The following is a 56,100-nucleotide window of genomic DNA, read 5'->3' as shown; positions in this document are numbered from 1 at the left end:
GCGGCCGCCGCCGGTCTCCTTCTCGCCGCCGAACGCGCCGCCGATCTCGGCGCCCGAGGGACCGATATTGACGTTGGCGATGCCGCAATCGGAGCCGCGCGAGGACACGAACAATTCGGCCTCGCGCAGATCATTGGTGAAGATCGACGACGACAGGCCCTGCGGCACGGCGTTGTGCAGCTCGATCGCGGCATCGAGATCACGATACGGCATCACGTAGAGGATTGGCGCAAAGGTCTCGCGCTCGACCGGGCCTGATTGCGCTTCGATCTCGACCAGCGCCGGCCGGACGTAATAGGCCTGCTCGAAGCCGCCGACGGCGACGCGCTCGCCGCCGAACACGCGGCCGCCGTGATCGCGCGCGGCGCTCAGCGCGTCCTGCATGGCGTCGTAGGCGCCGCGATCGATCAGCGGGCCGATGAGGGTGCCCTGCTCCAGCGGATTGCCGATCGCCACCGAAGCGTAGGCCTGCTTCAGCCGTGGCACGAGCTGGGCGTAGACGTCGGCATGCACGAACAGGCGGCGCAGGCTGGTGCAGCGCTGGCCCGCGGTACCCATCGCCGCGAACGCCACGGCGCGCAGGGTGAGATCGAGGTCGGCCGTGGGCGTGACGATCGCGGCATTGTTGCCGCCGAGCTCGAGGATGGCGCGGGCAAAGCGGCCGGCAAGGCAGGCGCCGACGACGCGGCCCATGGCGGTCGAGCCGGTCGCCGACACCAGCGGCACCCTGGCATCGTCGACCAGCATCTCGCCGACCGTGCGGCCGCCGAGCAGCAGGCCGGCAAGCCCCTCCGGCGCCTCACCGCCCTCGCGGCGATAACGTTGCAGCGCGCGCACCAGCAGCGCGTCGGTCGCGAGCGCGGTCAGCGGCGTCTTCTCCGACGGCTTCCAGACGACGCTGTTGCCGCACACCAGCGCAATCGCCGCGTTCCAGGCCCACACCGCCACTGGGAAGTTGAAGGCGGAGATCACGCCGGTGACGCCGAGGGGATGCCAGGTCTCCATCATGCGATGCTCGGCGCGCTCGGTCGCGATGGTCAGCCCATAGAGCTGGCGCGACAGGCCGACGGCGAAGTCGCAGATGTCGATCATCTCCTGGACCTCGCCGAGCCCCTCGGAGACGATCTTGCCGGCCTCGATCGAGACCAGGCGACCGAGCGCAGCCTTGTGGGCGCGCAGCTCCTCGCCCAACAGCCGCACCAGCTCGCCACGCTTCGGCGCGGGCACGAGGCGCCACTGCAAGAACGCGGCATGGGCGCGCGCGATCACCGCGGTCGCATCCGCCCTGGTGTCGTCGTGCACATGGGCCAACACCTCGCCGGTCACGGGCGAACGCGCGGCGCGCGTCCCACCGCGCAGCCGCTCCGGCGCAACGCCGAGCGAGGTCAGGATCTCGGCCGCTTCCGCAACGAGGGTCAGGGGCGATGCTTGGCTGGGCGACATATGCAACTCCGGATTGTCCCCCGCGCCGGTGCGCGCGAGACGTCATGAATGGTCCATCATAAACGCCCCCGTGTAGATCAAATCCGGCTGCGGCGCGAGCACCCGGGCGCTGGGCAAACGGCCACTGGGAAGGTCGCTCGTCGGCTCATGGGGCGTCCTCCCGCTCGTTCTGCCTCGCGCGCGCGCAGGCTGAGCCTTTGAGCCTTCTGGCGCGCATCGGCGAGATCCCGCGACGCAACGCGCCCGGGCTGATGGGATCGATGAGCCCTCGCGAAACACGAGGGCGCAGGGAATGCCGGGAGCTGGCCGCCCCCATGGCCCGCCTGCGAAAAAAATGCAGGCGGCAGGAACCACAGGTTCAGCCGAGACATCCCGGCATTCCCCGCGCGATGGTCTTCACGCTTATACCGTGATCTCCCCGGTGTACGGCTCTTTAGCCACCGTCGCCCTCGGAATCATCGCCCGAAAGCTTAGCGCCAGCGTCGCGGCGCCAGGACCACACGACTTCACGTCCGCCAGCCCGCCGTTCGTCCGCGTGCAAGCACGCTGCGGCAGGCAAGCGGCCATCGCCTCCCCGCCTCACGTGCCGTGACGATCGCGATACGCCCCTCGTGGCGAAGCAGGATGCACGCAGTAGAGCACATTTTCTGGAAAAGCGAAAGCGCTTTTTTTTGAGCGCCGGAGCGACCGAAGGTCGTTCTTGACACGTCTTGCGTTGGCAGACGGATTGTGATCGTCGAGGAAAACAGCAAAGCGGCCCTCGCAACAAAGATCATTGCGGCCCTATCCGCCTCGATATACCAACGTCGCATGTGTCCTCGCGAGAGACGATCAGCATGACGATCGAGACCTGGCTCGCGTTTGCGGGAACGTCCATCATCCTCCTGGTGATCCCGGGGCCGACGGTTCTGCTGGTGGTCTCCTATGCGCTGGGCCAGGGGTGGCGAACCGCGCTGCCGACGGCAATCGGCGTCGCGCTGGGCGACTTCACCGCCATGACCTTGTCCATGCTGGGCGTCGGTGCGCTGCTGGCGACCTCGGCACTGCTGTTCACCGTGCTGAAATGGATCGGCGCGGCCTATCTCGTCTGGCTCGGGATCAAGCTGTGGCAGGCCGGCGGCGCGCTGAACGCCGTGCCGCGGACCGACAGGACCTCGGCGCTGAAGATGCTCGGTCACGCCTGGATCGTCACGGCGCTGAACCCGAAGAGCATCACCTTCTTCGTCGCGTTCTTGCCGCAGTTCCTCAGTCCGAACGGCAGCTTCCTCACGCAGATGGTCGTGTTCGAATCGACCTTCGTCGTGCTCGCCTTCGCCAATGCCGTCGGCTATGCGCTGATCGCCTCGCGCGCCCGCGCGCTCGTAGGGAGCGCGAAGGTGATCAGCATCTTCAACAAGGCGGGCGGCACCCTTCTGATCGGTGCGGGCGTCGCCGCCGCGGCGGCGCGGACGGCGCAGAACTGAACGGGCTGCGACCTTCGGCAGGGATTGTCGCCGGCCACATCGGCTGACAACGCCCGCGAGGCGTCGTCCAGGTTTCTGCAACGCGCAGGTCAGGCTATATTGCCGCCGTCACCTGTTATCGAGCAGGCTTTGCCATGGCCGACACACACCCATCCAGTCCCGAGCTCTGGCCGTCGATCCAGCACGAGGCCCGGCGCATCGCCGCGGCCGATCCCGTGTTCAGCCGCGCCCTGTCGGCTGCAATCCTCGACCATTCTGATCTCGGCAGTGCCGTCGCGCAGCAGATCGGCATCCGCCTCGGCAGCGGCGATGCCGCGCGCGCCCGATTTGCCGCGGTCGCGCGCGAGGCGTATGCCGCCGCGCCTGAGCTCGTCGAGGCGGCGGGTCGCGACCTCGGCGCGATCGCGACGCAGGATCCAGCGACGACAGCGCTGCTGCCGCCGCTGCTGAACTACAAAGGCTACGTCGCGCTGCAGGCGCATCGCGTCGCGCACTGGCTCTGGAGCAACGGGCAACCCGACCTGGCGCTCCTGCTGCAGGCGGACTCGTCAACATCCCTGCAGGTGAGCATCCATCCCTCGGCGCGGCTCGGGACCGCGGTGTTTCTCGATCATGCCACCGGCATCGTCATTGGCGCCCACAGCAGCATCGGCCACGACGTCACCATTCTGCAGAACGTTACGATCGGACGACACGACGCGCTGCCCGGCCGCGCCCCGCGGATCGGCCGCGGCGTGCTGCTCTCCTCGGGCGCGACCGTGCTGGGCGACGTCACGGTCGGCGACTTCGCCAAGATCGGCGCCGGTGCCGTCGTCACGACCGATGTGCCGTCGGGCTGCACCGCCGTGGGCACGCCGGCTCGCCTGACGAACTGCCCGGAGCAGCCGATCCCGGCCTGACCACGATTCCTCGCAACTCCTGGGGCGGCCGGTTCTACAGCAATGTATCAAGCTTGGCCGCGGTGACGGAGATCAGGTCGCGGATCTTGTCGCACTCGGACGCAAGGGATGCGAGGGCCGGATCCGGCCTGATGCACCGATCCAGATTGGCGACCGCGCTTCGCCAAAGCTCCAATTCGCACCGCAGCCGTCCGACCTCGCGGGTTGCCACCGCATCGCGCAGCCGTTCTGCCTTCGCGCCGACGATCCGCAACGAGGCCCGGGTGGGAAATGCGAGGATATCGGCCACGGATCACCCCGGTGAGAGTGGTGGAATTCGGCAAAGGGGCGACAGGCGCATGACGCGCCGGCCGGCGGCATCGCCTGCAACCGCGCGGCGGCCCGGGTTGACAGGCCGCCGCGCGTCGGCGCTTTTCGATCCGGCCTCAAGCCGCGGCGCGCTCGGCCAGAGCCTGAGCTTCTGCCGCGGCACGCGCCATGCTGGACGACATCTCGCTCGTGACGGTGCTCTGCTCCTCGACGGCGGCGGCCGTCGACGTCACATACTCGCTGACGTTCTGGATCGCCTGCTTGATCGAGCCGAGAGACGTGACGACGCCCCCGGAGATATTGTTGAGACTGTCGATCTCGGTCGCGATCTTGTCGGTGGCGGTCTTCGCCTGGGTGGCCAGGTTCTTGACCTCGGATGCAACGACGGCAAAGCCCCTGCCCGCTTCGCCGGCCCTGGCGGACTCGATGGTGGCATTCAGCGCCAGCAGATTGATCTGGCCGGTGATGTTGTGGATCATCTCGACGATGCCGCTCATCGACTGAGCGGCATCGGAGAGCCGCTGCGCCTGCGCGTCGGCTGCGGTGACACGGTCCACCGCGCCCATGGCGGTCTCGCGCGACTTCGTCATCGCTTCGGAAATCTCGCGCACGGACGCGTTGAGCTCCTCTGCGCCCGCCGCCACCGATTCCATCATGGCCCGCACGCGCTCGTTGCCCATGCGAACGAAGACCTGCCGGGTGACGTCGGTCGCATATTTGACCACCTTGAACGGCTTGCCGTTGAGGTCGAGGATCGGATTGTAGGAGGCCTGGATATAGACTTCCCTGCCGCCCTTGCCGATGCGCTTGTACTCGGCCGACTGGTACTGGCCGCGGTTCAGGCTCGTCCAGAAATCGCGATAGGCAGCGCTCTCCCGCTCGGACGCTTCGACGAACATGCTGTGATGCTTGCCCTGGATCTCGGCCAGGGTGTAGCCGAGCGCGCGAAGGAAGTTGTCGTTCGCGGTGATGATCGTGCCGTCCATGTTGAACTCGATCACCGCTTGGGACTTGCCGATGGCCTCGATCTGCCCGGCGAGGTCGGCGTTCTTCAGCTTCTGCGCGGTGACATTGGTTGCGAACTTGACGACCCCGATCGGCCTGCCCGTCGCATCGAGCACCGGATTGTAGGTGGCGAGGATCCAAACTTCCTTGCCGCCCTTGCCGATGCGCTTGTATTCGCCGCCCTGGTATTCGCCGCGATTGAGCGCAGCCCAGAACTCGCGGTAGGCAGGGCTGTCGCGCAGCGCGGGTTCGACGAACATGCTGTGATGCTTGCCCTGGATCTCGTCGAGGCGGTAGCCCAGCGCATCGAGGAAATTCTTGTTGGCACTGACGATGGTGCCGTCGAGCTTGAACTCGATCATGGCCTGCGCGCGATCGATGGCGGCAAGCTTGGAGCCGTCGGCCATGCTGCGCAGCTTCTTCTCGGTGACGTCGGTCGCGAACTTGACGACCTTCACCGGCTTGCCGGCGCTGTCGAGGACGGGATTGTAGGACGCCTCGATCCAGACTTCGCGACCGCCCTTGCCGATCCGCTTGAACTCGGCAGCCTTGAACTCGCCCTGGCGCAGTGCGGCCCAGAACTCGCGGTAGGCGGCACTGTCGCGCTCCGAAGGATCCACGAACACGCTGTGGTTCCTGCCCTGGATTTCCTGCAACTGATACCCGACCGCGTTCAGGAAGTTCTGGTTGGCGGTGATGATCGTGCCATCGAGCTGGAATTCGATCACGGCCATCGCACGACTGATTGCTGCAAGCTGCGCTTCGGCGTCCGCGCGGCTATTCGATCGAAACAACAAGGTGACCTCCAGATGATGAGTACGTTTTCAGATGATCGGCGACGGTGACGGTTGCCCATGCGACCGACGACATGTCTGCGCAAAGATTGATGCAACTTGTTCCACTCTCGTTAAAGCGCGTTGAGAAATCCGGTTTTTCCGTAGTTCTACCGTTGTGGCATGATGTCAGACATACAATGACGCCGCGCGGAGGCTGCGCTGCGGTGCCCCAACATCAAAGGTGAAGCGTACGATGCTGCATCCAGAGATCGCGGGCGGAAGGATCCGGCGATCCGCACTGACAGGGCGGACCGCCGCTCCCGTCATATTCATTTTGCAGGCGCACCCGGTCGGAAAGATTGCCGCAGCCCATCTCGTTGGCCCTTGGGCGCGTCAGGTCGGGATCGCGGTAGGCGCCGATCAGCGGATCGCCGCCGCGGGAGCGGACCTGGAACAGGCAGCAGATATCGCCCGCGTCGACGACCAGGCTGACGTCGTGGTGACGGAGATGCTGGTTGGCGCCCTCGATATGGTCGCACAGGAGCGAGCGGGCGGACGGCGGTGCGGATCACCCGGCGCCATCCTGAAATGATAGATGATCAACTGGCTCCGTCCACCCAACCTGCATCGATCAGGTATTCCTCAGGAGATGTGCGCCTGCGACCAGACGTTTTCCATCTTCACCGCGTCGAGCGCGGCCGCCGGCTCATCGATGCGATACGGCTTCGACAGGATGCGGACGTCCCGCGGCGCCGGTGGTGGTGTCGCGCAGGGTCTGATGCTCCAATTCGGCATCGAGCTCGGCGCCGATCAGGATCACGATGGCGGAGATCCAGATCCAGGTCATGAAGCCGATGGCGGCGCCGAGCGAGCCATAGGTCGCGTTGAAGCTGCCGAAATTGGCCGCATACCAGGAGAACAGCGCCGACCCTGCGAGCCACAGCACCGCTGCCAGCGCGCCGCCCCAGCTGATCCAGCGCCATCTGGGCTCCTCGCGGTCCGGCCCGTAGCGGTAGATCAGAGCCAGTCCGAGCGCGACGCAGATGAAGATGACCGGCCAGCGGCCGATCCGCAACACCAGGTCGCCGGCCTCGGACATGCCGAGATAGTTCAGCAGCACCGGGAGCACGACGACGGCTCCGATCGCGAGCAGCGCGAACAGGATCGCGCCTCCGGTGAACAGCAGCGAAATCGCGTTCAGCTTGATGAAGCCACGCCTCTCCGGCTCGCGATAGACGACGTTGAGCGTATCGAATAGCGACTTCATCGCGGCATTGGCGCTCCATAGCGAGATCGCGAGGCTGACCAGGAAAGTGATGCCGAGCGCCTGAGTGCCGTTGGCGGAGACGCGCGTCAACTGGTCGCGCGCGATGTCGATGGCGCCGCCCGGCATCACGCCCTGCAACTGCTCCAGATGTCCGGTGATCCTGGCCGGATTGGAAAACAGGCCGTAGATTGCCACCAGCGCGGCCAGCGCCGGAAAGATCGCCAGCAGGGTGTAGAATGTCATGCCTGCGGCGAGCGCAACGATCCTGTGCTCGGTGACGTTCTCGTAGACCCGGAACAAGACGTCCTTCCAGCTGCGCGCGGGAATCTCCGAGGGCGAACGCGCCAACCGGCCGTGTCCATCGTCGACCCTGCTCGCGCGTCCCGTGCGCCCGGCCTGTTCGGGCCGCTGATCGAAATAGTGGATCAGGAACGCGAACCCGAGCAGAGCCAGCATCCCGCCGGTGCCAGGTGCGCGCGGGCTGCTCGCGAAAACGCTTGGGGAGTCGCGATGGGCGGCGTCTGACGTCCTGGATCGGCGAAACATGGGATCGGTCCATCACTAGCGGCGAAAAAGGCAACCGGGGCGGTGGACGAATGTTCCGGCATCACGCCATGACGCCCGTTGCCGAGCTCCGCGACGGTGGGGCTGCCTCAGATCTTCAAAAGGCCAACTCGGGCAAGCGCCGACATGCAGATATTTTCGTTCGTCGGTGAACGCGAAGCTGCGGCGCCGACACAACAGTTAATGCTGCGCGCGAGGAACGGGCCTGCGTACCCTCGCGTTGCAACGGTACTTTTCAACGCAAGGATGAACGCATGCGCCGCCTGCTGTTTGCTTCGCTGTCTGCCACCGCCGTCCTCGCGGGCTTCGCCGCGATCTCGCCCGCCTCCGCCGCGCAGGACCGCTACTGCCTGCAAGGCAGGATCTGGGGCTATCCGGGCAACTGCCAATTCTCCACCTATCGCCAGTGCCTGGCTGCGGCCTCCGGCACCGATGCCGGCTGCGGTATCAACCCCACCTACGCCTATGCCCGGCAGCGCGGCTACGACCGACGCTATTGAGCGCGGGTCATTGCATCAGCCTCTCGCGCGGTGAACGGGCAGCGCCATCGATCGAGACATGGTTGCGATCGGAAGGTGGCTGCGATTGAAACATGGCTGGCGGCGACATCTCTGGCCGCCACGCCCCCTGGCCCTGCCCTATTGCGTCGCGCAACGGCACCATGATCCGTTAGCTGTTGCGGCAACTCCCATCTGAGGCCGGCAGCCGCGCGTCCTCTCCTCCTCCGCCGCTCCGTGCGCGGAACATTGCGCCTCGCTGTCGCTTATACGGCGACCAATGTCGAACCGGAGGAGGACCATCATGGACGGACTGATTTATCTCGTGGGGTTGATCGTGGTCATCATGGCCGTTCTGTCGTTCTTCGGCCTGCGCTGAGACGGAATCATGGCCATGGAAACCGCGCCGGTCGTCACGTCACCCGTTGCAAGCGCGACGGCCGATAGCTGGACTCTGCAATGGACGCCGGTCGTTGCAGGAGCCATCACCGCCGCTGCGGTCTCTTCGATCCTGATCGGCTTTGCCATGTCGGTCGGCCTCGGTGTCAGCTCCACCGCGCCGACGTGGCGCGACGCCTCGGTGGCGCTCTGGCTCCTGTCAGGGCTGTATCTGGTGCTGCAGGCGCTGATCAGCTTCGGCTGCGGCGGCTACATGGCGGGCCGCCTGCGCGCGCCGCACGGGCTTGCCGAAAGCGAAGAGATCGAAAAGCGCGACGGCCTGCATGGCGTCGCGGCCTGGGCGCTGGCGGTCGTGCTCGGCGTCACCCTGGCCGTGCTCGGCGCGTCCGCGGCGACACGGACCAATCCGCTGGCTGCGCCGGCGACGGCCAATGAGCCGTCGGTCCTGAGCTATGAGCTCGACCATCTGTTCCGCGCGCCGCGGCGGGCGCCCAGCCCGGATCTCGCACCCGCGCGCAGCGAAGCCGGACGCATCCTGCTCACGGCGTCGAGCCACAATGGCGTCAGCCCGGAGGATCGCGGCTATCTCGTGCAGATGGTCAGCGGCACGACCGGTCTCGCTGCTCCCGATGCCGAGCGGCGGGTGGACAGCGTGATCGCACAAGCCAAGAGCGCGATCTCGCGCACGCGCGCCGGCACCGTCATCCTGGCGTTCTCGGTTGCCACCGCGCTGCTGCTCGGCGCCGTCGCAGCCTGGGCGGCCGCGGAGAGCGGTGGCCGTCACCGCGACGGCAAGCCTGTCACCGGATGGATGCTGCACGCCAACCGCTTCAGCCGGCGGCGCGACATGTGGCGCCGGCCGATGTCGATGCCGGAATAGAGCACGTCATGAACCGCAAGTGGCCCGGCCCATCGCCGGGCCGCTTCGCATGGCACCGCCGCCGCGAAAGAAGCGCGTGCAATTCAGGCGAGCCGCAGAAGCATCAGGTTCGCGTCGCCGCCATAGCTGCCGGTCGGATCGGTGGCGGCGGCTGCCTTGTCGACTGCAAATCCTTGCCTCTCCCAGAATGGCGTCGAGCCGTTGACGGCGATCAGCGACAGCGACGTCAGGCCGAGCGCACGCGCGTGTCGGATCAGCTCCTCAACGATCACTGTGGCCGAGCCGCTGCCGCGGGCCTCGGGCAGCAAGGCGAGATCGTGGATGTAGTAGGTCGATGCTGGCGACGGAATGCTTCCGATCAGCACGTTCAAGGCCGGCGGCCGGCCGAGCTGCCAGGGATGGCTGAGCACATAGCCGATGATGCCGGCGCCAGCCGCGAGCAGCACGCGGCATCCATCGGGGTGGAGACGCAGGCGCTCCGCGAAAACACGCCTGTCCTCGGGATAGTTCGGGTGCACGCGGGCCGCGATCCCATCGACATCAGCAAGATCGCCTGGCGCCATTGCACGCCAACTCATGCGGCCCGCGCCGGGCTGGTTCTCGCTCACTCGTCCTTGCTCACTTGTCGTTGCTCACTTGGCGAGCGCCAGCCAGCGCTCGCCGGCCGACAGCGCCGCCGGCCACAGCGCCTCCGTCGGCTGCCCGCGATGCAGCGCCTTGCCGACCTCACAGATCGACATGAAGGCCGCCGAGCGCGCCTCCTCCACCTCGAGCGGCTGCTCCGCGCTCGGGCTGCGGACCAGGCCCATCAGGCCGTTCAACGTCTGCAGGGCCGCTTCCGGCGGGCTCGCCTCCGCCGCCCTCAGCGCAGCCACGATCTGCTGCGCCTTTTCCGATTCGGTCATCACGTCGGTCATCGTCGCTTCGTTCGCCCGTGCCTCACGGGAGAACGCTAGCAGCCGGACGAAGGTCGGGCAATGCTTGGGCAGACGGCGCCCCAATGCCGAACGCGCAGCGCCGACGTGCTCCTCAGCTCAACCCTGCCGATGACGTTGGTGTCGATGACGCGCCGGATGTCCAAGAGGTTCTGATCGTGAGGGCGTAGAAGCCGATCGGCGGCGCGCCGCCGCGGGTCCATTTCGCCCCGCACGACCGAGAGCTCAGGGAGTGCGTGCATCCCCTCCGAGCGCCCGAGCCAGCACGCTGCCAAGCATGCCGGCCTGCGCAGCGCTCCCGCGCCAGGCCACGATCTGATCGGGACGGATCAACGCGAGGTCGGCCTCGTAGAGATCACGCAAGGCCCGCGGCAAGGTGACGATCTCGACGTCGGCACGCAGCGGCCCCATGGCCTCACGGAGTTGATCCTCATCGAGGTCGCTGCCCTCACAGCGCAGCAGCGTCCATTCGAAGCCGAAGCGGTCGTACAGCGAGATACCTTGCTCCAGCCAGGCATGCGGCGCGCGGCCGCCGGGACAAGCGCTCGGCACGTAGACGTTGGCCGCATCCGGCGGGGGTCGAGTGCCGTCGGAGACGATGATCGGTGAGCCGTCGTAGCGGCCGCCGAAGGTGATGCCGGGGATGTTGAACTCGGCGCGCGCATGCCGATCGAGATAGGCGCTGGCGATGCGCCGAGCCTCGTCGCCGGCCGCTGTCGCGTCCTCGATCTCGGGCACCGCGGCAAACAGGCCGAGCGAATCCGCAAATCGGCGTGCGTAGTCGGTGTTGCGCAGCGCCACCGGACGGCGCTCGGCTTCGTAGCTGTCGAGCAGCGAGACGGGACTCGTTCCCTTGACGACGCTCGCGAGCTTCCAGCCCAGATTGACCGCGTCCTCGATCGCGGTGTTGTAGCCGAGTCCGCCGGTCGGCGTGAACAGATGCGCCGCATCACCGCCAAGCAAGACCCGGCCGCGCTGCATGCTCTCGGCGACCAGCGCATGACCCGCGGTCCAGGTGAGGTGCGACAGCACCTCGCAGGGAATGGGCGCACCGCAGGCGCGCTGGAACGTTGCCCTTGCGTCCTCGGCAGTGATCGCGCTTTCGTCCTCGCCCGGCCGCAGCTGGGTGTGGAAGGCAAACTCGTCGCGGCCGTTCACCGCGGCCATGAAGGCGCGGCGGTCGCGGTTGAAGCAGACATACATCCAGGCCCGCGCATGCGGGACGCTGGCGTAGAACTCCGGCGAGCGCAGATAGACCGCGAGCATGCGGCCGCCCATGAAATCGCGCTCTATTCCCGTCGTTCCGCCATAGGAGATTCCGAGCGATTGTCGCACCCGGGAGCGCGGACCGTCGGCGCCGATCAGGAAATCAGCCGCGACCTCGCAGCGCGCACCGTCGCTGACACGCTCGACGTCGGCGGCAATGCCGCCGTCATCGGCGACGTAGCCGACCAACCGATGCCCGTAGTGCAGCTGAATGCCTGCAAGCCGCGCTGCGTGCCGACGCAGGATCGCCTCGACGAACTTCTGCGACACCCGATGCGGCAGCTCGGCCGCGCTCCATGAGCCGGACAGCCCCTTCACCAGTTCCGTCGCGCGTGCTGCGGACGGCAATTGAAAACGTGCCAGCTCATGCGCCGTGTAGCGCGTGAAATAGGCGACGTCGGTCGGGTAGTCCGCGGGCAGGCCGGCGCGCCGGATCTCGTCGGCGAAGCCGAGCCGGCGGAAATGCTCCATCGTCCGCGCCTGCGTCGCGTTGGCCTGCGGGTTGAAGGCCGTTCCCGGCTTCTCGTCGACGAGGATTGCGGACACGCCGCGGCGGCCAAGCTCGTTGGCCAGCATCAGCCCGCACGGCCCGCCACCCGCGATCAGCACCGAGGCGCTCAGACGTTCGATCACGGCGCATTCTCCTCGCAACGGAGGAAGGCTACCGCGCCCGGCAAAATAGTCAAGCAACCTGACTATCTGGCGTCGCTGAGCGTATCGAAGCGGGCGCCATAGGCCTGCAATCCTTGCAGGATCGCGTCCATCGCCGCCTTGCCGAGCTCCTTGCGCATCTCGGCTTCGGCCACATCGACGGCATCGCCAAACGCCTCCAGCCATTTCAGTCCGGCCGGCGTGAAGCGGACGAGGCGCGCGCGCCGGTCGCTCGGATCGGCCTCGCGCGACACCAGCCCCAGCTCGGCGCATTGATCGACCAGTTCGCCCATCGCCTGCTTGCTCATCGAGGCCCGCCGCGCGAGCTCGGTCAGCCGCGTGCCCTCGACGTCGAGATTTCGCGTGAGGCTGACATGAGCGATCCGCGTTTCGCCGTGACCGCTCTCCGCCATCAGCTGGAGAACCCGGGATTCGAACCGGCGCACCGCATTGTTGAGCAACCGGCCGACATTGGCGTGCCGCCAGGCCGTTCCGGTTCGTCCCGCAAGCGGCGCCGTGCGTGGAGATCGCGCTGTCATGTCGGGAACACCTCGCTTCATCGAGCTACGCTGGACCAGGGTAGCAGGCGCAAGGTGACATCGGGAAAAGCGTGAGTTGTCACGCCAAGAAATGGTCGGAGCGGCAGGATTCGAACCTGCGACCCCTGCGTCCCGAACGCAGTGCTCTACCGGGCTGAGCCACGCTCCGACTTGGGAAGCCGGCTTATAGCGTTGGGTTTCCGTCTTCGCAAGGACACAAGCCAGGAAATCGCATCGAAATCGCTGATCGTCGGCAGAGGGGTTAACCGCTTGAGGCCGTGGGGCTTTGTCCGGCGGCCATGGCGCGAGCGCAATGCGACAGGCGATTTGCGCGCTTCATTCGGACGTCCGCGCCCGCTATAGCCGAGCGCGGAAGCCACTGCCGTCCCGTACCATCGATGCCCGCCCCAGACATGCAAGCGATCAAGACCAGGATCCTGCCCGCCGACGCGGCTGGAATCGCGCAAGCCGCGGCGACGTTCGCGCGCGGCGGACTGGTCGCGTTCCCGACCGAGACCGTCTACGGCCTCGGCGCCGATGCGGCCAATGCCGCGGCCATCGCCCGCCTCTATCAGGCCAAGGGCCGGCCCGCCTTCAATCCGTTGATCGCCCATGTCGCCGACATCGCGGCGGCGCAGCGCATCGGCCGCTTCGATGCCACCGCCGAGCGTCTGGCCGCCGCGTTCTGGCCGGGACCGCTAACTTTGGTGGTGCCGCAGGCCGCGAGCTGCACGGTCGCAGATCTCGCGACGGCCGGTCTCGACACGGTCGCGATCCGCATTCCCTCGCATCCGATCGCGCGAGCGCTGCTCGCGGCGTTCGCCGGCGCCGTGGTGGCGCCCTCCGCCAACATCTCCGGCCACGTGTCGCCGACCACCGCGGCTCATGTCGCGGCAGATCTCTCGGGACGAATCGACCTGATCCTGGACGGCGGGCCGGTCGAGGTCGGTGTCGAATCGACCATCGTCGGCTGCTTCGACGAGCCGACCTTGCTGCGCCCGGGCGGGGTTCCCAGCGAGGCGATCGAGGCGGTGCTCGGCCGTGCGCTGGCGCGGCCCGCCGCAGAGACCGATACGTCCGAGCAGCCGCTGGCGCCGGGCATGCTGGCCTCGCACTATGCGCCGCGCGCCGCCGTCCGCCTCGACGCCAGCGAGGTCGCGGCCGGCGAGGCGCTGCTCGCCTTCGGTCCGGTGACCTTGCCCGGGGCCGACCAAGCCGCCGCGATCCTGAACCTCTCGCCCTTGGGCGATCCAGCGGAGGCGGCGATGCATCTTTTCGGCTATCTTCGCAGCCTCGATGCCAAGGGTGCGCGCAGCATCGCGGTGATGCCGATCCCGAACGACGGACTGGGCGAGGCCATCAACGACCGGCTGCGCCGCGCCGCCGCGCCGAGATAACACTGGAAGCGACTGACCATGAACATCAGCCAGCCTGCCCTGCCGCCGCTGCCGCCCGATTTGATCGCGCAATTCGCCGCCATCGTCGGCGAGCGCCAGGCGCTGACGGCGGAGACCGACGTCGCGCCTTACGTCACCGAGGAGCGCAACCTGTTCCACGGCCGCTCGCCGCTGGTGCTGCGCCCGGGCTCGACGGCCGAGGTCGCGGCAATCTGCAAGCTTGCCAGTCAGCACCGCATCGCGCTGGTGCCGCAGGGCGGCAACACCGGTCTCGTCGGCGGCCAGACGCCGCACAATGGCGAGGTGGTGGTGTCGCTGAAGCGCATGGACAAGATCCGCGACGTCGACACCGCCTCGAATACAATGATCGCCGAGGCCGGCGTCGTGCTGCAGGTGGCGCAGCAGAAGGCCGCCGAGGTCGACCGGCTGTTTCCGCTGTCGCTCGGCGCCGAGGGCAGTTGCACCATCGGCGGCAATCTCTCGACCAATGCCGGCGGCACCGCCGCGCTGGCCTATGGCGTGGCGCGCGAGATGGCGCTCGGGGTCGAGGTGGTGCTGGCCGACGGGCGCGTGCTCAACGCGCTGTCGAAATTGAAGAAGGACAACACCGGCTACGATCTGCGCAATCTCTTCATCGGCGCCGAGGGCACGCTCGGCATTATCACCGCGGCGAGCCTGAAGCTGTTTCCGAAGCCGCGCGCGGTCGAGACCGCCTTCGTCGGGCTCAAGTCTCCCGAGGACGCGCTGAAGCTGCTGGCGATCGCGCAGGCCGAGGCCGCCGGCAGCCTGACCAGCTTCGAGCTGATCGCCGCGATCGCGCTCGATTTCTCGATCCGCCACGCGGCCGGCAACCGCGCGCCGCTGTCGGGCGCCCATCCCTGGTTCGTGCTGATGGAATTGTCGTCGTCGCGTGACGATGCCCGCGCCACGCTCGAGACCATTCTGGAGCAAGGCCTCGAGGACGGCATCGTCGACGACGCCGCGATCGCCGGCAGCCTCGCCCAGCGCATGGCGTTCTGGAAGCTGCGCGAGGACATCTCGGCGGCGCAGAAGCCGGAGGGCGGCTCGATCAAGCACGACATCTCGGTGCCGGTCGCCGCGGTGCCCGCCTTCATTGCCGAGGCCAACGCCGCCGTGGTGAAGCTGATGCCCGGCGCGCGGCCGGTGCCGTTCGGTCATCTCGGCGACGGCAACATCCACTACAATGTCAGCCAGCCGATCGGCGCCAACACCGCCGACTATCTCGCGCGCTGGCACGAGGTCAACGCGGTCGTATTCGAGATCGTGCTGCGCATGGGCGGCTCGATCTCGGCCGAGCACGGCATCGGCGTGCTCAAGCGCGACGAGCTGCCTGACGTGAAGGACCCGACCGCGATTTCGCTGATGCGCGCGATCAAGGCGCAATTCGATCCGCTCGGGATCATGAATCCCGGCAAGGTGCTCTAGGCTTTCGACGCTCCCATGGACAGTGCCCGTGCTCTCGCGATTTCCGACATCACCGATGCCGACGTGCCAGCCATCATCGCGCTGTGGCAGCGCTGCGGCCTGACGCGGCCGTGGAACGATCCGGCCGCCGACATCGCGCTCGCCCGCCGCGGCGACAATGCGACCGTCCTGGTCGGCCGCAGCGGCGGCGCGATCGCAGCCTCCGTCATGGTCGGCCATGACGGCCATCGCGGCTGGGTCTACTACGTCAGCGTCGATCCCGAGCATCGCGGCCACAACCATGGCCGCGCCATCATGGCCGCGGCCGAGGACTGGCTGCGCGCACGCGGCGTCGCCAAGCTGATGCTGATGGTGCGCGGCGACAACACCGCGGTGCAGGCGTTCTACCAGACGCTCGACTATGCCGTGCAGGACAGCGTCGTGTTCTCGAAATGGCTCGACGGGCGCCCGCCGACGCCCGGAATGAAATAGAGGCGAGCGATGAGCATCTCCGACCGCATCCGCGTCCACGAGACGCGCGTGCTCTCCGACCATTACGGGACGCTGACCTCGACGAAGTTCGAGTGGCGGCGCGACGACGGCACGTGGCAGATGCAGAGCCGCGACGTGTTCGAGCGCGGCAACGCGGCGGCGATCCTGCCCTACAACCTCGCGCAGCGCAGCGTCATCCTGGTCAAGCAGTTCCGCTATCCCGCCTTCCTCAATGGCTACGACGATCTGCTGATCGAGGCCGCCGCCGGCCTGCTCGACGATGCCTCGCCGGAGGAGCGCATCCGGCTCGAAGCCGAGGAGGAGACCGGGTTCCGGCTGCACGACGTCAAGTTCGTGTTCGAGGCGTTCATGAGCCCGGGCGTCGTCACCGAGAAGATCCATTTCTTCGTCGCCGAATACGAGCCTCACATGCGCGTCAGCGCCGGCGGCGGGCTCGCGCATGAGGGCGAGGAGATCGAGGTGCTGGAACTCTCGATCGACGACGCGCTGGCGATGATCGCCGACGGCCGCATCCAGGACGCCAAGACCATCATGCTGCTGCAGCACGCGGCGCTGAGGATCTTTGGCTGAGCGCGGCCAACGCTCGGTCGCGGATCTTGCTCCTCTGTCGTCCTCCGCGAAGGCGGGGGACCCAGTATTCCACCGGCAGCCGTTTCAGCACGAGAGGCCACGGCGTACTGGATCCCCGCTTTCGCGGGGGATGACGGTCTTCTCTGTCGAGATATCCCGCCTCAGAACAAGCTCCCCTGCCCGTCATCCGCGGGCGCAGGCGAAACTTTGCGGGATGCAACCTTCTTTGCCGGCTTGCGCTGCGCGTCCTCGGCGGCGCGCATCTCCGCGGTCATCGGCAGCAGCAGCTGCTCGTCGTCGTTGGCCACCGTGTTGACGCGCGTGGACACCTCGTACCACGCGAACTCGCCCTCGCGAGGAGGGATCAGCAGCCGCATGGCCTCGTCAGGATCATCGGAGCGGCAGTCGAGCCACAGCGCGAAATCATCCGGCCTGATCGTCACGGGAACACGATGATGCAGCGTGGCGAGATCGCGGCTCGCAGCCGCGGTGACGATCGCCACCGTATCGACCTCCTCGCCGTTCGGCCCGCACCAGGTCTCGGCGAGGGCCGCGAAACCGAGCGGCGCGCCGTCACTGCGATGGATGAAGAACGGCCGCTTGCGACCATCGATCACCTGCCACTCGTAATATCCATCCGCGGGCACAAGCACGCGGCGCCGCCGGATCGCATTCTTGAACGCCGGCTTCTCGCGTACGGACTCCGAACGCGCATTGATCAGCAGCGTGAAATTACGGGGATCCTTGACCCAGGCCGGAACGAATCCCCAGCGCATGAGCCGAAAATGCCTGATGTCCTGGTCCAGAAGAACTACGGGAATCGGCTGCGTCGGAGCAATATTGTGCCGCGGCGGAAAGTTCGGCTGTTCCTCGTAGCCGAAAATCTGCCTGAGAGCCGCGGGTGGTGAAGTGATCACGAAGCGTCCACACATAATCTCACTCAAATCGTCGTGTGTTCAGCACCTTTTAACTTAGGTTGCCAACACTGCAGCGGATGACCGCAGCGGCGACCCATTCCGTGCCTACCGATCGCACGACCCAACGACCGGCGGGCAGCGCCATTGACCCGGCGCGGGCCGCGATGCTGCGCGCCGCCAACATCAATCCGCGCACCGGGCTCGCCACCGACTATCTGAATCATTTCAACGAAGCCGTGATGCTGCTCGAAATGATTCCCGATATTCCGGAATGCGCCGAGGATTTTCTGGCGTGGTCGCCGCTGACCTATCCAGAACATTTCACGCACACCAATTTCAAGGCCCGCGATCTCGTCATCGAGGCCTATGAGCAGGCCGATCCGGCGATTCGCGACAAGTTCGATCATCTCACGAAGACCATGACCGACATCCTGCTCGCGGTCGGCAGCGCGATGCGCGCTGCCAAGCAGGACGCCACCAAGGCCAAGCTCGCCGAGCAGGCCGCGGCGTGGGTCAAGCCGCTGGTGACGCAGGCCGGCGGCATCATCAATGGCGACATCGAGGTCGACCCTGACCCGGTCGACGAGGTCGACGCCGTCGATGCCATCATGGCAAGCTTCTGAGCAGCACGGGCTGCCGGCCCGGCAGTCTTCACGCTATGGTGCAGACCACGCCTGGAGCCATTGGCATGACCGCCCCGACGCCGCCTCGCCACCCCCAACTCGCCGTCAGCGCCGCCATCTTCCGCGATGGCAAGCTCCTGCTGGTGCGCCGGGCGCGTTCCCCCGCCAAGGGCGTCTACACGCTGCCCGGCGGCCGGGTGGAGCTCGGCGAGACCCTGCACGAGGCCGTCGCGCGCGAGGTCATGGAGGAAACCGCACTCTCGATCGCAATTGTCGGGCTGGCCGGATGGCGCGAGGTCCTGCCGGCCCAGGGCGGCGGCGGCCACTATGTGATCCTTCCCTTTGCGGCCCGCTGGCAGGCCGGAGAGCCCCGGCTCAACCCGGAACTAGACGACTTTCAGTGGCGCCTCCCCGATGCGCTCGAGGGCCTCACGCTGACCGACGGACTGCCGGAGATCATCGCCGCCGCACGGACCCTGGTGTAGGCGCCTTGCGTCCGCCGTCCGGCAAAGGCATATGACGTCGGTGTTCCCCATGATCCCCAAGCGCCTCCTGGCCGTCCTCATGCTCGTTGCCGCCTGCGCCATTGTGCCCGCGCGCGCACAGGATGCGGCGGCGCCGTTCGATGGCGATCTGCAGCGGCTGGCCGAGATCCTCGGAACCCTGCATTACCTCCGCGGCATCTGCGGCAGCAATGAAGGCGCCAAATGGCGCAACCAGATGCAGGCTCTGATCGATGCCGAGACGCCGTCGGGCGAACGCCGCGCCCGGATGATCGCCGGCTTCAACCGCGGCTATAACGGCTTTCAGCAGACCTACCGGACCTGCACGCCGGCGGCGATGGTGGCGATCCGCCGCTACATCGACGAGGGCTCGAAGATCTCGCGCGACCTCACGGCGCGCTACGCCAACTGACGGCCCATGGTTGACGGCGCGCGGGCGTTATCCACGTTTGCGTTAACCTTGTTAACCTTTCCTAAAGAACTGGCCTAGGCGTCCGCCGCCTGCGTGGTAAACCTCACTGGTCCGGCGCGTCCGCGTTCGGAATTCAACGCGCCTCGCGGCCCCGCCAGACTGAATTCAATGAGCTTTCCCGTCACTTTCAGCGCCCTCCCCGCCGTCCTGCCCGACCACGAGCAGAAGCAGGCCGCGCTCAGCTACCTCAACGAAGCCTGGGCGGAAGCGCGCCATGACGGCGTCGACGGCGACTGCCTGGCGCAGGCCAGCCTGTTCGCGGCGCTGGCCGAACTCGTCACCACCTATGGCGAGGACGCGGTGGCGACCTTCGTCGAAAACCTGCCGGAGCGTGTCCGCAACGGCGAGTTCTCGCTGTCGCGCGCGACGCAGTAGGTTCTCCCGCTCCTCGCGGGTAGCCCGGATGAGCGCAGCGACATCCGGGGTCTCATCCGCAGCCTCGTTGAACCCGGATATCGCTGCGCTCATCCAGGCTACGACAACTACGTCGACAAACTCCGCGTCATTGCGAGCGCAATGACGGAGCCAAAAACGAAGAGCGCCCATCGGGGCCGAGATCTGTCTTCACATCTCAAACAGCATCGAGACACGCCTCATCGTCCCCGCGGCGCAATGCGTCCGAGCGATGACCGATGTTCGGCCCTCATTCAATCGAGGGCGCAGGGAAGGCTGGGCGTCGGCTGACGCCCATGGCCCCCGTGCGAACAAAAGTGCACGGGGCAGGAACCACAGGTGCAGCCGGATGAGCCCAGCCTTCCCTGCGCGATGGTTTTAACGCTTCTTTCGCGCTCTCCCTGGGGACCGGCTTGATTGCCCCCATCGCCTGCGCCGATGCTCTCGCATCACGCTCAGGCTTGACCTCGGCATCGGGAGGCCAGGACCACGCGACTTCACGTCCGCATCGAAGGTTGTCCGTCCGCGCAGCCAAAGCCACGCTGCAACCCGACACGTCCACCGCCTGCCCGCCTCGCGTCTCGTGACGACCGCGCGTACGCCCCTCTCGTTGAGGCGGGATGGGTGGAGGATAGACACGTATTCTGGAAAAACGAAAGTGAAATCTTTCGCCCGGAAGGTGCTACGGGCGCGATCACGTTGAGACAATGCGCAAAATTGCCGTTTCGGCACAGGCGTTTCGTGTAGTTGCGGCGAGCCCGAACGACGGCGTTGCAAACAAGATCGCGCGACTGATTCGCCCGACGGGCTTTGTTGTCCTTGCGTTGATTGCGGCGCTTCAGTCCCAATCCATTCCGCCGATGACGCCAAGAAACCAGCCGCCGATAAAAGCGGCCGTAAGCGCCATGAGATGGATCGTCACGGAGGGACCAAGGTCCTGGTTGTCTTGAACATGACTAAGTCCAATCAACCCAAACTCAAAAATTGCCGCGCAGAATACAGGCCAAAGCGCCCGCCGCCGCGCTGCCAGCCGCTGGGCCGGGCCAGCCCCCCGAGCGTTCCGTGATAGAGTCATGGATCGGCGAAGCGACACCACGGCAGTCAAGACGACCACGATCATAAAGGCGATGAAGTACACCAGACATTATCCTTGGGGCCAGCCGTACCGTCTTGAAGGTCACAGGCGAATAGCGCGAACCGGTCTCCTCAACCCTAAGAAGACAACAAGATACAGCCGTGTCGGAGCGCTGTTCCCAGGCCCCTGCTTCCGGTTGAGCATCAGAAGCAGACCTTCACGCGAGCCGGCGACCAGATCCGTTATGGGCCTTTTCACACAGCCAGGGCCACAAGCGGACATTTGTCTCGTGTTGAGGGATCGAGCTACGTTAACGTCGGCTGCCTAGAGGTATCAACCGATGATTGTGATACGGTTTTGCTTGCTGACCGCTCTACTGTGTCTCGGCGTACTGTTGTGGCGATCAGAAAAGATTGAGGCTCAGAGGATGATCTCGCCCGAAATCCAGCGTCGAATCGATGATGTCTGCGCGTGCCTCAGGACGAAGGTGGTGGAGAAGGACGATCCTCACATTTGTCAAAGGCTCCCGGACCGCATGGCCGCTGATCGAGTGCCGGGCGTCAGCATTGCGGTGATCCATAATGGCGCCGTCGAATGGGCGCAGGGATTTGGCGTCGCACAACTCGGGGGCGGCCCCGTGACGGCCGATACCCTGTTCCAGGCCGGTAGCATCAGCAAGCCGGTCGCGGCGATGGCTGCGCTTCATCTCGTCGAGCAAGGCAAGCTGGCGCTCGACTCGGACGTCAATCAGGCACTGACCTCGTGGAAGATCCCCGCAAGCGCAGCTGCGCCAGGCGCCGTGGTTACGCTGCGTGAGTTGCTCAGTCACACTGCCGGGCTCACGGTGCACGGATTCCCGGGCTACTCGGCGGGTGCTCCGATTCCCTCGCTCGTCCAAGTCCTAGATGGAGAGAAGCCAGCCAACACCGCCCCCGTTCGCCTGGAGGCTGCTCCGGGAAGCCGTTGGAAATACTCCGGCGGTGGCTACACGGTGATGCAGCAGTTGCTGCTCGACGTCTCGCATCAACCGTTCCCTAAGCTCATGCATGACACAGTGCTTGCGCCTATCGGCATGACCCGCAGTACCTACGAACAGCCGCTGCCGGTGGAACTGCGCTCCAGCGCTGCGACGCCCTACAAGGCAAACGGCGCTCCTGTAGAGGGCGGGTCCCACATCTATCCGGAAATGGCGGCTGCAGGACTTTGGACGACGCCGACTGACCTCGCGCGATACGCGATCGAGATTCAGCGTTCGCTGCTGGGCGATTCAAATCGAGTGCTTTCGACTGAGATGACCAAGCAGATGCTCGTTGCCGGTCAAGGCAATCACGGTTTGGGTTTTCCGATCGGGGGCTCGCAGGAAAATCCCTTCTTTTCGCACGGTGGTATCGACGAGGGTTTCGAAGCGGTGCTCGTCGCCTATCAGCATAGTGGCGATGGAGCGGTCATCATGACCAACGCGCAAGGCGGCCAGCTACTAGCGACCGAGATCTTGCGCAGCATCGCTTCGGTCTACGGCTGGCCGGATTTTCATCCGATCGTCCGCACGAGCGTAGAGGTCGATCCCGCTATTCTCGCGACATACACTGGCGTCTATGACTTTACGCCGACGTTCTCGATCACCATCACTCTGGAGAATGGGCAACTGATGTCGCAAGCGACCTATCAACGCAAAATCCGGCTATTTCCCGAGTCGCAGAGCAAGTTCTTCGCGAAAGTCGTTGACGCCCAGTTGGAGTTTTTCTCGACGGACGCCGGGCAGATCTCCCATCTAGTTCTTCATCAGAATGGCAACGACGCGCGGGGCGAGAGAAGGCATTAGCGCGTCAGACCTGACCACATTCCTGGGCTGACCATGCACCGCGAACAACGTCGGCCTCGGGTCACAAGCGGCCCCTGCGCTTCCACGGTCGTTAACTTCCGGTGCACCCCGACAGCGGACGTCGCGGGGGCGGGCGGAAAGGTCCGAGATGGGCTCACAAGCAGACATAGGCGGAGAGCGACGGCACCACGTTCGTCCGTCAGCCCCCGGGGCCGTCCTTCATGATGTAGCCCATCAGGTCGTCCACGTTGTGCTCCAAGTCCCGGATGATGTTCTTGACGACGTCTCCGACCGAGATCACGCCCACGACCTTGCCCGCGTCCAGCACCGGCAGATGGCGAAAGCCACGTTGAGCCATCATCGCCATGCAACTGTCCAGCCGGTGGTCCGGCTTGACCGTCACCGGGTTGCCCGTCATCACCTGGCCCACCGGCGTCTGCTTGGCGTCGAGCCCGGGCAGCAGCACCTTGATGGCGCAGTCCCCCTGGGTCACGATGCCGACCAGCGCGCCGTCGTCGATGACGAGCACCGACCGGACCCGGTTGTCGCGCATCTGGCGCAAGGCTTCGACGACCATGTCGTCGGAACGAACATGGATCAGGGCGCCATTCTTCTGGGCCAGCGCGCTTCTTACTGTGCTCATCGATGTCCCCTCCTGGACCCCGTCCTGCCCCGCCTTGATGGTCCGGATGGCAGGATAGTCGAAATATCCGGCTTCGTCAGCGCCTCGCCGATGCGGTGCGCCTAGCCGTGGACCGAACGATGGTTGGGTCACAGGCGGCTTATCGATCCCCTGGATTGCAGACGTCAGGTCGTCCCCGAGAGCGGAACCATCGGGTGCCGGCAAAAATGTTGCTCGGCAAAACGCAAGTCGATCGACGATCGCGGTCAGTAGAGAGCTCTGGGTCAAGAGGCGGCGTACTGGAATTTCTCCCCCACGTCCGCGTCGTCCCTGGCAGCGGACATTCGCATTCATTTTGGCCGGCCGACGCCGCCTGCCTCCTGTCGTGACGCCCGCTCGCTCATCCAGGCTCCAAGGGCCGTCCCGGCGTCGCGGAAACCGACAGCAGACCGAGCACTGCCCAACGGCAGCCCTCGGCAGCCATGTCGCTCGGAAACTCTTCACAAAGCAATTTGAAGGCTTTGACGGGAATGAACATGCGCCCTTAACGAAAACGGGCAAAAATAGGTCGCTGATCTTCACCTACCTGACCACAGTGCCGTTTCGAGCTTACGCGAAATCTCGATAGCCGCGTCGCGAGCCGGTCACCGCCGAAGCGAAATCCGAAATGCCTTCACAGAAGCGCAGGCCGGGGTTTGCAACTGCCGCGTGAAGAATTGGTAAGGAAACGTTAAGGAAAAGTCGGGGATTTCTGATGATTGCGCCGGAAGAAGAGAGGTTGCTGAAAACCTACCTGGTCGAGATGTTCGGCCAGATTAGCAGCATGCGGCGCGAACTCGCCGCTCTTCAAGGCGACGGCAAGGGCAGTTTCGCGACGATGACCGACACCCTCGACGCGATCGTCGAGAATACGGAGGTGGCCGGGAACGCGATCCTCGAAAGCATGGAGGCGATCGGCGCCAGCGTCGCGAAGTTGCAGAGCGTCAAAGACCCGACGGCCGCGGCGGTCAGCGACGAGATCGTCGACAGCACGAACAAGGTGTTCGAGGCGTGCGCGTTCCAGGACCTCACAGGGCAGCGGATCACGCGGGTGGTCAAGTCGCTGCAGTTCATGGAGGACCACATCAACAAGCTCGTCCGCATCTGGGGAAAAGAGGAGCTGGCGCGGCTGGCCACCGAGCTTGCTGCCCCCTCGAGCGTCCCAGACTTGCTGGAGGGCCCGAAGCGGCCCGGCGTGGCGATTTCCCAGGACGACATCGACAAGCTGTTCGCGTGAACGACGGCCGGGCGTGATGCCCGCTCCGCGTCATTGCGAGGAGCAGAGCGACGAAGCAATCCAGGGCCGCGCAAGGACTCTGGATTGCGTCGCTGCGCTCGCAATGACGGAGCAAACTAACGCGTAGCGCCGTTACGGCCGCAGCGTCTCCGTGAAGCGTACCGGCTCGCCGATCGCTGGCGTCAGCAGCTCGCCCTGCCACATCACGCGTTGACCGCGGACGAACGTGCCGACCGGCCAGCCGGTGACGCGTAGGCCATCATAGGGCGTCCAGCCGGCTTTCGAGGCGACCCATTCGTTGGTGATGGTCTCGCTGCGCTTCAGGTCCACGATGGTGAGGTCGGCGTCGTAGCCGGCGGCGATGCGGCCCTTGCGGGCGATGTTGTAGATGCGGGCGGGGCCGGCGCTGGTGAGGTCGACGAAACGTTGCAGCGACAGCCGGCCGGCATTGACGTGGTCGAGCATGATCGGCACCAGCGTCTGCACGCCGGTCATGCCGGAGGGCGAGGCCGGATAGGTCTTGGCCTTCTCCTCGGCTGTATGCGGCGCGTGGTCGGAGCCTAAGATGTCGACGATGCCCTGGTGGACGCCCCACCAGATCACGTCGCGATGATCGACTGATCGCACCGGCGGATTCATCTGCGCGTAGGTGCCGAGCCGCTCGTAGCACTCCGGCGCCGCCAAGGTGAGATGATGCGGCGTCGCCTCCACGGTGGCGACGTCCTTGTGGTCGCGCAAATACACGATCTCTTCTTTCGTCGAGATGTGCAGCACGTGGATGCGCTTGCCGGTCTCGTGCGCGAGGGTGACGAGACGTTGCGTGGCGCGCAGCGCCGCCTCCTCGTCGCGCCACACCGGGTGTGAGCGCGGATCGTTCTCGACGCGCAGGTCCTTGCGCTCGTTGAGGCGGTACTCGTCCTCGGCGTGGAACGCGGCACGGCGGCGGATCACCTGGAAGATGCGGCGCAGGCTGTCGTCGTCCTCGACCAGCAGCGAGCCGGTGGAGGAGCCGACGAACACCTTTACGCCGGCGCAGCCCTCGGCGCGCTCCAACACCGGAAGCTGCTCGACATTCTCGCGGGTGCCGCCGATGAAGAAGGCGAAGTCGCAATGCATGCGATGGTGGCCGGCAGCGACCTTGGCGGCGAACGCCTCTTCGGTCACCGTCAGCGGATTGGTGTTGGGCATCTCGAACACGGCGGTGACGCCGCCCATCACGGCGCTGCGCGAGCCGGTTTCGAGGTCCTCCTTGTGAGTGAGACCAGGCTCGCGGAAATGCACCTGGGTGTCGATCACGCCGGGCAGCACGTGCAGGCCCTTGCAGTCGATGATCTCGGCGGCCGAGGCTGTGCCGAGATCGCCGATCTCGACAATACGTCCGCCTGAAATGCCGATGTCGCGGACGCCCTCGCCGTCCTGATTGACCACGGTGCCGGATTTCAGAATGACGTCGAAGCGCGCGCTCATGAAGCCCTCATAGGATTTCATTCTCCTGACCGCCCCAAGACAGATCGATCATGCTGCGCGCCTGCCCATTTGCTGGCCTCCGGTGGCACGCGAGTCTCGATCTTTAGAATGAAGCCACCGCGCGGCGGCGTTTCAGCCTTGTGGTTTATGCCTGGGCGGCTTACGTTTCAGTGCGGCCTGTCGCAAGAGGTTTTTCGGATGAAGGCGACGTTTCTCGACGACCGGGGCGTGGTCCAGGTCAGCGGCGACGATGCACGCAAGTTCCTCAACGGTCTCTTCACCACCGACGTCACCAAGCTCACGCCCGGCGATGCCCGGTTCGGCGCGCTGCTGACGCCGCAGGGCAAGATCATCGTTGATTTCCTGGTGGCGCAGGTGCCGGCGACCGACGCCGGCGAGCGCTTCCTGCTCGACTGTCCGCGCGCGCTGGCGCAGGCGCTCACCGACAAGCTCAACCTCTACAAGCTCAGGGCCAAGGTCGCGGTCAGCAATCGCTCCGGAGAGCTCGGCGTGATCGCGGTCTGGGATGGCGCCATCGGCGCCACGCCGGAGCCGAGCTTCGCCGATCCGCGTCATGAGCGCCTCGGCGCGCGCGTCATTGCGCCGCAGGAGGCGCTCGCGGAGATCGCCGCACGGCTCGGGGCCGAGATCGTCGAGACCGACGCCTATGAGGCGCATCGTATCGACTGCAGCGTGCCGCGCGGCGGGCTCGACTTCACGTATGGCGATGCCTTCCCGCACGAGACCAATATGGACCGGCTGCACGGCGTCGACATCGGCAAGGGTTGCTATGTCGGCCAGGAGGTCGTGAGCCGCATGCATCATCGCGGCACCACGCGCACGCGCGCGGCGAAGGTGCTGCTCGACGGGCCGAGTCCCGAGCCGGGCACGCCGATTCTGGCCGGCGACAAGACCGTCGGCACCATGGGCTCGGCCGCCGCGCAGAAGGGCATGGCGCTGCTGCGCATCGACCGCGCCGCCGAGGCGTTGGAGGCGGGAACGCCGCTTACCGCCGGCGGCCTCGTTCTACGCATCGCTGATCCCGACGCGCTGCAGGGCGCGCCGAAACAGACGGTCGCCTGAGCCGGTCTCATGGGTCGCGCTGCTGTCGTCCATCCCGATGGCCTGACGCGCTGCCCCTGGCCGGGCAGCGATCCGCTCTATGTCGCCTATCACGACACCGAGTGGGGCGTGCCGGAATATGACGACCGCGCGCTGTTCGAGAAGCTGATCCTCGACGGCTTCCAGGCCGGGCTGTCGTGGATCACGATCCTGCGCAAGCGTGACAATTTCCGCCGTGCCTTCGACGATTTCCAGCCGGAGAAGATCGCTGGTTACACCGACAAGAAGATCCACGCGCTGATGAACGATGCCGGCATCGTGCGCAACCGCGCCAAGATCGAAGGGACGATTCTCAGCGCGAAATCCTGGCTCGACATCCAGGACAAGGGTCCCGGCTTCTCCAAGCTGCTGTGGGACTTCATGGACGGCGCACCCAAGGTCAATCAGTTCAAGACCACCGCGAGCGTGCCGGCCTCGACGCCGCTGTCGATCAAGATTTCGAAAGAGCTGGCCTCGCGCGGCTTCAAGTTCGTCGGTCCCACGATCGTCTACGCCTTCATGCAGGCGACCGGGATGGTCAACGACCATCTCGTCACCTGCTTCTGCCACGAGACCTGCAGCGGCAAGCGCCGCACCCCACGCCTCAAGCCTCCCAAATGACGACTGACAAGGCCCCGAGCGGGCACGACCGCGTCTGGCAGCGCATGCTGTCCGGCCGGCGGCTCAACCTCATCGATCCCTCGCCGCTCGATGTCGAGATCGCCGACATCGCCCACGGGCTCGCGCGTGTCGCGCGCTGGAATGGCCAGACCACCGGTGCGCACATCTTCTCGGTCGCGCAGCACACGCTGCTGGTCGAGACGGTGATGCGCGCGCGCAAGCCGAACATCGATGCCCGGCTGCGGCTCGCCGCGCTGCTGCACGATGCGCCGGAATACGTCATCGGCGACATGATCTCGCCGTTCAAGGCGGTGCTCGGCGACGGCTACAAGAGCGTCGAGAAGCGGCTGCTCGGGGCGATCCACATCCGCTTCGGGCTGCCGGCGGAGATTGCTCCTGAGATCGAGCGCCAGATCAAGGCGGCCGACCGCGGCGCCGCTTTTCTGGAGGCGACCCGGCTGGCCGGCTTCTCGGAGAGCGAGGCGAAGAAGCTGTTCGGTCGCGACCCCGGCCTGCCGGATGCCACCGTGGCGGACTATTTGACGCCCTGGAGCGCGGCCAAGGCCGAGAAGCAGTTCCTGACCCGCTTCCACGCGGTGCTGGGGTCGTGCTGAGATGCCGCTGACGCCGGACGAGCGCCGCAATGAACGGCTGAAGCTGGCGGCCAACTGGGTCAACACGCTGGCGACGGCCATCGTCACCGCCGGGACGTTCGTGCCGCTTGCCCAGTTCGTCTATGGGGTGCTGCCGCCCAGCACCCCCGCGGGCCTGATCTACGGGTCGGGCGTCGTTTGCATTATCACCGGAGTGCTCATACATTTGCTGGGTCAGTGGATCCTGGGAGGTCTTCGATGACCCTGCACCAGCTCGTTGCCCTGAGCTTTCCGCTTCTGACCGCCTTGGCCGTCGCCATCGTGGCCCTGTTCGTGCGCCGGCCCTGGTCCGAGAAACCGGTCGAGATCGCCCCCCAGAACCGTGAGCGGCTCCTCGACCATCTCGAGCGACTGAACGCGGAGATCGAAGGCAAGGCCCATCTGGTTCGCCAGGAGCTGCGGCAGCTCAAGAACACGCGCTGAGGGCTGTCGGCGCATATATGCGCCAGCCCGACAGCAGACATCCAAAACCCGCTTTTGCCCTTGTGCCCCCATTCGTATAATCGGGCCTCCAAAGGCTCGCCATGATCCACGTCTGCTCACTCGCCGCCCTGCCCGAGACCGTGCGCCTGACCGGCGCCAGCCACGTGCTGACCATCATGGCCAATGTCGAGCAGGTGAAGCGGCCGGAGACGATCCGCCCCGAAAACCATCTGCGGGTCTCGGTCGACGACATCACCGAGCAGCTTCCGGGCTTCATGGCGCCGAGCGAGGATCACGTCGCCCAGGTGCTGGAATTCGTGCGCGGCTGGGATCGTGCGGCGCCGCTGGTGATCCACTGCTATGCCGGCATCAGCCGCTCCACCGCAAGCGCCTTCGCCACGGCCTGCGCGCTCAACCCCAATCGCGACGAGCTCGATATCGCCTGGGCGATCCGCCAGGCCTCGCCGATCGCCTCGCCGAACCGGCTGATCGTCAGCCTGGCCGACAGGGCACTGGGCCGCCAGGGGCGCATGGTGCGCGCGCTGGACGCGATCGGGCCCGGCGCCATGATGGTCGACAGCGCGCCGTTCCGGATCGATCTGGACTGAGTTGCGACGCGGCGGAGCCGCGTACCGGTGCGCTTTGAACTTATGTTCCACGGTTTGACACAGAGGGAACGACGGCCATCGGGCGACCCGCCGCGGGCCGTCGGCCGATTCGCTGCGCCAGCGGTCCACCCGCAGGCCGGCGCGTTCCACCCCTGACGCCCACCAGCGCCATCGATTGAGGATTCCCCGCGTGATGTTCGATTGGCCCCTGGATTGGATCGCGCTGCTGGTCGCGTTCGCGGCGCTCGCCTTCGCGCGCCGGATTTCCGATCGCCTGGCCGAGGTCCAGGCCCGGCTGGCCAAGCTCGAGGCGGCACGCCCGATCGCGGCTGCGCCGGTGGTCGCGCCGCCGCTCAGCCCGCTTCAGGAGCCCGCTGAAGCCCCGCCAATGCCGCCGCCATTGCCGGAGCTGACCGAGCCCGAGCCTGCTCTCCAGCCCGCGGCGATGGCGAGCGACGACGCGGCCGAACAGCCGCCGCCGCTCGCGTCCCCGCCACCCGTGCCGCAGCCTGCGGCCGGCTTCGAGGAGCGCATCGGCACCCGCTGGGTGGTGTGGATCGGCGGGCTGACCTTGGCGCTCGGCGGCTTCTTCATGGTGCGCTATTCGATCGAGGCCGGCCTCGTCGGCCCCGAGGTGCGCGTCGCGCTCGGCGCGCTGTTCGCCGCCGCGCTGCTTGCGGCCGGCGAATGGACCCGGCGCAAGGAGAGCATCTCGCAGATCGCAGCGCTGCCGATCGCCAACATTCCGGCGATCCTGACCGCGGCCGGCACGGCGGTCGCCTTCGCCACGATCTACGCGGCCTACGCGCTGTATGAGTTCCTGCCGCCCGCGATCGCCTTCGTGCTGCTCGGCATCGTCGCGCTGGGCACGCTGGCGGCGGCGCTGCTGCACGGCCCGGCGCTGGCCGGGCTCGGCCTCGTCGCCGCATTCACGACGCCGGTGCTGGTGTCGACTGGCGAGCCGAACTACTGGGCGCTCTACATCTACCTCGCCATCGTCACCGCCGCCGCCTTTGCGCTGGCCCGCGTGCGGCTGTGGCGCTGGCTCGCGATGACCACGATCGGGCTGTCGTTCCTGTGGACCTTGCCCGGACTCGACGCGGGCGTCGAGACGGTGGCGCCGCATGTCTTCCACGTCGCTGTTGGTTTCGCGTTGGCCGCGCTGATCGTGGTCTGCGGCTTCATGTTCGGACCCGCGGCCGAGAACGACGAGGTCGAGCCGATCTCATCCGTCGGCCTGGCGGTTTATCTGCTCGGCGCCATGCTGGTCGTGCTGGCGAGCTTCCATGACGGTCTGGCGCTGATCGGCTTCACCGTGCTGGTCGCGGCGACGCTCGCGGTCGCCTGGCGCGCGCCGAGCGCCGTCGGCGCGGTCGCCGCCGCCGCTGCGACCGTGTTCCTCGTGTTCGCCGAATGGGCGTTGCGCGACAATCCGGACCTGCTGGTGCTGCCGGGCGGCGCGTTGCCCGGGATGGGGCCGAACCCGCTCGGCGCATCGGTCACGTCGCATCTGGTGACGGCGGCGATCTTCGCGCTCGGCTTCGGCGGCGCCGGCTTCCTGGCGCAGGGGCGCTCGCACAACGCGATCGTGCCGGTGGTGTGGTCGGCGGCCGGCGTGTTCACGCCGCTGGCGCTTCTTGTCGCGCTCTATGCGCGCATCGCCCATCTCGACCGCTCGATTCCGTTCGCGATCCTCGCCGTCGTGCTCGCCGCCGTGTTTGCCGTCGCCACCGAGGCGCTGACCCGGCGCGAGGAGCGTCCGGGCCTCAGCGCCTCGATCGCATTGTTCGCGACCGGCACGCTGGCCGCGCTGGCGCTGGCGCTGACCTTCGCGCTGGAGAAAGGCTGGCTGACGATCGCGCTGGCGCTGATGTCGCTCGGCACCGCCTGGATCTTCGAGAGCCGGCCGATCCCGTTCCTGCGCACGCTGGCGGCGGTCTTTGCCGGGCTCGTCGTGCTGCGCATCGGCTACGATCCGCGCATCGTCGGCGCCGATGTCGGCACCACGCCGATCGTCAACTGGCTGCTGTGGGGCTATGGCGTGCCGGCGGCGTCGTTCTGGGGCGCGAGCTATCTGATGCGCCGCCATGGCGACGACGCGCCGCTGCGCGCGGTCGAGGCCGCCGCGATCCTGTTCACGACCCTGCTCGCCTTCCTGGAGATCCGCCACGCCGTCAATGACGGCGACATGCTGGCGGTGCCATCGCTCGCCGAAGTGGGACTCGACGTCTGCGTGGCCCTGGCGCTGGCGATCGGGCTGGAGCGGCTCCGGGAGCGCAGCGGCAGCATCGTGCACAACATCAGCGCCGTGATCCTGACCGGCTTTGCCGGCGGCGCCACCGTGCTCGGGCTGCTGCTGCTCGAGAATCCGATGATCTCGGATGTCGCGATCAAGGGCGGCCTGCTCAACATCCTGATCCTGGCCTATGCGTTCCCGGCGGTGCTGATGCTGCTGTTGTCCTACGCGGTCGCAGGCCGCCGTCCGCCGGCCTATGGCAATACGCTGGCCGCGGGCGCACTGATCCTGGCGCTGTCCTATGTCAGCCTCGAGATCCGCCGGATCTATCACGGCCCCGATCTGACGGCAGGGCCGACCAGCGCGGCCGAGCAGTACACCTATTCGATCGCCTGGCTCGCCTTCGGCGTGGTGCTGCTCGGGATCGGAATCATCGTGCAGTCGCAACGCGCCCGTCTGGCGTCCGCCATCGTGATCGCGCTGACGATCCTGAAGGCCTTCCTGATCGACATGTCGGCGCTGACCGGCGTGTGGCGCGCGCTGTCATTCATCGGGCTCGGGCTGGTGCTGGTCGCGATCGGCTGGCTGTACCAGAAGGTGCTGTTCCGACGGCAGCAGCAGGCGCCGCCGGCTCAGCCGGCGGCGTAGCGCCATGTCGGATTAGGCCGCGCGCACCGACTCCAGGAACGACGCCACCTCACGCTTCAGCCGGTCGCTGTCCGAGGCCAGCGATTGCGCCGCGGCCAGCACATGCGTGGAGGCCGTTCCGGTTTCCGTCGCGCCGCGCTGCACGTCGACGACGTTCACAGAAACCTGCTGCGTGCCCTCCGATGCCTGCTGGACGTTGCGCGAGATCTCCTGCGTGGCGGCACCCTGCTCTTCCACGGCAGCCGCGATCGCCGACGAGATTTCCGACAGCCGCTCGATGGTCGTGGAGATCGCCCGGATGGCGCCGACCGATTCCTGTGTCGCCGCCTGGATGCCGGACACCTGCTGGCCGATCTCGTCGGTCGCCTTGGCGGTCTGCTCGGCCAGCGCCTTCACCTCGGAGGCGACGACCGCGAAGCCGCGGCCGGCCTCGCCGGCACGAGCGGCCTCGATGGTCGCATTCAGCGCCAGCAGATTGGTCTGGCCGGCGATCGTGTTGATCAGTTCGACGACGTCGCCGATCCGCGCCGCGGCCTTGCTCAGCTCGCTCACGCGATCGTTGGTCATGCGCGCCTGGTCGACGGCCTCGGTGGCCATGCGGGCCGATTCCTGCACCTGGCGGCTGATCTCGGTGATCGACGACGATAGCTCCTCCGTCGCGGACGCGACTGACTGCACGTTGGTCGAAGCCTCCTCCGAAGCAGCCGCAACCGCAGTCGAGATCTCCTGCGAACGCGTCGCGGTGGATGACAGCGCGCCGGCGGAATGCTCGAGCTCGGTCGAGGCCGACGACACCGTCTGCACGATCTCGCCGATGGTCGCCTCGAACTGGCGGGTGATATTGTCGACGCGCCGGCCGCGTTCGATCTTGACCTCGGCATCGTGGGCCGCGAGCTCGTCGGCCTCCTTCTTGGCGATCAGCGCCTCCTTGAACACCTGCAGCGTATCGGCCATGGCGCCGATCTCGTTCGGCTCGCCGCGATGCGTGACTTCCGCGCCGAGATCGCCCTTGGCGAGCTCCTGCATCGGCTTGATGATCGACGCGATGCCGGACGAGACGTTCTGCACGAGATAGAATCCGACGGCGATGCCGGCGATGACGGCGGCGGCAATGATCGAAACCACGAGCCAGATCGCGCGCGAGAAGCTCTCGGCAGCCTGCCGCGTCGCGTTGTCGGCGCCCTTGTTGTTGAACTCGATGTCCTGGATGAAATACTTGTCGGCGTCACGCGCGATCGCCGCGGCCGACTTTTCCAGCATTTCGGTGGCCTCGCGCGGAATCTTTCCGACGCTCTTGTTGGATTCATCCATCACCTGCTTGACGGCGACGACGTACTTCTCCCAGGACTGCACCCAGTTGTTGTAGATCGCGCGTTCCTCGGCCGAGGTGATCATCGGCTCGTAAGTCTTGCGGTCCTTGTTGATCGTCTCGAGGATTCCGTTGACGCGCTTCTCCGCGGCCTGCTTGGCCTCGGTCGTCTCCGACATCACATGCGCGCGCAAGGCGATGCGCAGCAGGTTGATGTCGGCGCGCAGCTCGCCGATCGCGCGCACGCTTGGCAACCAGTTGGTGGCGATGTCGACCGTGTTGGCATTGATCGACTGCATGCTGGTGACGGCGAGCACGCCGAGCCCGCACATGGTGACGAGCATGAAGGCGATGACCGAAATGATCTTCGTACGAATGGACATTGTTGACACGGAGGACCCCAGCTGACTGCGTGGTTCGGCCGCGTTCTGCCAGCGCCAGAGACGGCCCGAACATCCAGGTCTGCGCTGCGCTGCGCGGTCGAGGTCAGAGGATCAGAGGGCTCCGAAAATTCCGAACCCGCATGTCGTCTCTGACGACCTCATTGGGCGCGAAACAGGCTTATCGGAGGTTAATGCTGGAACCGTAAGATTACTGACAATGCGCGTAAAATGATGGCCCTCAGGGACGGCGCGGTGCTCCTGAACCGGCGCCCGAGGCACCGGATCTCCCGATACCGTTGACGGATCGTGTGGAAGCAAAACCACGAATGGCGTTCGGCAACATCACAAACGCCGTCTGAGCGCGAGAAGTGTGACGGACGGAGAACACGCCCTCAGCGGATTGGCGCCACGGCGCACCGGACCTCGAATCCGATGGCCAGCGGCGCAATCACCCGGACAGTTGGAACTCAGCCGACCGCTTCGGACATCAGGCGGATCCGGAACACTGGCTGCTTGGCTTCGTCGAGCAGCTCCATCTGCCACTCGGCCCCCTGCTGCAACGACTTCGAGATGCCACCGATCAGGTCGGAGCAGACAGCCGTCAGCTCGTTCCAGGCGGTTTCCCGGTTGGCGAATTCATAAGGCTGATCAGCAGCGCCAGAATAGCGGCCCTGGCTGATTCGGAAGAAATAAAGCGACATAACGACCCTTTCTCGTGGGCCACCCCCCTGGTTGCAAACTGCACACGAGTCACTACCGAGGCATGAATTTGAGATTCCGTACGACTACGGCGCAATGACCACTAACGTGCGGTCAGCTTAAAATATTGCTCTATGTTAATAGGGGACTGGTTTTTCAATAATCGGTGAACTAACAACTAATCGGTCGAGCGACGCAGCTCCGGCGCCGCATCCGACTTCGCGTTATCGGATCTGGTAATTTCGGTCTTCGCGTTTTCGGCCTTGGCGTTTTCGGCCTTGGCGGTTTCGGGCTTCGCGCTTTCCGCCTTGGCGGCCTTCGCAGGATCCGCCTTCAGGGGTTCTACCTTGCTGCGCTCCACCCGCGGGGTCTCGACCCGCGCCGCCACTTCGGTGTGCAAGCCGTCGGCAGCGGGAACAGCAGCGCGCGCGGCGCGCGGCCGCGCCACGGCGCGCGCCATCAGCATGGTGGCTCCGCCCTGATGCTGGAAGTCGCAATAGGCGAAGGCGCTGAGCCCGGAGACCGAGCCGCGGAAGCTGCGGTCGTCCTTCTTGTCGAGGTTGAAGCACGGCTCGAACGGCATGCCCTTGATGGCAGCGCAAACGTTCTGGCCGCGAATCTGCAGGGTGTTGCCGGGCAGGCGGATGTGACGCACCGGGCCAGAGCCGGAGAACTGCACCGCGCCCGCCGCGCCCATGTCGTCGAGGATGCGGCCCGCGCCACGGGTGCCGTCGACGCAGGTGAAGGCGAACACCTTTCCGGCGACGAATTTGCGGGCCTCGTCGGCTGTCATCGAACCCGCAACCGCAGGAGCAATCACGGCACCGGCAGTCACGGTCCCCAGCAATATACGCGCGAGCATGCATCAAACTCCCACTTAACCCAACGCAGCGGGTAAGGCGGTATCTTTACCCCATGCTTACCATACCAACCATGGCAACAATGGAGCAGCATGGTTTGAAAAGTCTGAACATCCTCAGGATATTCTTACCACCGTACGGCCGCGGACCTGGCCCGCGAGAATCTGCAGCCCCAGCGACGCCACTTGGTCCAAGGCAATTTCGTGAGTGATTTCAGCTAGTTTTGCGCGATCCAAATCAGTGGCGAGGCGCTGCCAGGCCGCCTTGCGCGCCGGCAGCGGGCACATCACCGAATCGATGCCGAGGAGGCATACGCCGCGCAAAATGAACGGCGCCACCGACGATGGCAAATCCATGCCGGCAGCGAGGCCACAGGCGGCGATGGCACCGCCATATTGGGTCATCGCCAGCAAGTTGGCGAGCGTATGCGAGCCGACGCTGTCGATGCCGCCCGCCCAGCGCTCCTTCGCCAGCGGCTTGGCCGGCCCGGACAGCTCGTTGCGGTCGATGATTTCGGCGGCACCGAGCGACTTGAGATAGTCGGCTTCGGCCAGGCGGCCGGTCGAGGCGATCACGTGGTAGCCGAGCTTGGCGAGCACAGCCGTCGCCACCGAGCCGACGCCGCCGGCCGCGCCCGTCACCACCACCGCCCCGCTGGCCGGCGTCAGCCCGTGCTTCTCCAGGGCCAGCACGGCCAGCATCGCCGTGAAGCCGGCGGTGCCGATGGCCATGGCATCCCGGGCCGACAGGCCCTGTGGCAGGCCGACGAGCCAATCGCCCTTGACCCGCGCCTTCTCGGCATAGGCGCCGAGATGGGTCTCGCCCATGCCCCAGCCGGTACAGATCACGGCATCGCCCGGCTTCCAGGCGGGATGGCTGGACTGCTCGACCGTGCCGGCAAAATCGATCCCCGCGATCATCGGGAAGCGCCGGACCACCGGCGCCTTGCCGGTCAGCGCCAGCCCGTCCTTGTAGTTCAGCGCCGACCACTCGACCTTGACCGTGACGTCACCGTCCATCAGCTCGGCTTCATCGAACTGCGTCAGCGTCGCGGTCGTTCCCTTGTCCGCCTTGTCGATCCGGATCGCCTTGAACGTTCCCACAGCGGCACTCCCTGCGCTTTCTTTGTCTCACGCCATGTTTAGCCGATCGGGTCGGCCGCGCAACTCAGGTCGCGGGAACGGCGCGCGCGACCGGCTTCTCGACGATCGGCAGGTTGATCAGCGCCGACAGCACGCCGAACAGGATCGAGAGCCACCAGATCGGCGTATAGGAACCGTAGCGCTCGAACACGATGCCGCCGAGCCAGACGCCGAGGAAGCCGCCGACCTGGTGGCTGACGAAGGCGAAGCCATAGAGCGTGGCGAGCCAGCGGGTGCCGAACATGATCGCCACCAGCGACGAGGTCGGCGGCACCGTGGAGAGCCAGGCGAGCCCGGAGACCGCGCCGAAGGCGATCGCGGAGGCCGCCGTGACCGGGAACGAGATGAAGGCGAGCGTCGCCAGCGCACGGGTGAAATAGATGAAGGACAGGATGTAGCGCTTCGGCAGCCGGCTCTGCAGCCAGCCGACACTGAGCGAGCCGATGATGTTGAACAGGCCGATCGCCGCGATCACCCAGCCGCCAACCTGCGCCGACAGGCCACGATCGACCAGGAACGCCGGCAGGTGCACGGTGATGAAGGCGAGTTGGAAGCCGCAGGTGAAGAAGCCGAGCACCAGCAGCACGTAGGAGCGGTGTCCAAACGCCTCCATCAGCGCGGTCGTGAACGACTGCTGCTCGGCCTCCGACGGCTTGGCCTCGGCCGCCGGCGGCGTCGCCACGGCGAGCGACAGCGGCACGATGAACAGCATCAGCGTCGCGAACACCATCAGCGCGCTCTGCCAGCCGAACTGGTCGATCAGCGCGACGCCGAAGGGAGCGAACAGGAACTGGCCGAGCGAGCCGGCCGCCGTGCCGGCGCCGAGCGCGACACCACGGCGCTCCGGCGGCAACAGCTTGCTGAACGCCGACAGGATGAGATTGAACGAGCAGCCCGACAGGCCGAAGCCGACCAGCACGCCGGCGCCGATGTTCAGCGACAGAGGCGAGCTGGAATAGCGCATCATCAGCAGGCCGCCGGCATAGAGCAGCGCGCCGACACAGATCACGCGCATCACGCCGAAACGATCGGCGATCGCGCCGGCGAGCGGCTGACCGAGCCCCCACAACAGGTTCTGCACCGCCACCGCAAGCGCGAACACGTCGCGTCCCCAGGCGAATTCACGGCTCATCGGCTGCACGAAGAAGCCGAGGCTGGAGCGCGGACCGAAGCTCAGCAGCGCAATCGCGCAGCCGCACACGATGATGACGACCGGCGTCCGCAAGCTCTGGCTGCGGGAGGCCGTGCCGAGATCGCCTGCCTGTACCGACATCCGTGTCCTCCCCTGCCGCGGTCGCTGTCCGCCGCGCCCTTCCGATTAATGCATCTGCATTGAACTCCCAAGCTCAAAAGCGGAACCCAGCCATGAAAAATTTCGATGCGGCGGCCAGCCATGAGCACGTGTCATCCGAAGCGAGTTCCCGCGGCGGAACTCGCTCATGCGTCCTTGTCCCGGCGCGAAACGTCCTGATGCGCGAGTCGCAAACGACGATTCATCCCGTGCGAGAGTGACCTTCAGAACAGCCGCTATTTGTCGCCAAACACCGATAAACAGCGAAGGAAGTCTCTGAAGAAGAACTAACAGGTACCGCGGTACACATGCGCACGGAATGTGGAATTTGGACATCACATGGACCACGATCAGATCGAGACATCCGGCCGCGTCGTGATCGTTGGTGCCGGAGTTGCCGGACTGTTCTGCGCGCTGAAGCTCGCACCGCAGCCGGTCACGCTGATCTCCGCGACCGCATTGGGTGAGGCCTCGTTCGGCGCGACGATGCAGGCCGACATCGCGGCAGCGGTTTCATCCGGCGACAGCCCCGATAGCCATGCCGCCGACATGATCGCTGCCGGTGGCGGCCTGGTCGACGCGACGGCTGCGCTGGCGCTCGCGCGCGACGCTTCGGCTGCAATCGAGGACCTGGTCCGCCTCGGCGTGGCTTTCGATCGTGATCACAGCGGCAGGCTGGCGACGTCTCGTGCGGCTGCGCACACCGCGCGCCGTATTCTCAGCGTTCGCGGAGACTTCACCGGACAGGCGATCATCACCGCGCTGTCTCAAGCCGTGCGCGCAACGCCCTCGATCCGCATCATCGAGGGCCATGTCGCCGACGCGCTGCTGACGGAAGACGGCGCGGTGCGTGGCCTGCAACTGCGGCCGACCGACGACGATGCGGCCGCGCCGGTGCTGATCGCGGCGCCGGCAATCGTGCTGGCCACCGGCGGCATCGGCCGTCTGTTCGCGGCGACCACGAATCCGCCGCACGCCACCGGCATCGGCCTCGCCATCGCTGCGCGCGCTGGCGCGGTGATTGCCGATCCGGAGTTCGTGCAGTTTCATCCGACCGCGATGATGACCGGTCACGATCCGGCGCCGGTGGTGAGCGAGAGCCTGCGCGGCGCCGGCGCCATCCTGGTCAACCGCCGCGGCCAGCGCTTCATGCTGCCGCGCCATCCGCTGGTCGATCTTGCCCCGCGCGACACGGTGGCGCGCGGCGTGATGGCCGAGATCATCGCCGGACGCGGTGCCTTTCTCGACGCACGCGACGTGCTCGACGACGGCGTCGCCGAACGCTATCCGATGCTGCACCGGGCCTGTACCGCCGCGGGGCTCGATCCGACCCGGCAGCCGATTCCGGTGGCGCCGGCGGCGCATTTCCACATGGGCGGGATCGCGGTCGACGCGCAGGGCCGCAGCTCGATCGAGGGGCTTTGGGCGGCGGGTGAAGTCGCCGCGACGGCAACGGACGGCGCCAACCACATCGCCGGCAACGCGCTGCTCGCCGCGCTGGTGTTCGCCCAGCGGATCGCCGAAGACATCTCCGGCCGGACGTTCACCGCGCCCTCCACGCTACAGGACATTGCGTTCGCCGATCCGGCCGGCCCCTGTGCCGGCGCTGCGGCGAGCTCGCTGCGCGAGACGATGACGGCGCAGCTCGGTGTCATTCGCGACGAGGAGCGGCTGGCGGAGGCCATCGCCGCGATTGCCAGGATGGAGCGCGACGCCGGCAGCCCGAGGCTGCGCAACATGGCGAGCGCTGCGCTGCTGATTGCCACCGCGGCCTGGAGCCGGCGCGAGAGCCGCGGTGCGCATTGCCGCGCCGACTGCCCCGCGGAGAATCCGAGTTTCGCGCAGCGGACGATGACCACATTGGCCGCTGCCCGCGAGATCGCCGACGAACTCGCGGCACGGCCGACGGCGCGGCAGTCGCGGCCGTTGAGCGCGTAGCAAGAGCTGATCCGACTGCGTCACGACGGAGCTCGGCAGTCGCGTTTTCACCGTCATTCGTGATCACCGTCATTCCGGGTTCAGGGCCTGCGGCCTTGTCCCGGAATGACGGTGCTCATGACGAAGCAGCCATCGTCGCCCAATACAGATATTACGACTCGTTGTTATTTGCTGCCTCGCCGGTATTTGGGAGCAGGCACGATGTAATTAGTGCGTGCCGTGTCGGCCGCGTGCATCCATTGATCCGCGGGCGCTGGACGAACAAATCGGCCGTACCGTTGCGCTGGTGCTCGTCGTCATCACGCGCACGATCTGAGCGGCCCTCGCCAATGAGTTGGACGAGGCCTTTCGTCGAAGCAGATCACCGGCTGACGCTGATGCGAATCGCCGCACGGATCGAGCACATCCTCTACGCGCGCGACTAATTCGCATCGATCTGTGGGGATACGCCACATGCTCCTGCGCCATGGCTTCAGATCGTTCTCGGCCAGACGCCGCCGCACTATCTCGTGCGCCCCGGCGCCGACGGCATTTACCAGCACCAACTAAATGGCTGGACAGGTTCGCCATGATTTCGGCAAAAGAACCGCAGAACCTGTACAAATAAGAAAAAGAGATGGTCGAAATTTAGCGGTGCTCAAGTAGTAGCGCGCGTTTTGTCCGTCCTGCTGACGAGGAAATGGGAATTCACGGCTGCCAGATCGCCGATTCACCGCTTGGCATGGCCATAGATTCGGTCATCGGTCTCGCCGCCGGTTTGGAAGCCGAGTCGCCGAGCAGAAAGGCGCCAAACGGTCCAGGGAGTGTTGCGGGGCGACGCGATGGCGCGTGTCCGCAGGAGTAGTTGAGGATGAGTTCCTTATTGCGGAGTAGCGGATCGCGGATCACCGTGGGTGATGCGCAGAGCGAACGTTGGCGCCCGGCAAAGCCTGCCGCTTTGTCCAACAGCCTCGCGCATGCGACGTCTGCGCCTGATGAGGATGCGGCCACCGATCTCTCCCGGCCGTGGTGGCAAACCGCTTCAGCGGTTGACGATGCGCCGATGCCAATGGCGCCAGCAGAAGCGCACCGATCCTGGCAGATCCCTTCACTCGATCCCGTCGTGATGCCTCCACCTCCGCCCGAACGGCTCGAATTCGATTCTGTTTTCCAGTTCGGTGCCGCAGTGGCCGCGCTTGCGTGCCTCGCGTTCTTTGCGGTGCGCATCATGCAGGCTCCGAACATTGAAACAGTTACGAAGTCTGAAGCGACCGCTTCATCGTCTCCCCGAAACTTCGGGACAGCGGGGAAATCGAAATCCGATGACGGCCAAGCATCGCTGGACGCCGCGGCGCACACGATCGGACGGGCCGATTCGATCATGGCGTCGGTCCCGATCGTCAAGCCGGCTCCGGGCGGAGGCGAGACCCCGCAGTCAATTCCGCCGAAAGCATCTCGGACCATCGCGACCAGGAGCCCTGCACCGGCGGCCGCGTCTGCGCTGACCAAGAACGAGATCAGCGAAATGCTGAAGCGCGGACGCGATCTCATCGGCGCGGGCGACGTTGCGAGTGCCCGCCTGATCCTGGCGCATGTCGCGGAAGCGGACGCCGAAGCATCACTGACGCTGGCCGGCACCTATGACCCCGCGATCTTGTCCAACCTGAAAGCCGTTGGCGTCGCGCCCGATCCGGCCAAGGCCCGCGCCTGGTACGCGAGAGCCGCCGAACTCGGGTCACTCGAGGCTCGACGGCGGCTCGAGTGACCCGAGCTTCGAAACCGGGTGATCCAGCGCGGTCTCACGCCGGTCGCTGCGCAGGAATTGCGGCGGGGCGCGGACCGCCGGATCCTGGTCGATGGTGTCGTGCGGGCGACGCGCGTCCCCGCAAAGTGTCGTGTTGCGTGATGAGGTCCATGATGGGAATGTTTGATCGTCTGTTGCAACCGGCCTTGTCGTCGGCGCCCCGTGGTCCTCGGCTGCTTGGCGCGCCGGGTTCTCCGACCGTCGCGTTGCTCCTCGTGCTTGCCGCCGTGCCAGGCCTGGCGCGTGCTGCCGAGGGCGAGATCCGGATCGGCAATACGACGCCCTACAGCGGGCCGGCGGCCGCCTACGGCAGCGTGAGCAAGGTCATCTCCGCCTATTTCCAGAAGGTGAATGACGAGGGCGGGATCAGGGGCCGCAAGATCACCTACATCTCCTATGACGACGGCTATAATCCGCAGAAGACGGTGGAGCTGACACGACGGCTGGTGGAGGAAGACAAGGTCGACGTCATCTTTGCGAGCGTTGGAACAGCGACCAGCGCGGCGGTGCGGCCTTATCTCAACGCGAACAAGATACCGCAATTGTTCGTCGGCTCCGGTGCCTCGATCTGGGATCAGCCTCGCGACTATCCTTGGACCATGGGAGCGCAACCCAGCTACCAGATTGAAGCTCATATTCACGCGCAATATCTGCTCGAGCAACATGCCGGTGGCACGCGCATCGGTGTGCTTTATCAGGACGACGAGTTCGGCAAGGACTATCTGAAGGGTTTGAAGGACGGGCTCGGCGGCAAGCTGCCGATCGTCGCGGAAGCGGCTTACGCGGTCACCGATGCCGACATCAATCAGCAGATCGCGAAGCTGAAGACCGCCGGAGCCAACATCCTGGTCGACGTCAGCACTCCGAAATTCACGGTGCTCGCGATCCGCCGCCTCGCCGAGCTCGGCTGGAGACCCGAGCACATCATCCCCACGGTTTCGGATTCGGTTGCCACCGTGCTGCAGCCTGCAGGCCTGCAGAACGCGGAAGGACTGCTTTCCGCCACCATCCTGTACGAGGGCGGTGTGCAGGGCGGCGATCCCGGCTTCGCCGAGTGGTCCGCGTTCATGGATCGCTACGCGCCTGCAATCAGCAAGAACAACAGCTTGGGAATCGTGGGCTACGCGCTTGCCAACCTGATGGTTGCGGTCCTGCGCAATTGCGGCGACGACTTCTCCCGCGACAACATCATGAGGCAGGCGCGTTCCTTGAAGGGGACGCCAATTCCCATGTTGATTCCCGGGATCGTCGCCAATACCAGCGCCAGCGACCACGCGCCGATCGAGCAGATGCAGATGAAGCGTTTCGTCGATGGCCATTGGGAACGGTTCGGGCCGGTGCGCAGCGGAATCGACCCGGGTGCGGTCAGCGATTCCTTCAAGGCGATCTTCCGCTATGCGTCGGCCAAGCGGGACCTCGCGAGCCAGCTCAACGCCAATACGGTGAGCCTGATGACGGGCTCGTATGGCAGCACCTATTCCCAGATGGGCGCCGACGTCGCCTCGGTCCTCAATGACGGCATCAACCTGCGGGTCATGCCGGTCCTCGGCAGCGGCTCGGTTCAGGCGGTGGCCGACATCCTCATGCTCAAGGGCGTCGACGTGGGAATCGTGCGCAAGGACACGCTGTCCTATCTCGAACGCAAGGACTTCGCGAGCAACATCCGCAATCAGCTCGTCTACGTCACCAAGATGTTCAACGAGGAAATGCATGTTCTGGCACCGCGATCGATCCGCACCATGCGGGAGCTCGACGGCAAGACCGTTGCGGTCGACCTGCCGGACGGCAGCACCTTCGTGACCGCGATCAACGTGTTCGAGCGGCTCGAGATCAAGCCGCATCTGCTCTATATCGAGCCGCGCATCGCGCTCGAAATGCTGCGCAAGGGGGAGATCGACGCGATGATTGCGGTCGACGGCAAGCCGGTGCCCTGGCTCAGCCAGATCACGGATGCCAATCTGCATCTCGTCCCGGTCGGCTACGACAAGACCTTGCGCGAGGATTACCTTCCATCCAAGCTCACCGCGGACGACTACCCCAACCTGATCTCCAAATCCGAGTCGGTGGAAACGATCGCAGCAGAGGCAATCCTGGCGTCGTATAATTGGCAGCCGGGAAGCGACCGCGATCGCCGGCTGTCGCTGCTGGTCGAGTCGCTGTTCTCGCGCATGTCGCAGCTGCAGCGGCCTCCCTTCCATCCGAAATGGCAGGAGATGGCGCCGCGCGCGCCGGTCGCCGGCTGGACCAGGTTCCGGGCCGCGCAGGAATGGCTCGATGGGACGACACGGATTCCGGCGGCCACTACGGCCACCGTTAAACCGTCGAAGCCGGTCGCGGCCGCCGCACCGTCCCCGCGCATTCCTGTCACGGCAAAGCCGGCGGCCGCAACGCCGCCGGACCAGGCGCGCCAGACCGAGTTGTATCGCCGCTTTCTCGAGTGGAATGCGACGCGTCGCTAGATGATTAGCGCCGCGTCCAGTTCGGATTGCTCTCGGCCTCGCTCTTGGCGGCCTCGGTGAGCTCGGCCGAAATGGCCGCGGTCTGCTGCGGCGTGCCCCAGCTCGGCGCGTCGCTGCCGTCGCCCCATTTCTTCGGCCGGTAGAAGGTGTGAACGCCGAACTTGTACATGCGCTTCATCTCGGCGACCCAGGACGGCCGCACCCAATAGGCATGATAGTGGGTCGACTTGCCCACCTCCGGCAGCCAGATCAGCCCGTCCAGCATGGCCTTCGCGATCTTCTTGGCGCGATCCCACATCTCGGGCTCGCGAATCACATCCGGATTGTTGTCGCAGGCGAAGGTGAACTGGCAGGCAAAGTGGCGGTATTTGTTCTGGTAGACGACGCCGCACACCGTCGTCGGATAATAGCCGGAGAACGCCCGGTTCAGCACGACCTGCGCCACGGCCATCTGGCCGCGCACCGCCTCGCCGCGGGATTCGAAATAGATCGCTTCGGCAAGGCACTTCTCGGACTTGAAGCGCGCCTTCTCGTCCGTGAGGCTCAACCGTTCGGCCGGAGTCCTGTCGCGCTGATTGTCGGTGTTGACCTCGCCTTTCGGCGCGATGCTCTCGCCGCCATCGCCGGCCTTGGCGGCATCGTCGGCCGGATGTGACAGCACCGCCATCGGCTTGAGGTCCGGATCCGGCATCACGATCAGCGGCGCCTCGCCCGGCAGCCATGTCTCCATGGTTCCGGCGGCAACGCCCAACGACGACGTGCCGAAATAGAGATTGGACGTCTTGATGTTGAGGCCGTCATAGCTGACGGCGCCATCTGCCAGAATTTGGTCGGCTGCAGGCTTCAGCTCGCCCGATGGCTGGATCTCGGACTTCGCCGCGTCGTACTGCACGAGCGGCGGCGCGCTCAGCGCCTCCTGCAATTCGGGATCGAGTGCAGAACGCTGCGGGAGTGGCGCCTGCGCCGGTGCTTCCGTCGTCTTGGCGCCGAACACCGAGGAGTTCGAATTGGGTTGCGTCGAGGGCGTGGGTGCAGGCTCGGAGGGCGCAGGCTCGACGGGCGCGGCCGATTCGGTCGGCTGCGCCGACGGCGTCGGGGGGCGCACGACGAGACGATCGCCCTTCAGCGTGCGATCGACCTTGGGGAAGTCGGAGGCCTGATAGCGTGGCGGAACCTGCAGCGCCGGATTGCGCGGCGTCGATCCGGTGATGTCGAGATCGCGCCCGTCGAGGCTTGCGAGGCGGATGCTCACCGCCTGCGGCGCCGAGGTTCCGATCGGACGACCGAAACTATAGGTGGCGAGCTGAATGGAGGCCGCAGCCGAGAACACACGCTTCTGCCAGCGTTCGGCGACGCCCGGCTGGCGGGCGAGCAGAGAAGCGATGTCTTGATACCCGGTCTCTGTCGGCATCAGAGCGAAGACGCAGAGACCGAGTCCGAAGGACGCAAATCGCGCGCCCTTCGGATCGGGACGCAGAACTAACATCGATACGCTCAACGCAACGCTTACTGGATCGACCGAACAACAGTGCTTCCGTGCAATTCGATCTTCTCTCTTCGTATCGGGTTTAGGTTGCCGAGGAGTTAATCCGCGTTGCAATTGTGAAACAGGCAAGCGGGGAAGTTGCAGAGCGCCGAGCGATCGATATGTGTGGTAAACAGCGCACCGACGAGAACGGTGAACATTCAGTCAACAGATGCGGTGAATGAAAATCATCTGCACATCATGAGGCGGAGTGTTCCATCGGAACTGCGACGTTCGCTCTCTCCACTCGTCATTCCGGAGCGCTCCCCGGAATGACGGCAGTGGTGGAGAAGAAGTGCACCTTGCGTCACGTGCGCGCCGCATCGCGACGAACCCTCACCAATGAAAAAGGCCGGCAACATGTGCCGGCCTTCGTCAGATCAGATCGATCGCAGCAGGATCAGGCCTGGCTCGCGATCTCCTTGCCGAGCGCGGATTGCGCAGCGGCGAGGCGCGCGATCGGCACGCGGTAGGGCGAGCACGACACGTAGTTCATGCCGACCTTGTGGCAGAACGCGACCGAGGCGGGATCGCCGCCATGCTCGCCGCAGATGCCGACCTTGAGGTTGGGTCGCGTGGCGCGGCCGCGCTCGACGCCGATCTTGACCAGCTCGCCGACGCCCTCGCGGTCGATCGAGATGAACGGATCGATCTCGAGGATGCCCTTGGCGACGTAGGCGCCGAGGAAGCTGCCGGCGTCGTCGCGGCTGATGCCGTAGGTCGTTTGCGTCAGATCGTTGGTGCCGAACGAGAAGAACTCGGCGGCCTCCGCGATCTGGCCGGCCATCAGCGCTGCGCGCGGCAGCTCGATCATGGTGCCGACCTGGTACTCCAGCTTGGCGCCGGTCTCGCGGATCACGGCCTGCGCCATCGCGTCGATGCGCGCCTTGACCAGGTCGAACTCCGCCTTGGTGGCGATCAGCGGCACCATGACCTCGAGGCCGACGGCCTCGCCGGTGCGCTTCTCGGCCTCGACCGCGGCCTCGAAGATCGCGCGCGCCTGCATCTCAGCGATCTCCGGATAGGCGATGGCGAGACGACAGCCGCGGAAGCCGAGCATCGGGTTGAACTCCGACAGCTCGCGGGCGCGGTCGGCCAGGCGCCGCGGATCGGTGTTCATCGCGCGGGCGACTTCCTCGACCTCGGCCTGGGTGTGCGGCAGGAACTCGTGCAGCGGCGGATCGAGCAGGCGGATCGTAACCGGCAGGCCTTTCATGATCTCGAACAGCTCGACGAAGTCGGCGCGCTGCATCGGCAGCAGCTTGGCGAGCGCGGCGCGACGCTCCTGCTCATCCTCGGAGAGAATCATCTCGCGCACCGTGCGGATGCGCGTCTCCTCGAAGAACATGTGCTCGGTGCGGCACAAGCCGATGCCCTCGGCACCGAACTTGATCGCGGTGCGCGCATCCTCCGGCGTATCGGCATTGACGCGCACGCCGGTCTCACGCACGGCATCCGCCCAGCCCATCAGGGTGCCGAACTCGCCGGACAGCTCCGGCTCGATCATCGGCATGCGGCCGGCCAGCACCTGGCCAACGGAGCCGTCGATGGTGATGACGTCGCCGGTCTTGAAGGTGCGGGAGCCGATGCTCATCGTGCCGCGGCCGTAATCGACGCGGATGGTGCCGCAGCCGGACACGCAGGGCTTGCCCATGCCGCGCGCGACGACGGCGGCGTGCGAGGTCATGCCACCGCGGGTGGTGAGAATGCCCTCGGCGGCGTGCATGCCGTGGATGTCCTCCGGCGAGGTCTCGATGCGGACCAGGATCACCTTGCGACCGTCGGCCTGCAGCTTGGTGGCCTCGTCCGAGGAGAACACGATCTCGCCGGATGCCGCGCCCGGCGAGGCCGGCAGGCCGGTGGCGACCACGTCGCGCTTGGCGGAGGGATCGATGGTCGGATGCAGGAGCTGATCGAGCGAGGCCGGATCGACGCGGAGCACGGCGTCGCTCTGCGAGATCAGGCCCTCATTTGCGAGCTCGACCGCGATGCGCAGCGCCGCCTTGGCGGTGCGCTTGCCGCTGCGGGTCTGCAGCATCCACAGCTTGCCGCGCTCGACCGTGAACTCCATGTCCTGCATGTCACGGTAGTGCTTCTCGAGCAGCGTGTAGATGCGGGTCAGCTCGTGGAAGGCGTCGGGCATCGCGACTTCCATCGACGGCCGGTCCGAGCCGGACTCCCGACGCGCGTCCTCGGTGATGTCCTGCGGAGTGCGGATGCCGGCGACGACGTCCTCGCCCTGCGCGTTGATCAGGAACTCGCCGTAGAGCTTGCTCTCGCCGGTCGAGGGATTGCGCGTGAAGGCGACGCCGGTGGCCGAGGTGTCGCCCATGTTGCCGAACACCATGGCCTGGACGTTGACGGCGGTGCCCCAGGATTCCGGAATGTCGTGCAGCTTGCGATAGGTCACCGCGCGCGTGTTCATCCAGGATGAGAAGACGGCGCCGATCGCGCCCCACAACTGGTCGTGCGGGTCCTGCGGGAAGTCCTTGCCGGTCTCGTGCGCGACCGCGTCCTTGTATTTGCCGACCAGCATCTCCCAGTCCTCGGAGCTCAGATCGGTGTCGAGCTGATAGCCCTGGGTGTCCTTGAAGCTGTCGAGGATGTCCTCGAAATGATGGTGCTCGAAGCCGAGCACGACATCCGAATACATCGTGATGAAGCGGCGATAGCTGTCGAAGGCGAAGCGGCGATCGCCGGACAGCTGTGCCAGCGCTTCCACCGTCTGGTCGTTGAGACCGAGATTGAGCACGGTGTCCATCATGCCCGGCATCGAGGCGCGGGCGCCGGAGCGCACCGAAACCAGCAGCGGGTTCTCCGGATCGCCGAACTTCTTGCCGGTCAATTTGCCGATGTAGTCGAGCGCCTTGTCGACCTGCGACTGCAGCTCCTTCGGATAGGTCTTGTCGTTGGCGTAGAAGTAGGTGCAGACCGAGGTCGGAATGGTGAAGCCCGGAGGCACCGGCAGGCCGAGATTGGCCATCTCGGCCAGATTGGCGCCCTTGCCGCCGAGCAGGTCGCGCAGGCCGGCTTTGCCTTCGGCCTTGCCGTCACCGAAGGTGTAGACCCACTTGTTCGGCTTGATCGCAGTGACCGCGCTCTTGGCCGGGGCCTTCGCAGCCGACGCCTTCACAGCCTTGGCGACCGGCTTGGCAGCCGTCTTGGCCGGCTTCTTCGGAGCGGTTTTCACTGGCGCTTTCGGTGCAGACCTGGGCGCGACCTTGGCCGGGGCCTTGGCGACGGGCTTCGACGCCGTCTTGAGCGCCTTGCGCGGTGGAGCGAGTGCTGCGGTCTTGGCCTTGCCCGGCTTGGAAGGCTTTGATTTCGCTGTAACTTTCTTAGACTTCGCTACCGCTTTGGCCATGAGGTGCTTCGATCCGCAAATGGGAGGAGAAATCGCGCGCCTTACACCACTTTGGGCGCCGCGGCGCAAGCTCGGGGTTCCCGACCTTGGGACTAGAACGTGGGGACTAGAAGTGGAGCCACTTCAGCAGGCCCATGCCGATCAGGCCATTCAGGATGAGGAAGATCGCGACGATCAGGTTCAGCAGGCGCGGCATGATCAGAATCAGGACGCCGGCGATCACGGACATGATCGGCGAGATATGGGCAACGGTCAGGGTCATCGACAAGCTCTGAATGATTGAAGGACGAGGCTGGGGCGATTCGATTTGGCCGGACTTTATCCTGGCCCATCGTGGCGGAATAGGAGACGCACGGCACGAGTTCCGGTTCCCCCACCGCTGAATCTGCCGCAAAAATGCCGCCGGTTCCACGTGGCCCCGCGCGGAACGATGACCTGTTGCCGGCATTGGGAAGCAGGTGCCGGCACGCGCCGGTTTCTCTCAGCGATCAACAGCTCAGGAGTCCCGTCCCATGCGAACCCATCTCACCCTTGCTGCCCTCATGGCCGCACTCGTGATACCGGCGGCCGCACAGGCGCAATCCTACACGACGGGCGTCGGGCGCAGCGTCGTGGTCGAGGAGGACGCTCCAGTGATCACGGTCGAGCGACGGCCGGAGTTTCGCGAATATGTCGTCCGCGAGCGTGTTCCCAACTATGTGATCCCCGATCGCGTCGTTGTTGGCACCGTGCTGCCAGAGTCCGGTGTTACATATTACGACGTTCCGCAGCGCTTCGGTGCGACACCTTATCGCTACACCGTGGTCAACGGCGAAACTGTCCTGGTCGAACCGCGATCGCGGCGGATCATTCAGGTCGTTGAATAGTTATAGAGCTGCATTTGGTCGCCAACGCCCCCGCAAGCGGCCAGATGTAAAAGGCCCTGCCCGGTTCCCCCCGCCGGGTAGGGCTAATTTTTATTGGCGCGTAACTTGTATGGTGGGCAAAGCGGCCGCCGAAGGCGGCAGCGTGCCCACCATTCGGCAGCAACTCCGCTGCGAGACGGTGGGCACGGCGCCATTGCGATCGGGGGACGTGGGGATAGCACGGCAGCGCCTTTGCCCACCCTACGTTGCTATAGCGCGCTCAGCCCTCGATCTTTGAGAAGTCGGCCACCGCACGCGTCGCGCTGCGGATCTCGTTCAGGAGCTTGAGCCGGTTTTCGCGGATCTTGGCGTCGTCATCGTTGACCTTCACCTTGTCGAAGAACGCATCGACGGCCGGACGCAGCTTCGCCATCGCGCGCATCGCTGCGGCAAAGTCTTCCTTGGCGACGGCAGCGCCGGCTTCCGAGCCAACCTCGCCGATAGCCTTCGCCAGTGCCTTTTCCTCGTCCAGCCTGTAGAGCGCCGCATCCGGCGCGCCGTCGAACTTGCGCTTGTCCTTCTTCTCCTCGATCGCGAGGATGTTGGACGCGCGCTTGGTGCCGGCAAGCAGGTTCTTGCCGTCGTCGGTCTCGAGGAATTTGCCGAGCGCCTCGACGCGGCGGACGACCATCAAGAGATCATCCTGGCCGCCGAGCGCGAACACCGCGTCGACGAGATCATGCCGCGCGCCCTGCTCGCGCAGTTGCACCTTGAGGCGGTCGGCGAAGAAGGAGAGGAGGTCCTTGAGGGCAACATTAACCCCAGCCACAACTCGGGAAACCTCCGAAGGAGCGGTCCTTTCCTTGCCGATCACATCGAATATTTCTCTTAGCAGCTGTGGACTCTGAGCGATTTCCGCGATCTCGGACACCGGGGTAGCGAATGCTGCAACTTCCTTAGTCGCTAGAGCTTGCAGAACACCAAGCGAAGCTTGCCCGAGAATCGGCGAAAGCCGAAGCTGGAACCGATTGTCCAAGATCAGCCTGATCACACCCAACGCGGCGCGGCGCAATGCGTAGGGATCCTTCGAGCCCGTCGGCTTTTCATCGATGGCCCAGAATCCGACCAGCGTATCGAGCTTATCAGCGAGCGCCACGGCGACCGACACCGGATCGGTCGGCACGCGATCGCCGGGGCCCTGCGGCTTGTAGTGCTCCTCGCAGGCCGCGGCGACGGACGCATCCTCGCCCTGGGCCAGCGCGTAGTACTTTCCCATCAGGCCCTGCACTTCCGGAAACTCGCCGACCACTTCGGTCAACAGATCGGCCTTGGCGAGCTTCGCGGCGCGCGCGGTCTTCGCCGCATCCGCGCCGACCAGCGGCGCGATCTCGGCGGCGAGCTTCTCTATGCGGGCGATGCGCGCCGCCTGTGTGCCGAGCTTCTCGTGGAACACGATCTGCTCGAACTTCGGCAGCCGGTCCTCGAGCCTCGTCTTCAGATCCGTCTCATAGAAGAACTTCGCGTCCGACAGCCGGGCGCGGATGACGCGCTCGTTGCCGGCAATGATCGTCTTGCCGCCGTCGGTGGCCTCGATGTTCGCGGTCAGGATGAACTTTGGCGCCAGCCCGCCGGTCTTGGGGTCGCGCACCACGAAGCATTTCTGGTTGCTGCGGATGGTGGCGCGGATCACCTCGCCGGGGACCTTGAGGTACTCCGGATCGAACGAGCCCATCAGCACGACCGGCCATTCGACCAGGCCCGCGACCTCGTCGAGCAGCACGGGGTCCTCGACCAGCTCATAGCCTTGCGCAAAAGCGAGCTGCTTGGCGTCGGTGACGATGGTGTCCTTGCGGCGGTCAGGATCGAGCACGACCTTGGCGTCGAGCAGCTTGGCCTCATAGTCCTCGAAGCGCCGCACCGAGATTGGCGCGGGCGCCATGAAGCGATGGCCGAATGTTGTCTGTCCCGCCTCGATGCCGTCGACGGCGAAGCCGATGACGTCCGGCTCCTCGGTCTCCAGGCCGAAAGTGGCGGTGATCGCATGCAGCGGCCGCACCCAGTTCAACGCGCCGGGCCTTTCCGAGCGCTTGCCCCAGCGCATCGATTTCGGCCAGGGGAACGTTCTGATGATCACCGGCAGCATCTCGGCGAGCACGTCGAGCGTGGCGCGGCCGGGCTTCTCGATCAGGGCGACGTAGAAATCGCCCTTCTTCGGATCGCGCTGGATCGTCGCCTCCTCGATCGAGGACAGGCCGGTGGCCTTGAGAAAGCCCTGGATCGCCGCGTCGGCACCACCGACGCGCGGGCCCTTGCGCTCCTCCTTCAGGTCGGCCTGCCGCGCCGGGATGCCGTGCACGGTCAGCGCCAGCCGCCGCGGCGTCGCGAACGCCTTGGCGCCCTCATAGACGAGACCCTCGGCGACCAGCTTGTCGGTGACCATGCGGCGCAGATCCTCGGCCGCCTTGGCCTGCATGCGCGCAGGGATTTCTTCGGAGAACAGTTCGAGAAGGAGGTCGGGCATATTTAGAACTCGTTCGCAGGGCTGGCGGTGCTGCACTCCCCTCCCCCTTGCGGGGAGGGGTTGGGGGTGGGGGTCAGCGCGCGCTGAAGGTCGTGGGGAGCATCGTTGGCACAGCCGAGATCATCATTGTCGGCAAACGACCATGTGCGACCACGTACAAGGCCGTGGAGACCCATCAGGCATCTCGCCTGGGGACCCCCACCCCCGACCCCTCCCCGCAAGGGGGAGGGGAGCAGAGGCACCGCGTGTGTTGCGAGGTTGAGCTGCAAGACAAATCTCGATGCGAATGAGGAATTATTTTCCCGAGCGCCCCTCCCGCTCCAGGAATGATGAAGCGTCCGAGCCGCGAAGCTCTAACCAGCCCCCGCCCCTCCCGCCTCCGTATGCAGCCAGGCTTCGCCGCAGGCCTTGGCGAGCTCGCGGACGCGCAGGATGTAGCTCTGGCGCTCGGTGACGGAGATCACGCCGCGCGCATCGAGCAGGTTGAACACGTGGCTGGCCTTGATGCACTGGTCGTAGGCCGGCAGCGCCATCTGATGCTCCCGACGATTGCCATCGCGCCAGCCGGCATCGAGATATTTGCGGCAGGCGCCCTCGGCCATCTTGAACTGCTCGAACAGCATGTCGGTGTCGGCATGCTCGAAATTGTGCCGGGAATATTCCCGCTCGGCCTGCAGGAAGACGTCGCCATAGGTCACCTTGGCGTCGCCGTCGCGGCCGTTGAAGTTGAGGTCGTAGACGCGGTCGACGCCCTGCACGTACATCGCCAGGCGCTCGAGGCCATAGGTGAGCTCGCCCGCGACCGGCGCGCATTCGAAGCCCGCGACCTGCTGGAAATAGGTAAACTGCGACACCTCCATGCCGTCGCACCAGCACTCCCAGCCGAGACCCCAGGCGCCGAGCGTCGGGCTCTCCCAGTCGTCCTCGACGAAGCGGATGTCGTGCACGGCGGCATCGATGCCGATGGCGCCGAGCGACTTCAGGTACAGCTCCTGAAGGTTCGGCGGCGACGGCTTCATGATCACCTGGAACTGGTAGTAGTGCTGCATCCGGTTTGGATTCTCGCCGTAGCGGCCGTCCTTCGGCCGCCGCGACGGCTGCACATAGGCGGCATTCCACGACTTCGGCCCAAGCGCGCGCAGGGTCGTCGCCGGATGGAAGGTGCCTGCCCCCATCTCCATGTCGTAGGGCTGCAGGATCACGCAGCCCTGCTCGGCCCAGAACCGCTGCAGGGCCAGGATGAAGCCCTGGAACGAACGTTCGGGGCGCATGTGCAGAGGTAGCGAGTCCATCGTCGGTATCGGTCTTTCGCAGGCGTCGGAAAAGCGCGCGGACCGTATCGGCGGGGACATCAGGAATCAAGGCAATAGGGTCTCCGAACGGCGGCGACGTGCCGTCGTTCGAAGATCAGCGGCTCGCGTCAGCCCGGCCGGTAGGCGCCCGTGACGGGATCGCGGCGCAGAGTCTTGATCTCGGCTGTCTGCGCGGCCTCGGCGACGCGCGACAGTCGCGCCTCTTCGAGCTCCCGGTTGATCTTCTGAGCGGCCTTGTAGGCCCAGCGAACCACGGCAAGCCCGCCCAGCATACCCGCGAAAGCAACGAACGGCGGCATTGGTCGATCCTCGTTCATGAACAGAGCCACCCCGATTCCCATTGTCGCCGATCCCGGTTCCCCCCGCAATCCGGATTGCGAGGGGCGAAATGGCGCGACCTCCAGTCTAGAACCCGAAACGGGCCCAGATCGCCCGGGTTTCGGCCGCGGAGATCAGCTCCTCGGCCAGCCCCGTCCAGCCGAATCCCAGGCTGCCGGCGCCCGCGGCGCGGCGGCCGAGCAGACCCGACAACAGGCCGGACGCCGGCGCCACGACGGGCGTTGCAACCTTGTCGCCGAAGCGGGTGCGCAGGACGGCGCGGAGGTCGCCGATGGCGTCCGCCAGCCCCAGCGTGACGGCGCTGTCGCCGGCCCAGTACTCGCCGGTGAACAACACATCGTCGGCGCCCTTCAGCCGGGTCGCGCGGCTCTCCTTGACCAGCGAGATGAACAGCGCGTGGATCTCGCGCTGGATCTTCTTCAGCCGCGCCACGTCGTCGGGATTCTCCGGCAGGAACGGATCGAGCATCGCCTTGTGCTCGCCGGCCGTATACAGCCGGCGCTCGATGCCGATCTTCTTGATCAGGTCCTGCAGCCCGAACGAGCCGCCGACCACGCCGATCGAGCCGAGGATCGAGGAGGGATCGCAGAAGATCTCATCGCCGGCGCAGGCGATCATGTAGCCGCCGGAGGCCGCGACGTCCTCAACGAACACGAGCACCGGCAGCTTCTTCTCCGCCGCGAGCTGGCGAATGCGCAAGTAGATCTGGCGCGACTGCACCGGCGAGCCGCCGGGCGAATTGATCACCAGCGCCACGGCCTTGGCGTTGCGCATGGAGAAGGCGCGCTCCAGCACCTTGGCGACGCCCGCAAGCGTCAGCCCCGGCCGCAGCGGCGTCACTGCGCCGATCACGCCGGACAGGCGGACGACCGGCACCACCGGTACGCCGCGCAGCCGCGCCGGAAGCAGCGCCTTCAGGCGATCGAAGAGCCCGGCTGCATCGCTGGGTTGTGTCAAGTTGTCCACCATCCTGTTACCTCGGATTAACCACTTTTTATCGCGCCGCTGCCATTCAAAGGGCTGGAACGAGCCTTGCAATCTCCTGGGCAATCGCACGGCGAGCCAAGGTGCAGAGTGCGGCGGAGGAATACATGAAGGTCTACCTGTTGATGCTGCTGATCGGTACTCTATTGACTGCGATCCGTTTCACGACGGTAACCGAACGCCAGTCCGAAGCTCAGACGCAATAACGCCCGACCACGATCAACCGTTCAGGGGGTGCCCAAAGCCAGCGCCCCCTGCCCCGACAGCACACGCACGGCCTCGTCATTCGGCACGCCTGCCGCCTCATTCAGCACCACTCCGGCGAGAATCTGGGTCGGCGCCCGCCCTCCCTTAACGGCCCTGACCAGGATACGGATCGCCGGCTTGCCCGCTTGGCCGTGAACCGGTTGAACGGCAAGACTGCCGAAGCCGCGCGCCAGCGCCGCGACAACCTCGCTCAAACCATCGGCCCGCCAGATCAAGGTCAGCACGCCACCGGATTTCAGCATCCGCCGCGCGGCATGCGTCCAGATCTCCAACGTCGTCGCCGTTGCCATGTGCGCGGTCGCGCGCGCGGCGTCGGGCGAGGCGCGGTGGCGCGCGGCATCGTGGAACGGCGGATTCATCAGCACGACGTCGACACTGTCGGGCCCGAGCCCTGCGGCAGCGAAGGCGGCCGCGTCCGCGGCGATGTCCAGCACCACGACCTCCGCCGGCAAGGCATTGGCGCGTGCGTTGTCGCGCGCGAGGCACGCCAGATCCGGCTCGCGCTCGACCAGCGTCAAGCTGAGACCGCCGACGCGCCGGGCCAAGGCCAGCCCGGCCGTCCCTACGCCGGCACCGAGATCGACCACGCGATCGCCCGAACGCGCGGCCGTCGCCGCCGCCAGCAGGATTGCATCGTGGCCGGCACGATGGCCCGTCGTGGGCTGCCGCAGCCGCAATTGGCCGCCGAGCACGGCATCCTCGGAAATGTCGACAGCGTCACTCATCAGGGCGCAGTTCATGCGCCAGACCGGCGTCGGTGAGAAGCCGCCGGGCCTGGAGATTGTCGTCCTCATGCACGAGAATCCTGCGCGGCAGGATG

52 protein-coding genes and 1 tRNA gene (2 of these 53 running past the window's edge) are annotated in these 56,100 nt (G+C 65.9%); 26 read left to right on the top strand and 27 right to left on the bottom strand.

The genetic code is table 11. The annotated features are described in order from the left end of the window. Positions 1-1,443, bottom strand: partial view of an aldehyde dehydrogenase family protein gene (locus QX051_RS11800; protein ID WP_315776205.1) — the 5' portion only. Its footprint begins 108 nt before the window's first position; 1,443 of the gene's 1,551 nt are visible here — the first part of the coding sequence; the start codon lies at positions 1,441-1,443; its stop codon lies beyond the left edge, outside the window. 836 nt (positions 1,444-2,279) lie between these two features. Here QX051_RS11800 and QX051_RS11795 point away from each other — a divergent pair. Next, positions 2,280-2,906, top strand: coding sequence for a LysE family translocator (locus QX051_RS11795; protein ID WP_315776204.1), 627 nt, complete (start codon positions 2,280-2,282; stop codon positions 2,904-2,906). A 134-nt stretch (positions 2,907-3,040) separates the two neighbouring features. Beyond that, positions 3,041-3,805 carry a serine acetyltransferase gene (locus tag QX051_RS11790; RefSeq protein WP_315776203.1) on the top strand — a complete coding sequence of 255 codons (765 nt, stop codon included), beginning with the start codon at positions 3,041-3,043 and terminating at the stop codon, positions 3,803-3,805. A 34-nt stretch (positions 3,806-3,839) separates the two neighbouring features. Here the strand turns inward: QX051_RS11790 and QX051_RS11785 are convergent, their stop codons facing one another. After that, on the bottom strand, positions 3,840-4,094 hold the full coding sequence (locus QX051_RS11785) for a hypothetical protein (RefSeq protein WP_315776202.1): 255 nt from the start codon (positions 4,092-4,094) through the stop codon (positions 3,840-3,842). A 136-nt stretch (positions 4,095-4,230) separates the two neighbouring features. Next, complete coding sequence (locus QX051_RS11780) at positions 4,231-5,916, bottom strand: PAS domain-containing methyl-accepting chemotaxis protein (RefSeq protein WP_315776201.1); 1,686 nt, start codon at positions 5,914-5,916, stop codon at positions 4,231-4,233. Positions 5,917-6,148: 232 nt separating this feature from the next. Here QX051_RS11780 and QX051_RS11775 point away from each other — a divergent pair, with 232 nt between their 5' ends. Further along, entirely contained in the window at positions 6,149-6,487 is a 339-nt protein-coding gene (locus QX051_RS11775; protein ID WP_315776200.1) for a hypothetical protein, read from the top strand. A 114-nt stretch (positions 6,488-6,601) separates the two neighbouring features. Here QX051_RS11775 and QX051_RS11770 read toward each other — a convergent pair whose 3' ends face one another. Next, the gene (locus QX051_RS11770; RefSeq protein ID WP_315776199.1) at positions 6,602-7,618 is read right to left on the bottom strand and encodes a YihY/virulence factor BrkB family protein; all 1,017 of its coding nucleotides are present in this window, start codon (positions 7,616-7,618) and stop codon (positions 6,602-6,604) included. A gap of 362 nt (positions 7,619-7,980) precedes the next feature. Here QX051_RS11770 and QX051_RS11765 point away from each other — a divergent pair, with 362 nt between their 5' ends. Both QX051_RS11765 and QX051_RS11760 read left to right on the top strand, forming a co-directional pair. Beyond that, positions 7,981-8,226, top strand: a complete 246-nt coding sequence (locus QX051_RS11765; RefSeq protein WP_315773929.1) for a DUF3551 domain-containing protein — start codon at positions 7,981-7,983, stop codon at positions 8,224-8,226. 385 nt (positions 8,227-8,611) lie between these two features. Then, entirely contained in the window at positions 8,612-9,502 is an 891-nt protein-coding gene (locus QX051_RS11760) for a hypothetical protein (RefSeq protein ID WP_315776198.1), read from the top strand. A gap of 83 nt (positions 9,503-9,585) precedes the next feature. Here QX051_RS11760 and QX051_RS11755 read toward each other — a convergent pair whose 3' ends face one another. The 5 genes from QX051_RS11755 to QX051_RS11735 all read right to left on the bottom strand — a co-directional run bounded on the left by QX051_RS11755 (position 9,586) and on the right by QX051_RS11735 (position 13,062). Beyond that, on the bottom strand, positions 9,586-10,080 hold the full coding sequence (locus QX051_RS11755) for a GNAT family N-acetyltransferase (RefSeq protein ID WP_315776197.1): 495 nt from the start codon (positions 10,078-10,080) through the stop codon (positions 9,586-9,588). 54 nt (positions 10,081-10,134) lie between these two features. Further along, positions 10,135-10,407, bottom strand: coding sequence for a hypothetical protein (locus QX051_RS11750; protein ID WP_315740183.1), 273 nt, complete (start codon positions 10,405-10,407; stop codon positions 10,135-10,137). Positions 10,408-10,662: 255 nt separating this feature from the next. After that, positions 10,663-12,336 (bottom strand): FAD-dependent oxidoreductase, encoded by a 1,674-nt coding sequence (locus tag QX051_RS11745; RefSeq protein ID WP_315776196.1) that lies wholly within the window; start codon positions 12,334-12,336, stop codon positions 10,663-10,665. A 62-nt stretch (positions 12,337-12,398) separates the two neighbouring features. Continuing rightward, the gene (locus QX051_RS11740; protein ID WP_315776195.1) at positions 12,399-12,893 is read right to left on the bottom strand and encodes a MarR family winged helix-turn-helix transcriptional regulator; all 495 of its coding nucleotides are present in this window, start codon (positions 12,891-12,893) and stop codon (positions 12,399-12,401) included. 92 nt (positions 12,894-12,985) lie between these two features. Beyond that, positions 12,986-13,062 (bottom strand) — tRNA-Pro (locus tag QX051_RS11735). 229 nt (positions 13,063-13,291) lie between these two features. On the opposite strand from QX051_RS11735, the gene QX051_RS11730 reads away from it, so the two are divergent. The 4 genes from QX051_RS11730 to QX051_RS11715 are packed head-to-tail and all read left to right on the top strand — an operon-like array spanning position 13,292 to position 16,798. Continuing rightward, the gene (locus tag QX051_RS11730; protein WP_315776194.1) at positions 13,292-14,290 is read left to right on the top strand and encodes an L-threonylcarbamoyladenylate synthase; all 999 of its coding nucleotides are present in this window, start codon (positions 13,292-13,294) and stop codon (positions 14,288-14,290) included. A gap of 18 nt (positions 14,291-14,308) precedes the next feature. After that, a complete protein-coding gene (locus QX051_RS11725) occupies positions 14,309-15,736 on the top strand; it encodes an FAD-binding oxidoreductase (RefSeq protein WP_315776193.1) in 1,428 nt (475 codons plus the stop codon). 15 nt (positions 15,737-15,751) lie between these two features. Further along, entirely contained in the window at positions 15,752-16,207 is a 456-nt protein-coding gene (locus QX051_RS11720; protein WP_315776192.1) for a GNAT family acetyltransferase, read from the top strand. A gap of 9 nt (positions 16,208-16,216) precedes the next feature. Further along, positions 16,217-16,798, top strand: coding sequence for an NUDIX domain-containing protein (locus tag QX051_RS11715; RefSeq protein WP_315776191.1), 582 nt, complete (start codon positions 16,217-16,219; stop codon positions 16,796-16,798). Between the two features lie 161 nt (positions 16,799-16,959). On the opposite strand, the gene QX051_RS11710 is transcribed toward QX051_RS11715, so the two are convergent. Then, on the bottom strand, positions 16,960-17,730 hold the full coding sequence (locus QX051_RS11710) for an SOS response-associated peptidase (RefSeq protein ID WP_315776190.1): 771 nt from the start codon (positions 17,728-17,730) through the stop codon (positions 16,960-16,962). A gap of 86 nt (positions 17,731-17,816) precedes the next feature. On the opposite strand from QX051_RS11710, the gene QX051_RS11705 reads away from it, so the two are divergent. The 4 genes from QX051_RS11705 (at position 17,817) to QX051_RS11690 (ending at position 19,688) form a co-directional block, all read left to right on the top strand. Continuing rightward, the gene (locus QX051_RS11705) at positions 17,817-18,338 is read left to right on the top strand and encodes a hypothetical protein (protein WP_315717204.1); all 522 of its coding nucleotides are present in this window, start codon (positions 17,817-17,819) and stop codon (positions 18,336-18,338) included. Positions 18,339-18,403: 65 nt separating this feature from the next. Further along, positions 18,404-18,823: an NUDIX hydrolase gene (locus tag QX051_RS11700; RefSeq protein ID WP_315754043.1), complete on the top strand. Its 420-nt coding sequence runs from the start codon at positions 18,404-18,406 to the stop codon at positions 18,821-18,823. 31 nt (positions 18,824-18,854) lie between these two features. Further along, entirely contained in the window at positions 18,855-19,253 is a 399-nt protein-coding gene (locus QX051_RS11695) for a TIGR02301 family protein (RefSeq protein WP_315717206.1), read from the top strand. 168 nt (positions 19,254-19,421) lie between these two features. Next, positions 19,422-19,688, top strand: coding sequence for a hypothetical protein (locus QX051_RS11690; RefSeq protein ID WP_315776189.1), 267 nt, complete (start codon positions 19,422-19,424; stop codon positions 19,686-19,688). 856 nt (positions 19,689-20,544) lie between these two features. Here QX051_RS11690 and QX051_RS11685 read toward each other — a convergent pair. Further along, entirely contained in the window at positions 20,545-20,844 is a 300-nt protein-coding gene (locus QX051_RS11685) for a hypothetical protein (RefSeq protein WP_315776188.1), read from the bottom strand. Between the two features lie 364 nt (positions 20,845-21,208). Between QX051_RS11685 and QX051_RS11680 the strand changes: the two genes are divergently transcribed. Continuing rightward, positions 21,209-22,603, top strand: a complete 1,395-nt coding sequence (locus QX051_RS11680) for a serine hydrolase (RefSeq protein ID WP_315776187.1) — start codon at positions 21,209-21,211, stop codon at positions 22,601-22,603. 199 nt (positions 22,604-22,802) lie between these two features. Here the strand turns inward: QX051_RS11680 and QX051_RS11675 are convergent, their stop codons facing one another. Next, positions 22,803-23,246 (bottom strand): CBS domain-containing protein, encoded by a 444-nt coding sequence (locus QX051_RS11675; RefSeq protein ID WP_315776186.1) that lies wholly within the window; start codon positions 23,244-23,246, stop codon positions 22,803-22,805. A 733-nt stretch (positions 23,247-23,979) separates the two neighbouring features. Here QX051_RS11675 and QX051_RS11670 point away from each other — a divergent pair. Beyond that, positions 23,980-24,501 (top strand): protein phosphatase CheZ, encoded by a 522-nt coding sequence (locus QX051_RS11670; RefSeq protein WP_315739983.1) that lies wholly within the window; start codon positions 23,980-23,982, stop codon positions 24,499-24,501. Positions 24,502-24,633: 132 nt separating this feature from the next. On the opposite strand, the gene QX051_RS11665 is transcribed toward QX051_RS11670, so the two are convergent. Continuing rightward, positions 24,634-25,968: a dihydroorotase gene (locus tag QX051_RS11665; protein WP_315776268.1), complete on the bottom strand. Its 1,335-nt coding sequence runs from the start codon at positions 25,966-25,968 to the stop codon at positions 24,634-24,636. Between the two features lie 198 nt (positions 25,969-26,166). Between QX051_RS11665 and QX051_RS11660 the strand changes: the two genes are divergently transcribed. From QX051_RS11660 to QX051_RS11630, 7 genes are all read left to right on the top strand, one after another. After that, positions 26,167-27,051 (top strand): folate-binding protein, encoded by an 885-nt coding sequence (locus tag QX051_RS11660; RefSeq protein WP_315776185.1) that lies wholly within the window; start codon positions 26,167-26,169, stop codon positions 27,049-27,051. Positions 27,052-27,060: 9 nt separating this feature from the next. Further along, positions 27,061-27,690 carry a DNA-3-methyladenine glycosylase I gene (locus tag QX051_RS11655; protein ID WP_315776184.1) on the top strand — a complete coding sequence of 210 codons (630 nt, stop codon included), beginning with the start codon at positions 27,061-27,063 and terminating at the stop codon, positions 27,688-27,690. Next, complete coding sequence (locus QX051_RS11650; RefSeq protein ID WP_315739980.1) at positions 27,687-28,304, top strand: HD family hydrolase; 618 nt, start codon at positions 27,687-27,689, stop codon at positions 28,302-28,304. Before QX051_RS11655 ends, QX051_RS11650 begins: the two co-directional genes overlap by 4 nt. Before the next feature lies 1 nt (position 28,305). Further along, the gene (locus tag QX051_RS11645; RefSeq protein WP_315717219.1) at positions 28,306-28,545 is read left to right on the top strand and encodes a hypothetical protein; all 240 of its coding nucleotides are present in this window, start codon (positions 28,306-28,308) and stop codon (positions 28,543-28,545) included. Further along, on the top strand, positions 28,542-28,766 hold the full coding sequence (locus tag QX051_RS11640; RefSeq protein WP_315739979.1) for a hypothetical protein: 225 nt from the start codon (positions 28,542-28,544) through the stop codon (positions 28,764-28,766). The genes QX051_RS11645 and QX051_RS11640 overlap by 4 nt, the downstream gene beginning before the upstream one ends. A 101-nt stretch (positions 28,767-28,867) precedes the next feature. After that, positions 28,868-29,374, top strand: a complete 507-nt coding sequence (locus tag QX051_RS11635; RefSeq protein ID WP_315739978.1) for a tyrosine phosphatase family protein — start codon at positions 28,868-28,870, stop codon at positions 29,372-29,374. Between the two features lie 193 nt (positions 29,375-29,567). Next, complete coding sequence (locus QX051_RS11630) at positions 29,568-32,258, top strand: DUF2339 domain-containing protein (RefSeq protein ID WP_315776183.1); 2,691 nt, start codon at positions 29,568-29,570, stop codon at positions 32,256-32,258. Positions 32,259-32,270: 12 nt separating this feature from the next. Here QX051_RS11630 and QX051_RS11625 read toward each other — a convergent pair whose 3' ends face one another. The 5 genes from QX051_RS11625 to QX051_RS11605 all read right to left on the bottom strand — a co-directional run bounded on the left by QX051_RS11625 (position 32,271) and on the right by QX051_RS11605 (position 37,924). Beyond that, a complete protein-coding gene (locus QX051_RS11625; RefSeq protein WP_315776182.1) occupies positions 32,271-33,959 on the bottom strand; it encodes a methyl-accepting chemotaxis protein in 1,689 nt (562 codons plus the stop codon). Positions 33,960-34,417: 458 nt separating this feature from the next. Continuing rightward, the gene (locus QX051_RS11620; protein ID WP_315739975.1) at positions 34,418-34,651 is read right to left on the bottom strand and encodes a DUF6894 family protein; all 234 of its coding nucleotides are present in this window, start codon (positions 34,649-34,651) and stop codon (positions 34,418-34,420) included. 176 nt (positions 34,652-34,827) lie between these two features. Further along, positions 34,828-35,511 (bottom strand): hypothetical protein, encoded by a 684-nt coding sequence (locus tag QX051_RS11615; RefSeq protein WP_315776181.1) that lies wholly within the window; start codon positions 35,509-35,511, stop codon positions 34,828-34,830. 114 nt (positions 35,512-35,625) lie between these two features. Beyond that, the gene (locus QX051_RS11610) at positions 35,626-36,612 is read right to left on the bottom strand and encodes an MDR family oxidoreductase (protein ID WP_315776180.1); all 987 of its coding nucleotides are present in this window, start codon (positions 36,610-36,612) and stop codon (positions 35,626-35,628) included. A gap of 64 nt (positions 36,613-36,676) precedes the next feature. Continuing rightward, complete coding sequence (locus QX051_RS11605) at positions 36,677-37,924, bottom strand: MFS transporter (protein ID WP_315776179.1); 1,248 nt, start codon at positions 37,922-37,924, stop codon at positions 36,677-36,679. 357 nt (positions 37,925-38,281) lie between these two features. Between QX051_RS11605 and QX051_RS11600 the strand changes: the two genes are divergently transcribed. The 3 genes from QX051_RS11600 (at position 38,282) to QX051_RS11590 (ending at position 44,122) form a co-directional block, all read left to right on the top strand. Then, the gene (locus QX051_RS11600; RefSeq protein WP_315776178.1) at positions 38,282-39,880 is read left to right on the top strand and encodes an L-aspartate oxidase; all 1,599 of its coding nucleotides are present in this window, start codon (positions 38,282-38,284) and stop codon (positions 39,878-39,880) included. A gap of 850 nt (positions 39,881-40,730) precedes the next feature. Beyond that, on the top strand, positions 40,731-41,624 hold the full coding sequence (locus QX051_RS11595) for a hypothetical protein (RefSeq protein WP_315776177.1): 894 nt from the start codon (positions 40,731-40,733) through the stop codon (positions 41,622-41,624). A 152-nt stretch (positions 41,625-41,776) separates the two neighbouring features. Next, a complete protein-coding gene (locus QX051_RS11590; protein ID WP_315776267.1) occupies positions 41,777-44,122 on the top strand; it encodes an ABC transporter substrate-binding protein in 2,346 nt (781 codons plus the stop codon). Positions 44,123-44,126: 4 nt separating this feature from the next. On the opposite strand, the gene QX051_RS11585 is transcribed toward QX051_RS11590, so the two are convergent. The 3 genes from QX051_RS11585 to QX051_RS11575 all read right to left on the bottom strand — a co-directional run bounded on the left by QX051_RS11585 (position 44,127) and on the right by QX051_RS11575 (position 49,273). Next, a complete protein-coding gene (locus QX051_RS11585; RefSeq protein ID WP_315776176.1) occupies positions 44,127-45,608 on the bottom strand; it encodes a cell wall hydrolase in 1,482 nt (493 codons plus the stop codon). Between the two features lie 439 nt (positions 45,609-46,047). Next, complete coding sequence (ppdK, locus tag QX051_RS11580; protein ID WP_315773951.1) at positions 46,048-49,011, bottom strand: pyruvate, phosphate dikinase; 2,964 nt, start codon at positions 49,009-49,011, stop codon at positions 46,048-46,050. A gap of 106 nt (positions 49,012-49,117) precedes the next feature. Next, positions 49,118-49,273, bottom strand: a complete 156-nt coding sequence (locus tag QX051_RS11575) for a DUF3096 domain-containing protein (protein ID WP_012042558.1) — start codon at positions 49,271-49,273, stop codon at positions 49,118-49,120. A 250-nt stretch (positions 49,274-49,523) separates the two neighbouring features. Between QX051_RS11575 and QX051_RS11570 the strand changes: the two genes are divergently transcribed. Next, on the top strand, positions 49,524-49,877 hold the full coding sequence (locus QX051_RS11570; RefSeq protein ID WP_315739966.1) for a DUF1236 domain-containing protein: 354 nt from the start codon (positions 49,524-49,526) through the stop codon (positions 49,875-49,877). A 259-nt stretch (positions 49,878-50,136) separates the two neighbouring features. Here QX051_RS11570 and glyS read toward each other — a convergent pair whose 3' ends face one another. The 6 genes from glyS to QX051_RS11540 all read right to left on the bottom strand — a co-directional run. Beyond that, a complete protein-coding gene (glyS, locus tag QX051_RS11565; RefSeq protein WP_315776175.1) occupies positions 50,137-52,377 on the bottom strand; it encodes a glycine--tRNA ligase subunit beta in 2,241 nt (746 codons plus the stop codon). Positions 52,378-52,730: 353 nt separating this feature from the next. Beyond that, positions 52,731-53,669 carry a glycine--tRNA ligase subunit alpha gene (locus QX051_RS11560; RefSeq protein ID WP_315739964.1) on the bottom strand — a complete coding sequence of 313 codons (939 nt, stop codon included), beginning with the start codon at positions 53,667-53,669 and terminating at the stop codon, positions 52,731-52,733. Positions 53,670-53,797: 128 nt separating this feature from the next. Next, positions 53,798-53,989, bottom strand: coding sequence for a hypothetical protein (locus QX051_RS11555; RefSeq protein WP_315739963.1), 192 nt, complete (start codon positions 53,987-53,989; stop codon positions 53,798-53,800). 106 nt (positions 53,990-54,095) lie between these two features. Beyond that, a complete protein-coding gene (locus QX051_RS11550) occupies positions 54,096-54,998 on the bottom strand; it encodes a S49 family peptidase (RefSeq protein ID WP_315776174.1) in 903 nt (300 codons plus the stop codon). Between the two features lie 242 nt (positions 54,999-55,240). Beyond that, the gene (locus QX051_RS11545; protein ID WP_315776173.1) at positions 55,241-56,005 is read right to left on the bottom strand and encodes a tRNA1(Val) (adenine(37)-N6)-methyltransferase; all 765 of its coding nucleotides are present in this window, start codon (positions 56,003-56,005) and stop codon (positions 55,241-55,243) included. Next, on the bottom strand, positions 55,998-56,100 hold the end of the coding sequence (locus tag QX051_RS11540; RefSeq protein WP_315739960.1) for a DUF2007 domain-containing protein. It continues 125 nt past the right edge of the window; only the last 103 of its 228 coding nucleotides appear in the window; the start codon falls outside the window, past its right edge; its stop codon occupies positions 55,998-56,000. Before QX051_RS11540 ends, QX051_RS11545 begins: the two co-directional genes overlap by 8 nt.

Source organism: Bradyrhizobium sp. SZCCHNR1053, from assembly GCF_032381235.1.
In the GTDB taxonomy this organism is placed as follows: Bacteria; Pseudomonadota; Alphaproteobacteria; order Rhizobiales; family Xanthobacteraceae; genus Bradyrhizobium.
This window is presented reverse-complemented; position numbering and strand designations above follow the sequence as displayed.

What these genes read in the sequence shown, in the direction of transcription:
- glyS (WP_315776175.1), bottom strand. Translation starts at nt 52,377, where the DNA reads ATGCCCGACCTCCTTCTCGAACTGTTCTCCGAAGAAATCCCTGCGCGC.
- QX051_RS11650 (WP_315739980.1), top strand. Translation starts at nt 27,687, where the DNA reads ATGACGACTGACAAGGCCCCGAGCGGGCACGACCGCGTCTGGCAGCGC.
- ppdK (WP_315773951.1), bottom strand. Translation starts at nt 49,011, where the DNA reads ATGGCCAAAGCGGTAGCGAAGTCTAAGAAAGTTACAGCGAAATCAAAG.
- QX051_RS11675 (WP_315776186.1), bottom strand. Translation starts at nt 23,246, where the DNA reads ATGAGCACAGTAAGAAGCGCGCTGGCCCAGAAGAATGGCGCCCTGATC.
- QX051_RS11620 (WP_315739975.1), bottom strand. Translation starts at nt 34,651, where the DNA reads ATGTCGCTTTATTTCTTCCGAATCAGCCAGGGCCGCTATTCTGGCGCT.
- QX051_RS11740 (WP_315776195.1), bottom strand. Translation starts at nt 12,893, where the DNA reads ATGACAGCGCGATCTCCACGCACGGCGCCGCTTGCGGGACGAACCGGA.
- QX051_RS11760 (WP_315776198.1), top strand. Translation starts at nt 8,612, where the DNA reads ATGGCCATGGAAACCGCGCCGGTCGTCACGTCACCCGTTGCAAGCGCG.
- QX051_RS11655 (WP_315776184.1), top strand. Translation starts at nt 27,061, where the DNA reads ATGGGTCGCGCTGCTGTCGTCCATCCCGATGGCCTGACGCGCTGCCCC.
- QX051_RS11775 (WP_315776200.1), top strand. Translation starts at nt 6,149, where the DNA reads ATGCTGCATCCAGAGATCGCGGGCGGAAGGATCCGGCGATCCGCACTG.
- QX051_RS11555 (WP_315739963.1), bottom strand. Translation starts at nt 53,989, where the DNA reads ATGCCGCCGTTCGTTGCTTTCGCGGGTATGCTGGGCGGGCTTGCCGTG.
- QX051_RS11550 (WP_315776174.1), bottom strand. Translation starts at nt 54,998, where the DNA reads ATGGTGGACAACTTGACACAACCCAGCGATGCAGCCGGGCTCTTCGAT.
- QX051_RS11725 (WP_315776193.1), top strand. Translation starts at nt 14,309, where the DNA reads ATGAACATCAGCCAGCCTGCCCTGCCGCCGCTGCCGCCCGATTTGATC.
- QX051_RS11700 (WP_315754043.1), top strand. Translation starts at nt 18,404, where the DNA reads ATGACCGCCCCGACGCCGCCTCGCCACCCCCAACTCGCCGTCAGCGCC.
- QX051_RS11770 (WP_315776199.1), bottom strand. Translation starts at nt 7,618, where the DNA reads ATGCTGGCTCTGCTCGGGTTCGCGTTCCTGATCCACTATTTCGATCAG.
- QX051_RS11635 (WP_315739978.1), top strand. Translation starts at nt 28,868, where the DNA reads ATGATCCACGTCTGCTCACTCGCCGCCCTGCCCGAGACCGTGCGCCTG.
- QX051_RS11765 (WP_315773929.1), top strand. Translation starts at nt 7,981, where the DNA reads ATGCGCCGCCTGCTGTTTGCTTCGCTGTCTGCCACCGCCGTCCTCGCG.
- QX051_RS11570 (WP_315739966.1), top strand. Translation starts at nt 49,524, where the DNA reads ATGCGAACCCATCTCACCCTTGCTGCCCTCATGGCCGCACTCGTGATA.
- QX051_RS11720 (WP_315776192.1), top strand. Translation starts at nt 15,752, where the DNA reads ATGGACAGTGCCCGTGCTCTCGCGATTTCCGACATCACCGATGCCGAC.
- QX051_RS11590 (WP_315776267.1), top strand. Translation starts at nt 41,777, where the DNA reads ATGGGAATGTTTGATCGTCTGTTGCAACCGGCCTTGTCGTCGGCGCCC.
- QX051_RS11795 (WP_315776204.1), top strand. Translation starts at nt 2,280, where the DNA reads ATGACGATCGAGACCTGGCTCGCGTTTGCGGGAACGTCCATCATCCTC.
- QX051_RS11695 (WP_315717206.1), top strand. Translation starts at nt 18,855, where the DNA reads ATGACGTCGGTGTTCCCCATGATCCCCAAGCGCCTCCTGGCCGTCCTC.
- QX051_RS11755 (WP_315776197.1), bottom strand. Translation starts at nt 10,080, where the DNA reads ATGAGTTGGCGTGCAATGGCGCCAGGCGATCTTGCTGATGTCGATGGG.
- QX051_RS11585 (WP_315776176.1), bottom strand. Translation starts at nt 45,608, where the DNA reads ATGTTAGTTCTGCGTCCCGATCCGAAGGGCGCGCGATTTGCGTCCTTC.
- QX051_RS11730 (WP_315776194.1), top strand. Translation starts at nt 13,292, where the DNA reads ATGCCCGCCCCAGACATGCAAGCGATCAAGACCAGGATCCTGCCCGCC.
- QX051_RS11645 (WP_315717219.1), top strand. Translation starts at nt 28,306, where the DNA reads ATGCCGCTGACGCCGGACGAGCGCCGCAATGAACGGCTGAAGCTGGCG.
- QX051_RS11710 (WP_315776190.1), bottom strand. Translation starts at nt 17,730, where the DNA reads ATGTGTGGACGCTTCGTGATCACTTCACCACCCGCGGCTCTCAGGCAG.
- QX051_RS11560 (WP_315739964.1), bottom strand. Translation starts at nt 53,669, where the DNA reads ATGGACTCGCTACCTCTGCACATGCGCCCCGAACGTTCGTTCCAGGGC.
- QX051_RS11660 (WP_315776185.1), top strand. Translation starts at nt 26,167, where the DNA reads ATGAAGGCGACGTTTCTCGACGACCGGGGCGTGGTCCAGGTCAGCGGC.
- QX051_RS11715 (WP_315776191.1), top strand. Translation starts at nt 16,217, where the DNA reads ATGAGCATCTCCGACCGCATCCGCGTCCACGAGACGCGCGTGCTCTCC.
- QX051_RS11545 (WP_315776173.1), bottom strand. Translation starts at nt 56,005, where the DNA reads ATGAGTGACGCTGTCGACATTTCCGAGGATGCCGTGCTCGGCGGCCAA.
- QX051_RS11640 (WP_315739979.1), top strand. Translation starts at nt 28,542, where the DNA reads ATGACCCTGCACCAGCTCGTTGCCCTGAGCTTTCCGCTTCTGACCGCC.
- QX051_RS11600 (WP_315776178.1), top strand. Translation starts at nt 38,282, where the DNA reads ATGGACCACGATCAGATCGAGACATCCGGCCGCGTCGTGATCGTTGGT.
- QX051_RS11670 (WP_315739983.1), top strand. Translation starts at nt 23,980, where the DNA reads ATGATTGCGCCGGAAGAAGAGAGGTTGCTGAAAACCTACCTGGTCGAG.
- QX051_RS11615 (WP_315776181.1), bottom strand. Translation starts at nt 35,511, where the DNA reads ATGCTCGCGCGTATATTGCTGGGGACCGTGACTGCCGGTGCCGTGATT.
- QX051_RS11690 (WP_315776189.1), top strand. Translation starts at nt 19,422, where the DNA reads ATGAGCTTTCCCGTCACTTTCAGCGCCCTCCCCGCCGTCCTGCCCGAC.
- QX051_RS11605 (WP_315776179.1), bottom strand. Translation starts at nt 37,924, where the DNA reads ATGTCGGTACAGGCAGGCGATCTCGGCACGGCCTCCCGCAGCCAGAGC.
- QX051_RS11595 (WP_315776177.1), top strand. Translation starts at nt 40,731, where the DNA reads ATGAGTTCCTTATTGCGGAGTAGCGGATCGCGGATCACCGTGGGTGAT.
- QX051_RS11790 (WP_315776203.1), top strand. Translation starts at nt 3,041, where the DNA reads ATGGCCGACACACACCCATCCAGTCCCGAGCTCTGGCCGTCGATCCAG.
- QX051_RS11575 (WP_012042558.1), bottom strand. Translation starts at nt 49,273, where the DNA reads ATGACCCTGACCGTTGCCCATATCTCGCCGATCATGTCCGTGATCGCC.
- QX051_RS11680 (WP_315776187.1), top strand. Translation starts at nt 21,209, where the DNA reads ATGATCTCGCCCGAAATCCAGCGTCGAATCGATGATGTCTGCGCGTGC.
- QX051_RS11630 (WP_315776183.1), top strand. Translation starts at nt 29,568, where the DNA reads ATGTTCGATTGGCCCCTGGATTGGATCGCGCTGCTGGTCGCGTTCGCG.
- QX051_RS11665 (WP_315776268.1), bottom strand. Translation starts at nt 25,968, where the DNA reads ATGAGCGCGCGCTTCGACGTCATTCTGAAATCCGGCACCGTGGTCAAT.
- QX051_RS11750 (WP_315740183.1), bottom strand. Translation starts at nt 10,407, where the DNA reads ATGACCGAATCGGAAAAGGCGCAGCAGATCGTGGCTGCGCTGAGGGCG.